Below are 57671 nucleotides of genomic sequence, written 5' to 3'. Positions count from 1 at the left end.
AGTGGCGTGTAGATCACTTTATCCACGTTGATAATCTTAATACTGTAAAGTTAGTCGCTAAAAAAATAGCAGATTTACTACCAAATAAACCTATTTTATTCACTTTTAGAACCGCAAACGAAGGTGGAGCTAAGCCATGGCCATTAACATCTTATATCCAATTGAATAAAGAAATGGCTTGTAGCGGGCTTATCGATCTAATTGATGTTGAGATGTTTATTGGTGATGACTATGTAAAAAATATTATCAATGTCGCACACAAACATCAGGTATTTGTTGTGGTATCAAATCATGATTTTGAAAAAACGCCATCTAAGAGCGATATTGTCTATCGACTAAAAAAAATGCAAGAACTTGGCGCAGATATTCCCAAAATTGCTGTTATGCCCAACACCGAGGATGATGTATTAACTTTGTTAGCTGCTACCACAGAAATGAAAAAAAAACACTCAACAACGCCGATTATTACTATGTCAATGGCTGGGCTTGGAGCTGTTAGCCGTATTGCTGGCTCGACATTTGGTTCAGCGATGACCTTTGGAGCGGCTAAAAATGCATCGGCACCAGGTCAATTAGATGTCAAACAATTACGATATATCCTAGACGCATTATATCGAAGTCACAGTTAATACTTCAGAAATCATTGTATTAATCTATTGACTGCACAAGACAAAAAACAAAGAAATCTATGGAGTTGATATCAATAAATCTTTATATTAGACTTGCGTATCATTATATAAGTTGTTTTCATCTACCACTTGCATAGTGCTAAATATTGTGCAAATTTACTAATAGTTAAGCGGTAACAAGTATATACTTCTTATGTGCTTTTTTAGACTAAAAATAGTATATTTTTTAATCGAAAATCCATTTTTTCGGTTTGGTTAAAAGGTGAAAAATATAATTTATTTAATTGGATGTGGATAATTAATAAAAATGTATGAGGTTTATTTTTTATGTTTTCTTGGTGGACTAAAGTTTATTTTTTTCTGATCCAGATTTTGGTGAAACTTTTTGTTAAAAGTAAACCAATTCCTACCGATCCAATAACAGAATTAAACCTAGATACCAACAAACCAGTTCTATACGTATTACCTTACAACTCTCAAATCGATTTGATGGTGATTCGTTCCCTGTGTTTGCAATATAATTTACCTGATCCATTAGTTGGCATAGATATTAATGGTAAGGTTATTCCCGCTTATATCTATATCGATAAAAAACCTGGTATTTTTGCATCTAACCAGCAAAAAAATAAAACAATTGAAATATTGAGAGATTATATTTCTGCACATCAACAAAATCATGCTCTTGATATCCAGATGTTACCTACTTCGGTCATGTTTGGACGACGCCCCGATAAAGAAGGGGAAAAAAAACTTTCACTACAAGTACTCGGTGCGCCCAGTAAATTATTAAAAATAATAACATCAGGCCGAGACTGTTATACACGCTTTTCTCGTACTGTTTCGTTTAAAGATATTCATGCCGATAAACAAGATCTTTCAGTGTTGGCACATAAATTATCTCGCGTAGCACGTATTCATTTTTCAAAACAAAGAATAGCATCTGTAGGTCCAAAGCTACCCGTTCGCCAAGAAATGCTTAATAAATTATTAAATAATCCTGGACTGTCAGAAGCAATACAAGAAGAGGCTAAAAGCAAAAATATTAATATTGATAAAGCGAAAAAAAATGCTTTAGTAATGCTAAACGAAATTGCCGCTAATTTTTCTTATTGTATGTTAAGAATAACTGATTTTGTGCTCACTTGGGCATGGAATAGGCTTTATCAAGGTCTTAAAGTAACAAACGCAGATCCAGTTCGTGAGCTTGCGCAAAACGGACATGAAATTGTTTATGCTCCTTGTCATCGTAGCCATATGGATTACTTATTATTATCTTATGTGCTTTATCAGCAAGGATTAGTTCCCCCCCATATTGCTGCTGGTATTAACTTGAACTTTTGGCCAGCAGGTCCTATTTTTAGACGACTTGGCGCATTTTTTATTCGCCGTTCATTTAGAGCAAATAAGCTATATACTGCCGTTTTTCGTGAATATTTAGCAGAACTATTTATCCGTGGTTATGCTGTTGAGTATTTTATTGAAGGAGGTCGCTCACGTACAGGTCGGTTGCTCGATCCTAAGACAGGCATGTTAATGATGACTATCCAGACTCTGTTACGAGGAGATGCTAGACCAATTACCATTGTTCCTACTTATATAGGCTATGAACATGTTTTAGAAGTCGCAACTTATGCCAATGAACTACGCGGTGCAAAAAAAGAAAAAGAAAGTTTATGGCAAACAATTAAAGCATTTTTCAAGTTAAAAAAATTAGGATTTGGCTATGTTAATTTTGGCCAACCTATACCTTTGAATCAGTTTTTAAATCAACAAGTTCCTGATTGGCGAAACGAAATTGAACCAACTGGTACACAGCGCCCTAGTTGGTTAACACCAACAACCAACTTACTCGCAAAAAAAATAATGGAACGCATCAATTGTTCTGCTGCAATTAATGCTATAAATTTATGTAGTTCAATACTATTGGCCGCAGATCAACGAGCACTAACCAAAGTTAAACTAATAGATTTTATTGATAACCTATTAAAATTTTTAAAAAACATTCCTTATTCAGATTTGATCACAGTTCCAGATCAAACAGCGCAAGAATTATTTGAACATGCAAAAGAAATGGGAAAATTTGTTATCACAACCGATGCTGCAGGCGAAATTGTTGGTCTGACAGACGAACAAGCGGTTTTAATGACTTATTATCGTAACAACATTCAACATTTGCTGATTATTCCTGCTATCGTAGCCAGAATTTTACTCAAACAGAACCAAATTTCATCTGGCGAAATTTTAGATCAAGTAAAACTACTTTTTCCTTTAATCAAATCAGAACTATTTCTTTATCATAATGAAGAGCAACTCACTGAATATGTGAATAAAATTATTAAAACATACGCCGAATTAAGCCTAATCAACTATTCATCCGACAAATTAACAGTCAACAGTTTAAAAATATCAGGATTACAATTATTGGCTTCATCATCCAGAGACACGCTACAACGTTATGCTATTGCGTTTTCATTATTACAAAAAGATCCAACTGTTAGCCGTGCGACACTTGAAAAAGAGGCTCAACTTATTGCTGAGCGATTGTCTGTCTTACATGGCATTAATGCTCCTGAATTCTTTGATAAAGGAGTATTTTCAATATTAGTTGCATCACTGCGAGAACAAGGTTATTTAGATGACTTAAATAGCACTAATCTAGTAAAAATTGAAAAAATGAATGCAATACTCAAACCACTTATTACTACAAGAGTAATGCAAACTATTGACGAAATTAATCCTTTAGTTAAACAATAAAATAACAAGGATATTTAGTCCCTTTTGTCCATTTATCCAAATGGACAACCTTACATTTATAAATGAGCTCAAAAGTAAGGATAAAAAATAAATTCATATAAAAATAATTATTTTGTATAAATTTTGACACACATCAAATTTTTGTCATTCTTCCTCGTTTTTTCCTTTATTTTCATTTAATTAAAGATTATCATTACAATTAGTAAGGATGTTAATCGCTTCCAATATAATAAATTAAAAAGTAATGTCAGCTTTCTAAGGAGTCCATATGCTATTTAACCGTAGACAGTTCTTTAAGATCTGTGCTGGTGGTATGGCTGGAACAACGGTAGCTACGCTTGGTTTTTCTCCAAATGTAGCGCTTGCTCAAACTCGCCAATATAAATTATTGAAATCAAAAGAAACTCGAAATAATTGTACTTACTGCTCTGTTGGCTGTGGTATGTTGCTATATAGCCGTGGCGATGGGGCTAAAAATGCCGAATCGTCTATTTTCCATGTAGAAGGAGATCCCGATCATCCTGTTAGTCGAGGCTCTCTTTGCCCTAAAGGTGCAGGTGTTCTGGATTATGTAAAAAGTGAACAACGAGTTAAATATCCTGAATATCGTGCCCCTGGTTCAGATAAATGGCAACAAATAAGTTGGGATGAAGCCATTGATCGTATTGCTCGTTTAATGAAAGCTGATCGAGATAAAAATTTTGTTGAAAAAAATGCGGAAGGCACAACAGTCAATCGCTGGACAACAACAGGCTGGCTTGTTACCTCAGCAGCTAGTAATGAAACAGGTTGGTTAGCGTTCAAAGTTGCTCGCGCATTAGGTATGTTAAGCCTTGAAACCCAAGCTAGAGTTTGTCATGGTCCTTCTGTATCTAGCTTAGCGGCTACTTTTGGTCGCGGCGCCATGACTAACAACTGGAATGATATCAAAAATGCTAATGTTGTTATCGTAATGGGGGGAAATGCAGCTGAAGCTCATCCGGTTGGTTTTAAATGGGCTATAGAAGCAAAAATTAATAATGGTGCTGAACTAATTGCCATTGACCCTCGTTTTCATCGAACAGCCTCAGTGGCTGATTTGTATGTACCTATTCGCTCAGGTTCTGATATTGCTTTTCTACTTGGTATTATCAATTATCTTATTAGCAATAACGAAGTTAATTTTGACTACTTAGTTACTCATAGTAATGCAAGCCTAATTGTTCGTGATGATTTTAATTTTGATGAAGCTACAGGGCTATTTAGTGGTTATGAAGCTGATACCAAACAGTATGATCTGACAAGTTGGGCATATCAAAAGGATGACAACGGGTATGCTCTTCGGGATAAAACGTTAAGTCATCCCCGTTGTGTATGGAATCTATTAAAACAGCATGTCAAACGTTATACACCCGAAATGGTAAATAAAATAACGGGAAGTCCTATTGAAGGTTTTTTGCATGTTTGCCGCTCACTTGCTAGCACTAAAACTAACAATAGAGCAGCCACATTTTTATATGCATTAGGTTGGACTCAGCATACTTATGGATCACAAATTATCCGTACTGCTGCCATGATTCAGCTTATTTTAGGCAATATTGGCGTAATGGGCGGAGGTATTAACGCACTACGTGGACATTCAAATATTCAAGGCTTAACTGATGTTGGTTTATTATCAAATCGTCTGCCTGCTTATCTTGATTTACCAAAAGATTCTCAAGTTTCACTTACTCAGTACCTAGATGAAAAAACACCAAAACCACTTGGTCCAAGCGAAGTGAATTTTTGGGGGAATTATCCAAAATTCTTTGTCAGCTTTATGAAATCAATGTACGGTGATAAATCGACTAAAGATAACGATTGGGGATTTGATTGGTTACCTAAATGGGATAAAACCTACGATGTTTTAAGATTTAGCAAAATGATGCGTGATGGTCAAGCCAATGGCTTTATTTGTCAGGGCTTTAATCCACTTGCTGCACTTCCCGATAAAAATAGTATTCGCGAAGGTTTGTCTAACTTAAAATTCTTGGTGAGCATTGATCCAATGCCAACAGAAACAGCTGAGTTTTGGAAAAACCATGGCGAATCTAATGATGTAGATTCTAGCAAAATTCAAACCGAAGTATTTAGATTGCCATCAAACTGTTTTGCAGAAGAAAACGGTACAATAGTTAACTCATCTCGCTGGCTACAATGGCACTGGGCAGCAGCAAGACCGCCTTATGAAGCTTTATATGATCCTGAAATTATTGCGCGTATCTTTTTGAGAATAAAAGAGCTGTATGCTGAAGAAGGTGGTGCTTATTACGAGCCAATTGAAAACTTAGTTTGGGATTATAAGAAGCCAGAAGGCCCAACGGCTGAGGAATTAGCCAAAGATTATAATGGACGAGCACTTGCTGATATAACCGACGAAAATGGCAATGTTATTCTTAAAAAAGGTCAATTACTAAGTGGTTTTTCACAATTAAAAGCAGATGGTACAACCTCATCGGGTATTTGGATATTCTGTGGTTGTTGGACAGAACAAGGTAACCAAATGGCAAGGCGTGATCCAAGCGATCCATCTGGTAAAGGTGTTCATGCTGGTTGGGCATGGTCGTGGCCGATGAATCGACGAGTACTTTATAACCGAGCTTCAACAGATGAAAATGGTAAACCATGGGATCCTAAACGAGTTTTAGTAAAATGGAATGGCTCAAGTTGGGTAGGCAATGATGTACCTGATTTTACAGCAACATTACCACCAAGTAGTGGGGCAGGTGCTTTTATCATGAATAATGATGGTTTAGGTGGGTTATTTTGTTTAAATCGGTTAGTCGATGGGCCATTCCCAGAGCACTATGAACCGTTTGAAACACCTATTAGTAATAATCCATTGCATCCAAATCAAGTCAGCAGCCCTGTAGCTCGCGCATTTAAAGAAGATTTGGCTCGCTTAGGGAATGCTAGCGAATTTCCTTATGTTGGTACCACTTATAGTATCACTGAACATTTCCATTTTTGGACGCAACATGCAAGGCTAGCTTCAATTACTCAACCTGAGCAATTTGTTGAGTTAAGTGAAAATCTTGCCCTCAAAAAAGGAATCAAATTAGGTGATACGGTTAAAATCACTTCACATCGAGGTTATATTAAAGCTAAAGCAGTTGTGACTAAACGTCTTCCAACTTTAACAGTTGATGGTAAAGAGATCGAAACTATTGGAATCCCAATAGTATGGGGATTCACAGGTCAGACAAAGAAAGGTTTTTTGGTTAATGAATTGACGCCACATTTAGGTGATGCAAATTCACAAACACCAGAATATAAATCATTCTTAGTCAATATCGAAAAAGTTACTACAGCGGCATAAGATGGGAGGATAAATTATGTCATTACAAACTCAAGATATTATACGCCGCTCAGCAACCAATTCTTTAACTCCAGCGCCACGAGCTAGGGACTATCAACAAGAAGTTGCAAAACTTATTGATGTAACCACCTGTATAGGTTGTAAAGCATGTCAGGTTGCTTGTAGCGAATGGAATGACCTTCGAGCTGAAGTTGGCAATACTGTTGGTGTTTATGATAATCCTGCCGATTTAGAGCCAAAAGCATGGACTGTAATGCGGTATTCAGAAGTCGAGATAAATGGAAAATTTGAATGGTTAATTCGTAAAGATGGCTGTATGCACTGTTCTGATCCTGGTTGTTTGAAAGCATGCCCATCAGAAGGTGCTATCATTCAATATGCTAATGGTATTGTTGATTTTCAATCGGAACACTGTATTGGTTGTGGCTACTGTGTAGCAGGTTGTCCGTTCAATATTCCACGAATTAGTAAAGAAGATAATCACTCCTATAAATGTACATTATGTGTCGATCGCGTTGCTGTGGGTCAAGAACCCGCCTGCGTTAAAACTTGTCCTACTGGCGCTATACACTTTGGTACTAAACAAGATATGATTCGCCATGCTGAACACAGAATTGTAGATTTGAAAAAACGTGGTTTTGAACATGCTGGTCTTTATGACCCGCAAGGAGTTGGGGGAACACATGTTATGTATGTTCTTCATCATGCAGATCAACCAGAATTGTATCACGGCTTACCAAAAAAACCTAAAATTAGTGAAATTGTTAGATTTTGGAAGGGTATTTGGAAACCGTTATCTGCAGCTGCATTTGTGGCAACTTTTGGCGGTTTGCTGTTCCATTACATGGGTGTTGGTGCAATTGAAGTTGATGAAGAAGACATTGAAGAAGAAAAAGAAGCAGATAAACAAGCTCGAAAGCGTTTAGGTTTGCCTGTTTTAGAACAGAAAATTGACTCTAATTTATCACAACAGGAGAATCATCATGGATAAGAAAAGCATGATATTAAGAACACCACTTATTGTTCGCTTCTGTCATTGGTGTATGGTCTGTCTGTTTATCTTGACTGCACTATCTGGCTTATCTTTATTTTTTCCATCTATAAAACTGTTTGGATTATTTCTTGGTACGCCACAATTAGTAAGAGCATTGCATCCATTTTTAGGGTGCATTGTTTTTGTTTTACTCATGTTTATGTTTATAAAACTCTCTCACCATAATATTCCAAATAAAAATGATCTTTTATGGATTAAAAACTTTAAACATGTCATTTTGGGCAAAGAAAGAGGCATTCCAATAGGCAAATATAATGTAGGACAAAAGTTTTTATTTTGGTGCATTATGGGGTTAATTTTAGTTTTATTTGTTACAGGTCTCATCATGTGGCGCCGTTATTTTGCGGATAATTTTTCTGTTCCAGTTGTCCGTATTGCGATATTTCTTCATTCTCTTGCTGCAATTGGCTTAATTCTGCTCGCAATTGGTCATGCTTATATGGCAATTTGGGTTAAAGGTTCCATTAAAGGGATGATAACTGGCTATGTTTCGCGTGCTTGGGCACAAAAAAATCATTCAACTTGGTATGAAGAAGAAATGGAAAAGATCTATCAAAATGAACTAAAGTTAAAGGCTAAATCTGAAGAAGAATCTACAGATATTAAGCATAAACCAGCATAGTAACTTGCCTGCATCTATAATGGTATTTTCCGCTGATAGTAACTATCAGCGGTGACATTTTAATAGTAAAAATAAAAAGCAGTGATGAATAAAATCACAATTAATGAGCATTTATAATGAGTATAAAAATTATCCCCCAAGAACAACTTGAACAACAAGCCATAAACTCAGTTATTAGACAAATCCCGTTACTATTTTATCCATCACCTAAAACACTTTATACTCATCGAGCAGAACGTTTAAAAACTCTTGCAAACACTAATCCAATTAGTGATTATTTGAATTTTTGTGCAATTATAGCTGAACAACAAGCCAATTTAGTTAAACATAAGCCTATAGATATTGATGTATCGTGTTTATTAAATAGCGAATATCCTCCACTTAGTTTAGATAATTTACCTCTTAAAGATACTTGGCAAGATTACTTTACTTCATTACTCGACTCATTTTCTGATACCACGCAGCAAATCGCTATAGTCATTGAACAGCTTAAAAAAAATGGCGCTTTAGAATTACAAAATAAAGCATTACATTTGCTTAAAGGAGACTTTGATAAAGTTGATGGTAATGAAGCAATATTTATTTGGTCATCATTATCTGTTTATTATTGCCAACTGGCTAGTCAAATTAAAAGTAAAGCTATCGCAGAAAATACAGATAAACTCTGGTTATGTCCAGTTTGTAATAGTATGCCTACTGCTAGTATTATTCAATTAGGCGGTAACAACGGATTACGCTATTTACATTGTAGTTTATGTGAAAGTGAATGGTATGTACCTAGAATTAAATGTACCTGTTGCGATAATATGAAGGACATACAATACCTCTCCTTAGAAAAAGAACTCGCTGCAATTAAAACCGAGTGTTGTGATGCTTGCCATAGCTATTTAAAAATATTTGATCAAGATAAAGATCCTCATATTGAAGTCATCGCGGATGATATTGCTTCGCTGATATTAGATATCAAAACCGAAGAAGAAGGGTTTGCTAAAAGTGGGATAAATCCTTTTATATTTGCTCAGTAAAAAACAAAGATACTGATAATATAGTTTTATAGGCATTATATCGAATATGAAATAATTCATTCAAAGCTCATTAATTATTTAACTATTTTACAATAACGATTATTTTGTAACATGATCATCAAATAAATAAAATACAGCTTCACATTTTTGATTAATAAAGCTAGAATTAAACTATTGTACTAGTTTGCGAGTTTAATTCATGAAACGTTTTATTTTATTAGTAACAATATTATTGCTTACACCTTTTTTAAGTTTTGCAGATACAATTAAAAATGTGGCCATTACGGCAATTGTTGAACATCCTTCATTAGATCAAATCCGCGATGGTGTTAAAGATGAATTAGCAGACAGCGGCTATACGTTAAACAAAAATTTAACTGTCCAATACAAAAGTGCACAAGGAAGTAGCGCTACTGCCGCTCAAATTGCAAGGCAATTTGTCGCATCAAAACCTGATGTTATTGTAGCAATTGCGACACCAAGTGCACAAGCAACAGCTGCAGCGACCAAACAAATTCCTATTGTATTTGCTGGAATTACCGATCCTATCGCCGCTAAATTAATTAAAGATTGGCAACCCGCTGGCACAAACATTACTGGTGTATCAGATTATCAAGAAATTGGCCCACAAATCGAATTTATGAAAAAAATTGTACCTAATGTTAAATCAGTAGGATATATTTATAGTCCAAGTGAAATTAATTCAACTGTGGTATTAAAAAATCTACAAACTCTTTTATCTCAACAAAATATTAATTTTATTGCGGTACCAGCTCAACGAACTGCTGATATTTCAACTGCTGCCAATACATTAAAAGGTAAAGTAGACTTAATTTATACGACAACCGATAATAATGTTGTTTCAGCCTATGAGTCATTAGTCAAATTTGCAAATGAAAATAAAATTCCTCTTTTAGCATCGTTCCCTGATGCGATTGAACGAGGAGCCGTTGCTGCATACGGCATGAGCTACTATGATGTAGGACGCCAATCAGGTAAGCTTGTTGTGCGCATATTAAAAGGTGAAAAACCAGGAAGTATAACTCCAGAAATAGGGCAAGCATTACGCCTTGTTGTTAATACTGATGCAGCTAAAAAACAAGGGGTTGCTTTGCCTCCTGAGGTAATTCAATCTGCTGACAAAGTCATAGGAAAATAATCAAGCCCTACTTCACTAAAATTAATTAACAATTTTGCTCACTTAGTAGTTAGGTGAGCAAAAAATATAACCTACAGTAATCCAATAACTGGATTAACATCAAATCACCGACAATGTGTAATAAAAAATTTACACTCATAGCTGTTTTTATACTAGAAAATTATCTTTTTTTGTTTTATAGTAACTTAATATTTAGCTTGATTGTAAAAAAAACATTACAGGAGTGCTCTATGCGTAATTCTATCATTAAACTTTGTATGTTACTTAGTTTATCGTTAGCAACATTTTATTCTTTCGCTGAGTCTAAAACCGAACAAAAATTTGTTGCCATTACAGCAATTGTTGAACATCCCGCATTAGATAATGTGCGTAAAGGTGTTGAGGATGAGTTAAAAGATAGCGGTTATATTGCTGGAAAAAATTTAAAGTTACAATTTTTAAGCGCACAAGGTAGTAGTGCAAATGCAGCCCAAATTGCTAAACAATTTGTAGCAAATAAACCAGATGTTATTGTAGGAATTGCCACGCCAAGTTCGCAAGCATTAGTTGCTACAACAAAACTTATTCCTATTGTTTTCACTGCCGTTACCGATCCCGTAGCAGCTAAATTAACCCCAAGTTGGGATGCATCAAAAACAAATGTAACAGGCGTATCTGACGCCTTATCACTAGATTCTCAAATCGATATGATGCTAAAAATAAAACCTGATGCTAAAAACATTGGTTATGTTTATAGCCCTAGCGAAGTTAACTCAACAATCATACTAAAACAATTACAAAATGAGCTAGAAAAACGAGGTATGAAAATTATTGCCGCTCCTGCGCAACGCACTTCTGATATATCTACTGCGGCTAGAAGTTTAAAAGGTAAGGTTGATATGATTTATACTACTACCGATAATAATGTGGTTTCTGCTTATGAAGCTTTAGCAAAAGTGGCTAATGAAAGTAAAATTCCTCTTATTGCATCCAACCCTGAATCGGCAGAACGTGGTGCTATTGCCGCTTTAGGCATGAGTTATTATGATCTTGGTCGTCAAGCTGGTAAAATTGTTATCCGTATACTTAACGGCGAAAATCCTGGTGATATTCCACCACAAGTGGGTAATGTTACTCAATTAACAATTAATAAAAAAGCGGCTGAACGCCAAGGTGTTATATTATCTGAAAATGTATTAAAATCAGCTACCAAAATTGTTGAAAAATAATTTTTACTTTTTTTATAACTAAGCCGCCAACTTTGGCGGTTAACTTTTATGGATTTTTTTCATGTCTTCTGAATTTTTATTAGGCTCAATTGGAATTGGGCTTATTTATGCGTTGGTGAGTTTGGGCGTATTTATCTCGTTTCGTTTACTTGATTTCCCAGATCTTACTGCTGATGCAAGTTTTCCACTTGGTGGAGCGATATGTGGATTATGCATTTATATCGGTATCGATCCTTGGATTGCAACGTTATTAGGTATGTTTGCTGGCTGTCTTGCTGGAGCAATGACAGGAATACTGTATGTTAAACTCAATATTCTTCAATTATTATCAAGTATTATTGTAATGATAGGACTCTATTCTATCAATTTAAGAATATTAGGTGTTGGTCCGTATATTATGGATGAAACATCAAGAATGGCAGGATCCCCTAATCTTTCTTTACTTGATGCCAAAACTATATTTTCACCATTTATTGCTGAAGATTACAGCAACCAATATATTGTACAACCTCTTATGGCTTTAGGATTTGTCATTGTGTTTTGGGCTTTACTCAATGCGTTTTTAAATACCCAAATGGGATTGGCCTTAAGAGCAACTGGCACCAACCAACGAATGGCAAAATCGCAAGGCATTCCGACTGGAAGAGTCACAATACTTGGTATGGCTATATCAAATGGTTTAATTGCTCTCGGAGGTTCATTATTTGTACAAACACAAGGTGGAGCTGATATCACCATTGGTGTTGGTACAATTGTAATCGGTCTTGCATCAATTATTATTGGCGAAAGCTTATTCCCCGCTAAACGAATTTGGGCTGTGATGCTAGCAGTTATTGTTGGTTCTATTTTATATCGTTTATTTATTGCATTTGCACTTAGTAATGAGTTTTTACAAGAAATCGGGGTTGGAACAGAAGATTTAAATCTAATTACAGCGATACTCGTTGTGCTGGCTCTTGTTGTGCCTAAGCAATTAAAAAAACACGCAAAAATAAGAGGTAAGTAAGCATGATTAAAGTTGAACAATTACAATTGACTTTTAATCAGGATACACCAATTGAAAATCATGTATTACGAGGACTAAACCTGAATATTAGAGAAGGTGAATTCGTTACCATAATTGGTAGTAACGGAGCAGGTAAAAGTTCTTTATTGAATGTGATTAGTGGTGATTTACTTCCTGATTCAGGAAAAATTGCTATTAATGGTAAAAATGTCACTCGCTGGACAGCATGGAAACGAGCAGGTATGGTTGCTCGCGTATTTCAAGACCCCATGGTTGGCACATGTGAAAACTTAACTATTGAAGAAAATCTCGCTATCGCTTATAACCGAGGATATCGTTTTACCTTATCTTCAGCTCTTAATCGCAATATCAGATCAATATTTAAAGAAAAACTTGCTACTTTAAATTTAGGTCTTGAAAATCGATTATCGGATATGATGGGATTACTCTCTGGAGGTCAAAGGCAAGCTATTAGTTTGTTGATGTCAACTTTACAGCCATCTAAAATATTATTGCTTGATGAACATACCGCAGCGCTTGATCCTAAAACTGCACAATTTGTTTTAGAGCTAACCAATGAAATTGTTTCAAAAAACCAATTAACAACAATGATGGTGACTCACTCTATGAAACAAGCATTAGAATATGGCACCCGAACGGTAATGCTTCATCAAGGACAAGTTGTGCTTGATGTATCTGGAGAACAACGAGCTAAATTAACTGTAACGGATTTATTAGATATGTTTGAAAAAACACGTGGTGAAAAAGTTACCGATGATGCATTACTTTTAGGTTAACGATAAACAATAGGCAATATTTCAAAACAGAGTATTGCCTTTTATTATTATGATATTTAATCAAATTTATTTAAATTTATTTTAACTAATAAATTATTTTCACTTCATCATTAAATAACCATCTAAAAATCACTTCAATTACAGATGATGTTTTAATGAAACTTTTTCTAGAAAAAATTTTATAAAAAAGATGATTATTTTTATAACGCTCTTTTATTTTTTTTAAAAAAGATTATCTTATTAAGAATTCAAGTCAACATCTCTTTAATTACAAACAATGAAATTATATGGCCTTTCTGGTACAAAAATTAGCTGTGCATTTATATCTGCATGTATAAGTACCCCTTACAACACAACTCGTTTTATCAAAGATTTAATAGCTGGAATAACTGTTGGGATTATTGCTATACCACTAGCAATGGCACTAGCTATTGCTAGTGGTGTACCACCACAGCATGGTCTATACACAGCAATTATAGGTGGTTTTATCATTGCATTAACAGGTGGTTCAAGGTTTAGTGTTTCTGGACCTACAGCAGCATTTGTAGTTATTTTATACCCTGTATCATTACAATACGGATTATCTGGACTACTAATTGCAACATTGCTATCCGGTATATTTCTTGTATTAATGGGATTAATTCGATTAGGTAGATTAATCGAATATATTCCTTTACCCGTTGTATTAGGTTTCACATCGGGCATTGCCATAACTATAGCAACCATGCAAATTAAAGATTTTTTTGGTTTAACACTTGAGCATATGCCAGAAAGTTATATTGGTAAAGTTACGGAACTAGCTAAAACACTACCAACCATTAATATTGCTGACACTTTAGTCGGTGTAGTAACACTGATTGTGTTAATAGTATGGCCAAAACTTAGACTTAAAATATCAGGACACCTACCAGCTCTAATTGCTGGTATTGCTGTCATGTTTATTTTTAATCAATTTGGCTATCAAATTGAAACAATTGGTTCACGATTTACCTATACACTAGCTGATAATACTATAGGTCATGGCATACCCTCTGTTCTACCAGAGTTTATTTTACCTTGGCAGCACGCTGATTTTACTTGGGATTGGTCAACATTTACTGCCTTACTGCCAATTTCACTGACCATGGCAATGTTATGCGCAATTGAGTCATTACTCTGTGCTGTGGTATTAGATGAAATGACACACACTAAACACCACTCAAATAGTGAACTCATTGGCCAAGGTTTAGGTAATATTATTGCACCATTTTTTGGTGGCATTTCAGCAACAGCGGCTATTGCACGTTCAGCGGCAAATGTCAAAGCAGGTGCAACCTCGCCTATTGCAGCCGTTTTGCATTCTTTAGTTGTTTTACTTGCTCTTATTTGCTTCGCACCAGCATTATCATTTATCCCACTTTCTGCTATGGCGGCATTATTACTTATCGTGGCATGGAATATGAGTGCAGTTCAACGCGTCATTTATATTATCAAATGTGCTCCTAAAGATGATATCTTGATTATGCTTATTTGCATGTCGTTAACAGTGCTATTTGATATGGTGATTGCAATTACACTTGGGATTATACTTGCTTCAATCCTATTTATGCGCCGTATCGCCCGCATGACTCGCTTAGTTGAACTTAATCGCAGTAACGATAAAACCTTAGTGCTACGTATTAACGGGCCACTATTTTTTGCTGCCGCTGAACGTACATTTTTAGAAATCTATCAAAAGATTAATGGATATGAACACATAGTGCTACAATGGGATGCGGTACCTATTCTTGATGCTGGTGGGCTCAATGCTTTAATTCATTTTATTGATGAACTACCTGAACAAGTTGATCTATCAATTTGTGAGTTACAGTTTCAACCATTAAAAACATTAGCTCGCGCAAAAATTGTTCCAATTTCTAACAAACTAATGTTCTATTCAACGCTAGAAGAAGCACTGAAAGATAAAGATTAATTCTAAAATTAGATTTATTATATTAACTAATTTATATGCACAGTAACAGTTTGAACAAAAACTAATTACTGTGCAATAAATTGTACCTTCACTACCTTTCTTTTCATTTACTAAATCACCATTGACAAACTATAAGTCTTAAAAAGTGGTTTTAATTTGAAATCCAAAATTAACTTATAAAAATAGGTAAATAACATGATATCTAACGAAAACAAAGTCTACAATCTTAAAGAAAAATCAAGCTGGTTTATTTTAGTTGGTGTTATTTTAATTATATTGGGGGGCTTAGCATTAGGTTATCAGTTCATGGCAACCGTCTTTTCTGTTTATTTTATTGGTTCATTAATTTTAATTGCAGGTATTGCCCAAGCGCTACATTCATTTCGTATTAAAGATTTTGGTCAGTCAGCATTATGGTCAGTAATGGGAATTTTATACATTTTTATTGGTCTAATGTCATTTTTCCAACCTGTTGCGGTTTCATCAGCCTTAACATTGGTGATTTCATTCTTGCTAATTATGAGCGGCTTTACACAAATATTTGCGGCTATGAATAACCGCAATTTACCTCGTTGGGGATGGGTTTTAACTTCAGGGATTATTACATTAATTTTAGGATTTATGATTATTGCAGGTTGGCCATATGATAGTCTTTGGGTATTAGGTATGTTTTTAGGTATTGACCTTATTTTCCAAGGTTGGGCATATGTAGCTATTGGTTTTGCATTAAAAAAATAGATGTTAAATAACATATTCGTTGCTCACAATCTAGCAATGACTTTCAAGAAGGTTACCACTAATTGTGAGCAGCAAGTAATTACAGTAATGACTCGAACACAAATACAACTTATTTAATTTTTGTTATACATGAATTAAGCTGATTATTTATAGATTTTGTTAGTTTTTGCCTTAACTTCTTGCATTGTCTGTAAAATCCGATGATAGTTATCAAGCCTTGATGGTGCAATTTTACCGTCTTGTACTGCTTTTTGTAGTAAACAACCTGGCGTATCAAAGTGATTACAATCGCGAAAGTGGCAACCGCCTAAATAATTATCAAATTCTTTAAAACCACTAATCACTTGTTCAGGCTCTAAGTGCCATAAACCGAATTCGCGGATCCCTGGTGAGTCAATAATATCTCCACCATTTGGTAAGTGGTAAAGCCGAGAGGAAGTAGTTGTATGTTGACCAAGTCTGGATATTTCTGAAATACCTCCAGTCATAACTGATTGTGATTGATGAGGTAACAGTAAATTAATAATACTTGATTTTCCCACACCAGACTGCCCAACTAAAATGGAAATCTTACCTTGCAAAACTTCTTGTAATACAGCAATGCCTTGTTGATTTTGACATGAGACATACAAAACTTGATAACCGATATGAGTATAAATCGTCAACTTTTTTTCAACTTCAGTGCGTTGATCATCATTAAGTAAATCAATTTTGTTTAAAACAATAATAGGTTTTATATCCGTGCATTCACAAGCAACTAAATAACGATCGATAATATTTAGTGATAATTCTGGCAAGACAGCCGAAATAATCACGATTTGATCAACATTTGCGGCAACGGGTTTAACGCCATCATAAAAATCAGGCCGGACAAGTTCAGAATGTCTCGGGTGAACCGCTTCAATAATACCATTGGTGTTTGGCTCTAAACTTTCGCGCCATACTACTTTATCACCAGTGACTATCGAAGGTAACGTGCGACGAATACTACAACGATAAATAAGACCTGCACTATCTTCAACATCAGCAGACTTACCAAAACGACTTATTACTACACCGTCACGAGGTGACGAAAAATTTGCTAGACTCTCATCTTGCTTTATTGCTAATCGTTGCTGATGTTTTGCCGCTACACGTCTTTTTTGATTATTGGATAGTTTATTTTTTGCCATAGTACTCATTTTTTACTAAAACAGATTGTCAGTTATGCTACACTACTCAGTATCAAAAAGAAAATCTCTATAGCAAATTATGAACAAACAATCTCAAATTAATAGTAACAATCTTATTTGGATAGATCTTGAAATGACTGGACTCAATCCAATAACTGATCGCATTATTGAGATCGCAACCATTGTTACCGATTCTAACTTAAATATTCTTGCTGAAGGACCTGTGATTGCAGTTCATCAATCTGATGAGCAATTAGCATTAATGGATGAGTGGAATCAAAACACCCATGGCAAATCAGGACTTATTGAGCGTGTTCGCAAAAGTACTATTAGTGAACAACAGGCCGAACAACAAACCATCGAATTTTTAAAACAATGGGTACCAGAAAACAGCTCTCCAATTTGTGGTAATACTATTGGACAAGACCGTCGTTTTTTATTTAACTATATGCCTAATTTAGAAAGTTATTTTCATTATCGCTATTTAGATGTCAGCACAATTAAAGAATTAGCTAAACGTTGGAAACCTGAAATACTAAAAGGGATTAGCAAACAGAGTTCTCATCAAGCTCTTGATGATATTCGTGACTCAATTGCTGAACTTGTTTATTACCGTGAACACTTTTTTGATCTAACCAACTTATAATTAGTATGCAAATTTTATATACTTTTTTATTGTATTTGATTCAACCACTGGTTTGGCTAAGACTGCTTTGGCGTAGTCGTAAAGCACCAGCTTATCGAAAGCGTTGGCTTGAACGCTATGGTTTTTGCAAAAATAAAGTTAAATCTAACGGTATTTTAGTGCATGCCGTATCGGTGGGTGAAACGATAGCAGCCATCCCACTAATCAAAGCACTTAAACAACAGTATCCTAGTTTACCTATCACAGTTACCACCATGACGCCAACAGGCTCAGAGCAAGTTAAGTCATTACTTGGTGATAGCGTCAGCCATGTATATTTACCTTATGATTTGCCCTGCGCGATAAATCGTTTTTTAAATACGGTTAAGCCCAAATTAGTGATCATTATGGAAACTGAGCTTTGGCCTAATTTTATCTGTCAGTGTTATAAACGAAATATTCAGCTAATTATTGCCAATGCCAGATTATCAGAACGTTCAGCTAATCGATACAGTAAACTCGGGCGATCCATTAGCAATTTACTATCAAAAATTAGTGCAATTGCCGCACAAAATAAGCAAGATGGGGAACGTTTTATTTCACTGGGTTTACCCCGTGATCGCTTAACAATAACCGGTAGTATTAAATTTGATATTGATTTAACAGATCAACAACAGCAAAAAATCAAAACGCTAAAACAGCGGTGGCAATTAGACCGCCCTATCTTTATTGCCGCAAGTACACATAATGGAGAAGATGAAATCATCTTATCTGCCTTTAAGCGGTTATTACAAAAATATCCCTATTTATTATTGATTATTGTCCCCCGCCACCCAGAACGCTTTAAAACCGTCGAAAAATTAATTAATGATTGCGGATTAAATTATATAAACCGCAGTAGCGGCCAAATTCCTGCTAAACAAATCCAAGTCATTTTGGGTGATACGATGGGAGAATTAATAGAACTTTATGGTATTGCCGATATCGCCTTCGTTGGTGGCAGTTTAGTGAAACATGGAGGGCATAATCCATTAGAACCCGCACTTCACCACATTCCAATCATTAGTGGCGAACATTTTTTCAATTTTAAAGTGATTTGTGAGCAACTTATTTCAGCTGATGGCATGATCATTTGTGCTAGCACAGCCGATTCCCTTTATTCAGCGATTAATGGGCTTTTAGAAAATAAAACGCGTAGTCAACAAATTGGCGAACACGCGTATCAAGTATTAAAACAAAATCAAGGCGCACTACATAGGCTTTTTAACATTATCAACTATTATCTTTGCTCAAAATAAGGATTACTTGTGAATAAAAAACAAGGGTTATTGCTTATTAATCTAGGTACACCAAACGCGGCAACACCAGATGCAATAAAACGGTACTTAACCGAGTTCTTACTCGATCGCCATGTCGTTGATTTACCGAAACTATTTTGGCATCCGATTTTAAAGTACCTTGTAATACCTAAACGAGTGCCTTACATTATTCATCATTACCAAAAAATTTGGATAAATGGCTCATCACCTTTACTTCATTACAGCCAATTATTATGTGATAAATTACAACACCACTTACCAAATATTCAATGTGAATTAGCCATGACCTATGGTGAACCCAATATTCAATCTGCATTGAACAAGCTTCAATCATGTTCAAAAATTACGGTATTGCCACTTTTTCCACAATACTCAACAACCACAACACTCGCTGTACTTGATAAACTTAAACAAATTATAGCAACCGACAAAATCATAAATAGTATTGACTATATTCGTGATTATGCCGATCATCCAAGCTATATCAATGCACTTTATTTACAAATTAAGCAAGCATTTCAATACAAAGGTGAGCCGGAAGTGCTTATACTTTCTTATCATGGGATTCCAGAGCGTTATATTTACAAACGAAAAGATGATTATATTCAGCGTTGTGAAATGACCACACAGTTATTAATCGAAAAATGCCGAACAAATAACATAAATATACCAATTCAAATGGCTTATCAATCTAAATTTGGAAAAGGTAAATGGGTTACGCCAAGTACCAGCGATACACTACAAACATTAGCAAAAAATGGTGTTAACAATGTGCACGTCATCTGTCCCGGATTTTCGGTAGATTGTATTGAAACTATTTACGAAATTGACGAAGAAAATCGAGAAATCTTTTTAAATGCAGGTGGAAAATCATTTTATTATATTCCCACATTAAATGACACAGACTTACAGATTAATTTAATCATGACATTAATCAACCAAACTCAGCCACCTATACTTAATAATTTATACTGAAACACATAGTTACCGGAAACTTTTTAACAAAAATAATACGACTAAAAAAATTACACTAAACAAGTAATTGTTGATTTTCAAACGAATAAAATTTTAAATTAACGAATATTAATGCTAACTATCTATCACCAAGGTAATCTATGGGGTATGATAAGGTATTATTTTATAATTCAGTATCTGAGCACTGAGGAGAAAATTAAGTGAAAATAATCATCATTGGCGCTCAAGCCGCAGGTGCAAGTGCTGCTGCAAAGGCTAAAAGAATGAACCCTGAGGCAACCATCCGTATTTATGAAAAATCAGATATTGTTTCGTTTGGTGCTTGCGGTTTACCTTATTTTATTGGTAACCACTTTACTGACGCCAACGAAATGATATCCCGAACGCCCGAACAATTTCAAAAAGATGGTATTGAAATAAAAACTTTACATGAAGTCATTGCTATTGATACTAATCAAAAAAAATTAACTGTTAAAGATCTCAATACTGGCAATTGCTTTGATGATAGCTATGACAAGTTACTACTTGCAGTTGGTGCAAGTCCCATCATTCCCCCTTTTGAAAATAGCCAACTAAAAAATATCTTCACATTACGCAACCTGCATGACGGGTTAGCTATCAAACAGACATTATCCAACTCAAATATCAAAAATTTGATTGTTATAGGTGCTGGATATATTGGGCTTGAAATAGCTGAATCGCTTGTTGCTTTACAAAAAAACGTCAAATTGATTCAATTGGATGACAGAATTCTTATCGATGCATTTGATAGACAAATTACTGAACTAATTGAAGAAAATATTAAACAACATTGTGATCTACATTTGCAAGAGCGAGTACTTGGCTTTGAAGGATCGCACAACGTCACACATGTAATTACTGATAAATCACAATATCCAGCCGATGTTGTTATTATTGCAACCGGTGTTAAGCCAAACAATGATATCTATAAAAACCTTGGTATCAAGACACTTGCAAATGGTGCCATAATCACCAACAGCTTTGGACAAACTAATATGGCAGATATTTATGCTGCTGGAGATTGTGTTGCCCTTCACCATAGAGTTAGTCATTCAATGGTATATATTCCACTTGCTACAGGGGCGAACAAACTAGGCAAAATTGTAGGCGAAAATTTAGGTGGCGGAAATTGTGAATATCCTGGCACTATTGGCACTTCAGCCTTAAAAGTCTTTGATATTGAAGCAGGACGAACAGGTTTAACTGAAAGCGAAGCCAAAAAAGCTGGAATTCCTTATAAAACTGTCATAGTTAAAGATAAAAATCACAGTAATTATGTTGCCGGTCAAACAAGTGTAACAGCAAAACTTATCTATCATGCCGACACTCGAGTGATTTTAGGTGGTCAAATAGCTGGAGGACGAGGTGCGGCATTAAGGATCAACACTCTTGCAACCGCAATATGGATGAATTTGAAAATTGATGAATTAGCCATGATGGATTTTCTTTATGCTCCACCATTTTCCAGACCGTGGGATATTTTAAATATTGTAGGCTCAATCGCAAAATAAGATAGGTATTAATAAACCTATCAATAAATATTTTACTAGATAATTAAATTTATTATTAAAGGGTGAGGATTAAATATGCCAGATGCCATTTTTCAAGGAGTCTTTTTTGAAAAGTTCTTATCTATTACTCATTACCAGACATTAATTGGTATTGGGTTATTGCTCATCTGTTTTTTTACAGTAATGAGACCATTACAAAAGCGAAAGGTTAATTTTTCAATACGTATGTTAGTTGGGTTAATACTTGGTGCCGTGCTTGGTTTAAGCATTCAAGCTGTAGCAGGGTTTCCTGACACATCAACAATCTGGATGCAAGAAACCGCAACTTGGTATGGACTATTTGGTCGAGCATTTATCGCTTTTATCCGAATGTTAGTGATACCACTCATATTTGTATCTATTGTTAAAGTAATTATCGATTTCTCTGGTAAAAAAAATCTACCCCAAATCGCATTCAGAGGAATTTTTTGGTTACTGTTTACAACAGCAATTGCCTGTATTGTTGGTATTTTGTTAGCTAATCTATTTGCATTAGGTGAAATAAGCTCAAGTTCTGTACATCAAGCTCAGGCAAAACAATACACTAATATTATTGATACCTTTATAAATCTAATTCCGAGCAATATTATTGCATCAATGGTAAACGAAAATATTGTTGGATTGGTCATTTTCTCTGCCTTAATGGGGATTGCCGCCAACAGAATGGAAAAGAAAAACTCACAACCGATTGCCCTATTTAAAACGTTTATTGAAGCACTTTATAAGATCATCATGTCGATTGCGATGACAGTCATAAAATACATGCCTTATGCAGTAATTGCTTTACTTGCTCGCACCATCATTTCTAACGGAATACCCGCAATTATTCAGGTTTCAAGTTTTGTTGCAGCGATCTACATCGCCACATTGATTATGTTGATTGTACATGTTGCCATTATTGTGATTCATCGTATTTCACCAATCATGTTTATAAAAAAAGCGCTAGGAACATGGTTATTAGCCTTTACAAGTCGTTCCTCTGTCGGTTCATTACCAATGACTATTTCAACACTAACCGTCCGAATGGGTGTTAATACAGGTACCGCAAATTTAGTTGGCTCTCTAGGTAGTACCATGGGAATGAATGGATGTGCCGGTTTCTTTCCTGCTTTACTTGCTGTTATGGTAGCTCATATGGTTGGCATTGATACTAATATCCAATTTTATATTATGCTTGTCATTGTAGTGGTTATTGGTTCAATTGGTATAGCTGGAATTCCTGGCACTGCAACAGTTGCCGCAACCGTTGTTTTATCAGGTATGGGCATGGCCGAATACTTCCCATTAATTGGTATGGTTTTAGCTGTTGATCCAATTATTGATATGGCAAGAACTTTAGCTAATGTATCTGGAGCTATGACAGCCGCTGTCGCAACCGATAAAGAAATTGGCCTTATGGATATGACAGTATACAACGACCCCGATGTCACTCTTGAAAACGAGCAGCCAGAAGCTTAACTGCAATGGCTGTTGCTATGAGTGAAATAGTACAACAAATTTTAAGTTAATAATAAATTTTTGTTTTTTTTGTGTTATTGGGTTTAGGTGTGATTTTAGTACCTTCCTATAATTCGAGCCCTAACAAATCATCTGTTGTAGTCACCTTGGTTGCACCACTACTAAACTTAAAATATGGAGCGATGCCATGAACAGTATAGGTTGTTGTAATTGTTAATGCATGAGATTGCAATAAATACAGCAATAACAACAACCGCAACAGTGACAGAATCAAACGTCACCTTTAATTGACAATACACAAATCTATGATTGTGTCAGATTTATTCATCTATATTCTTATTTATTTTATAATTAAACATTCCTATTACTTAAAAATGTCTAACAAAATTTAATTTATCTTTATCTAAAGTTATTGTTAATCAATTCGTTTAATAAAATGTTTAATCTTGAATCCCATTTCCTTCAATGACACAAAATAGACTAAAATGCCCACAATAACCAATAAAAATAATCGCCCGATACGAACCAACATTGAACCAGTTGACCAGTCAGGTAATAACTGAGAACCAAACCACAATGCTGCAGACATTAAAATTACCGCAATGAGGATTTTAATCAAAAAGTAACGCCAACCAGGTTGAGGTTGATAAAGCTGTTTTTTACGCAACTGCCAATATAATAATCCAGCATTAAAGCATGCAGCTAAGCCAATTGATAATGAAAGACCGGCATGTTGTAATGGACCAATAAAAGCAAGATTCATTAGCTGTGTTAAAATTAATGTAATAATCGCAATTTTAACCGGTGTTTTAATATCCTGACGAGAATAAAAGGCTGGAGCTAGCACCTTAATCAAAATCAATCCAAGTAGACCTATAGAATAAGCAACTAAGGCTCGCTGTGTCATTAAGGTATCATTTAAGGTAAATTGTCCATATTCAAATAGCGTTGATATAAGTGGGCGAGAAATAACCCCTAATGCAACCGTACTCGGTAGAGCCAATAAAAAACAAAGGCGTAATCCCCAATCTAACAATTCACAATATTGTTTATGATCACCTTTTGTAAAGCTTTTTGCTAATGATGGCAATAAAATGGTGCCTAACGCTACACCAAGTACACCAGCAGGAAACTCCATTAAGCGATCAGCATAATACATCCACGAAACCGAGCCTGAAACTAGAAATGAAGCAAAAATAGTGTTAATAATTAAAGATATTTGTCCTACAGATACGCCTAAAATTGCTGGTCCCATTTGTTTTAAAACCCGCCAAACACCGCTATCTTTAAAGCTAATATGCGGTAATACTAGCATGCCAATTTTCTTTAAATAAGGTAGCTGGTAAAGCAATTGTAAAATCCCACCAACACCAACAGATACAGCAAGAGCCAATACTGGTGGATTAAAGTAAGGCGTTAAAAATAGGGTAAATACAATCATACTCACATTGAGTAGTGTTGGAACAAAAGCTGGGACAGAAAACCGATTCCATGTATTAAGGATGGCTCCAACAAGTGATGCCAACGATATAAAAAAGATATAAGGAAAGGTTATGCGTAGCATAGTAGTTGCAAGTTCAAATTTTTCAGCTGATTCTTGCATAAATCCAGGCGCAGTTAGCATAATGATAAAAGGCGCTGTGATAACTCCAATTAGCGTGACCAACGCCAAGACCAAAGTTAATAATCCTGCAATATAAGCAATAAATGTGCGAGTTGCCTCAGTCCCTTGTTGATTTTTATATTCAGCTAAAATTGGTACAAAAGCTTGTGAAAATGCCCCTTCTGCAAAAATACGTCGAAGTAAATTAGGAAGTTTAAATGCAACAAAAAATGCATCGGTGGTCATACCTGCACCGAAAAAACGTGCAATAATGGCATCACGCACAAAACCTAATAAACGAGACACCATCGTCATTGAGCTGACAGTAGCTAAAGATTTTAAAAGATTCATATTCAAATTATATACAAAGTATACAGCCTAAAACTGATAATGAAGTATAGTCTACAAACTATTACTTTAAATAACCATGCTTTTTTAATAAACTTAATTTTGTCGATACCGCCAGCATAATACTGGCGGATGTTTGGTTTAACGATCTTTTAAGGGGATAAACGACTTAATTTCACCTATATTTTTATAAGCAGGGCGAATAATTCGGCGATCATCAAAATTGAGTTCTTCAATTCGATAAGCACACTTGATATTGAAAATAGCATATTTAGGTAAGCCAATCATGTAATAAATAAAGCTAAAATAAAAATCAACATTTACACAAACTTGTTTTTTGTTCTGGTATTTTTTCGATTCAAAATGGCACTAATAATCCGTTCTTCAAACAAGTTTAGAATATAGGCTTTTTCACGTGACTTTTGTACTAGCTATGGTGTATTTACATAATTGTTCACTTTTTAGGTTATATTCTTGTAAAAGATTTTCAGGAGCCTATGCCGTTTCTCGGCTAATCGATAATTTTCTGTATTTATTTGTTAAAATAGTATATTTACTACTATATAAATCAAAAAATTAAGAAACTTGCCTACCGACAAATGAATAGAAAAGCGAAACGGGTAATAAGGCTTTAATGTAGAAGCGGCATAATCAGCAAATATTTAGTGACTCAAAAGATAGAAAACAAAAGTTTAAGCAATTTTTGGTAAAACACCTTATCAATTTTTAGAGAATCACTTTAATCATGACATGTAAATAATTCGAGATGTTTTCCGACATAACTCCTATACTAGGGAAATATTATGTACTACAAAGAAAATTCAAATTTGTATGATCATATAAATAATATAAAGGGTTTTAAGTTAATAAGATGGTATCTGAATATAAAAACACCTAAAAACCATGTTTGCCTGTATTATTAATCTATGCTACATTATTTTCCGAACAATATTTATACTAACTTTATTATGAATCAAACAACTAACAACTCGTCATCAATAAGAACGGGTGGCTTTTTAAATACTATTGAACGAATTGGAAACAAAATCCCAGATGTAACAACATTGTTTTTCTATGCTTTAATCAGCTGCTTTATTACCTCTTTATTACTTTCTTTTGTAAACTTTAATTATATTAATCCTGTCACTCAAGACAAGCTCATTATTGTCAATATGTTAGCCCCTGAGCACATTGTTACTTTTTTTACCAAGATGGTACCTAATTTTGTCACTTTTCCGCCACTAGGCATCACAATCGTGGCAACATTAGGTATAGGGATTGCTGAAAGTAGTGGTTATATTCATGTATTACTTAAAAATTATTGGCTATCACTCCTAAAAATTTAGTAACACCATCAGTTATTTTTGTCAGTACGGTTTGCCATATTGCTGCTGACTCTGCTTATGTGATTTTAATGCCTGTATCAGCTATGATGTTTTATGCAATTGGTCGTCATCCGCTTGCCGGTATTGCCGCTTCATTTGCTGGATTAGCTGGTGGGTTTAGCTCTAGTTATACACCTTCAATTATTGATCCAATCATGCAAGGCTTTACCCAAAGTGCTGCACAAATTATCGCCCCATCTTATCAAGTTAATGCACTTTGTAACTACTTCTTAAGCTTTGGTGGCACCTTTTTTGTATTATTAGCTTGCTGGTTTGTTACCGATAAAATCGTCGAGCCTCGTTTACATGCAACTATGCCTTTAAATAATGATTTGAAGTTAGATAATATTGCCAATTCACCAGCAATCACGCCGGTTGAAAACCGTGCATTTAAAGTGGCTTCAATTATCTTTTTAGCTATTGCTATTGGTTTAGTTTTATTATTAATACCAGAAAATTCTTTATTGCGTGCTCCTAATGGAAGTATGACTAGTAATAAAGCACCAATTATGCAAATTATTGTGCCATTATTATTTATATTTTTTGCCATTCCAGGCTTAATACATGGGTTTATAACTGGAGCATTTAAATCCTCTCGCGATATTGTAAAATCAATGGAAAAAATCACTAAATCTCTTATTCCATTTATCGTTTTTGCTTTCTTTTGTGCTCAATTTCTATATGTCTTTTCTCACTCTCATATTGGAACATTAATTGCTATTGGTGGCGCTGAGTTTTTAAAAGCACTACATTTGCCTTCTGTTGTCACAATCTTCGGTGTGATAATTCTAACGAGTATGTTAAATGTACTAATTACCTCGGCATCATCAAAATGGGCTATTTTAGCACCTATTTTTGTACCAATGCTTATGTCTGTTGGCATTTCACCTGAATTAACTCAAGCGGCTTATCGTATCAGTTCTGCAGTTAATGTTAGTACCCCTATGTTTGCTTTTTATCCTTTGATTATTGCCTATTGCCAGCAGTACTGCAAAAATACTGGTGTCGGCACATTAAGTTCGATGATGATTCCTTATACCGCAGCTCTACTCATTGCATTAACTATAAATTTATTGTTATTTTGGTTACTAGGTCTACCAATTGGTTTTGATAGTGGTTACATCTATCCGCCAGTAAGTAATTAATTAATCATCGATAAGGAGCCAAAATATTATGAATATTACTGAACAATTAGTTGAACGTTTCTTACGTTATGTCAGTATCCCAAGCCAAAGTTCTCTTGGATGTATGCATGTACCTTCAACACTAGGACAAACAGAATTAGCCAAATTACTTAAACAAGAATTGCTTAAACTTAATTTAAGAGATGTTCACCTTGATGAACATAGTATTGTAACGGCTAAACTGCCAGGCAATACTCCAAATGCACCTAAAATTGGTTACGTTGCTCATCTTGATACTGTCGATGTTGCTTTATCAGATAAAATCAATCCACAGAGAATTACTTTTACTGGTCAGGATATTCTACTAAATAAAAATAAGAATATCTGGTTTAAAGTGGATGAACATCCTGAATTAAATAAATATCTAAATGAAGAATTAATTGTTACTGATGGTACAAGTGTGCTTGGTGCTGATAATAAGGCTGCTATTGCTGTTGTAATGACAATGTTAGATCAATTACAACAACGAAATTTTGCACATGGCGACATTTATGTCGCATTCGTACCTGATGAAGAAGTAGGATTAAAAGGCGCTAAAAAACTTGATTTAAACCGTTTTAAACCTGATTTTGCTTACACAATTGATTGTTGCGAACTAGGCGAAGTAGTTTATGAAACTTTCAATGCCGGTTCTGCAACCATCGATATCACTGGTGTATCTGCTCATCCCATGTCAGCTAAAAATGTTTTAATTAACCCAATCCGAATAGCTAACGATATTATTAACTGTTTTGATAGTTTTGAAACCCCCGAACATACTGAAGGTAAAGAAGGTTACTTTTGGTTTAATGATATTGTTGGAAATCAAAGTACCACAACATTAAAAATGAGTATTCGTGACTTTGATTTGGCTCGCTATGAAACACGAAAAGCTTATGTACAAGAAGTCGTAAATTTTATTAGCCGCAAATACCCAAAAGCTACAATTAAATGTAAAATTACCGATGTTTATAGCAAAATAGCCAACCATTTAGGAAATGATCGTCGCTGTATTGATTTGATTTATCAATCATTTGAGCATTTCAATATTCAGCCAAATACAATAGCTATGCGGGGTGGAACAGATGGCTCTGCACTTTCAGCTAAAGGTCTTACTACACCTAATTATTTTACTGGTGCTCATAACTTTCATTCTTGTTATGAATTTTTACCATTATCATCATTTCTGAAATCATTTGATATTACGATGAAGATTATTGAACTTTCGGCTAAAGACCAATAATATTTTAAAATTGAGAGGAGGATTACTCCTTCTTTTTATTTTTTACTATAATAAATAGTTTTCAGCCTATAAAAAGGTCCTTTATGTATCTAGCATACTATTTATACGCCTATTGAATATAAATCACAAAAACAAGTAACATAATTTTCTAGGTAAATTATGTACTAACTAAGGTATAGCTACAGGATCATTATTATTCCTAAATGTCGCAACAACCTTCATAGGATCGACATCTTTTTCTTCTCGCGCAATTGTAATAAAAGACTCTGTACTAAATAAGCCTAGTATCATTAATTGATTAATTTCATTGTTTATTCTATTATTTGCAGTTTTACTTTATTTAATTTTAATTAATCGCATATTGCTTGACTTAACTTTTGGTATCATGACTACTATATGCTATGCTGTTTGCTATACTTTGGAAAAATTTGGTTGACTTGTTGATTGAATTGTGAAAATCAAATATGGTGGGTCGTGAGCGATTCGAACGCTCGACCAACGGATTAAAAGTCCGCTGCTCTACCGACTGAGCTAACGACCCATTTGATAATAACTGTTATGCTCTTAATAGTTAAAAACACAAGCAATTTCGGGTTGGTATAATACTCATAATCATAGCGCTACGCAACCCTTTTATTGCTAATTTTATTCGATCGATGTTTATTTATGCGTTTTACTTTAGTGACGCTAACTTTTTATTAGCAAGTGCTACCGCATTTTTATCTTTTGAATATTTATTTACCACCTGTTGAAAAACAGCTTTAGCATTTTTAGTATCTCCTTTATCAAGTAAAATTAACCCTACTTTATAAAGACTATCAGCTGCTTTGGGGGAAGATGGAAAATCTTTTACCACAGTAGCATAATAAAATGAAGCATCGTCTTTTTTGCTTTGTTTATACGATAATTGACCGAGCCAATAATTAACATTAGCTCGATAACTAGACTTTGGATAAGTTTTCAGATATTTCTGGAATGCTGTAATAACCTCATTATTTTGTTTACTATCATTAATAAATTGCATTATAAAATTATAATCAACTTTATCATCACCTGAAGCTACCCATCCCAATAAATCTGATGAAGATATTAATGAAGTAGAATCCTGAGATGGAATGAAACTCTCTTCTTGAGAATTAAAATTAGTATTCAGCGAAAATCCAGAGCCATTAGCCATTTGCTGAAGTATCATTTTTTGGCGTTCAATTGTCTGATTAAGTTGATATATTGTCTCTTCCAATTGCCCACGAAGAGCGTCTACATCTGCTTGCAAATCGCTAATTTTTTGTTGGTTTTCAATCAATAACTGTCCTTGAGCTTGAACAGTTTGATCAATGCCAGAACTACCTGCTGCACAACCATAACCAGTAAATAAAAGAAATAAGAACAATGTGGGTATTTTTTTATGCATATTATTAGACTCGGCATGAACTTAGAAAATAAGAACGGCTGAATAATCAGCCGTTATAATATGGCTATTAGTATCCAACATAGGTTACTACAGCACGTCGATTTTTAGCATAAGCTGCTTCATCATGGCCTAACACAGCTGGTTTTTCTTTACCATAAGAAACAATTTCCATTTGGCTTGCAGGGGCACCATTACCTTGTAAGTATGATTTAACTGCAGCTGCACGACGTTCACCTAATGCAATGTTATATTCTGGAGTACCACGCTCATCGGCATGACCTTCAATAACAACTTTGATATTACTAGTACGAATAAATACAGCATGTGCATTTAATAATGTTGAATATTCAGATTTAACGTTGTATTTATCAAAATCAAAATATACTGTATTGATTTGTTGTAATTTTTGAAGTTGTTCTAAGGCTTCTTTTGATAAGGTACCATTTAAATTACCACCAGCGTTGTGACTGCTATTAGATGAACAAGCAGTTACAGCGATTAATGGCAAAGCAACCGCAGCTACTTTAAGAAATTTAGAAAATTGCATTGTATAAACTCCTTTTGTTTGAATAAATTATTATCTATATTTTATGTATCTAACCAACTTCAAAGTAACTCCCGTTACCAACCTGAAAGATTAGAAGTATATATTATAACGACCTTAAACTTTACACAATTTTAATAATCGCAAAGTTGTTGATTTTTTAAGCTATCTTTACAAATATGGTGACCATGCAGGGAATTTTACTTGCCCATCAGTAGCTGGTAACCTTGCCTTAAAATTACCATCTGTAGAAACAAGGTTCAAAATTGTACCTAACCCTTGAGATGAACTATAAATGATCATTGTACCATTTGGAGCAATACTTGGCGTTTCATCTAAAAATGTATCAGTTAAACGTTGATAGGTTTTTGTATCCATATCATATCGAGTTATATGTTGTTCGCCATTATTGCTTGATATCATTGCAATAAAAGAACCATCAGGTGACACTCTGGCATTCTGATTTTGCGTATTATCCCAAGTCACCCTCTGCGATTCACCTGTATTTATATTAATACTATATAACTGCGGGCGACCTGCTTGATCAGAAGTGTAAACAATAGTTTGATTGTCCGGCATCCAAGATGGTTCTGTATTATTACTACGGCTAGAAGTAATCTGAGTAATTTGTTTGTTACTTAACGTCATCATATATAAATTTAAGCTACCGCCTTTAGATAGAGCAAATGCTAATTTACTACCATCCGGAGAAAATGCCGGCGCCCCATTATGCTGAGGAAAAGATGCAATTGTTTGTACAGCACCACTATCCAATGTTTTTAAAACTAATGAAGAATGACCTCCTTCAAAAGTTACATAAGCTATTTTCTTTCCATCTGGTGACCAAGTAGGAGACATTAATGGTTCCTTAGAACGATGAACAGTAATTTGATCATAACCATCATAATCAGATACTCTTAATTCATGCGAAAAAGGTCCATTAGTTGTTTTAACAACATAAGCAATCCGTGTTCTAAATGCCCCCTTAATATCTGTTAGTGCTTCAAAGATTTCATCACTTGCAGTATGAGCTGCATAACGCAACCAACGTTTCTCAATTGAGAATTGATTTTGTGCTAGAACTGTACCTGGTCGATTAACTGTATCGACTAATTGATAATTTATGAGGTATTTTCCAGATGCATCCGGTTGAATTGATCCAACAACAACAACTGAAATACCAAGATTATCCCACACAGCAGACGTAACCTCTGAAGCAGTTGTTGGTTTCTGAGGCATTTGACTAACTTCAATAGGGTTAAACTTACCACTGTTACGCAAATCAGAAGCAATAATATCTTCAATAATTTGTGGGGGTACTCCACTTCCCGTCCATTTAAATGGGACAACAGCTATCGGTTTAGCAGAACTTACTCCATCGGTTATAATAATTCTGACTTCAGAATTGGTCATTGAGGTAAAAAATAAAATAAAACAAGTTGTCAAAAAGCGAAAAGCAAATTTGATCATCTTACATTCCTTAATAAAATAAGACACATTGAGTAAAATAAAATATAAACTGATAAAAAACAGAAAAAATTTACACTAAAAAAGATAACTGATATCCAGTGACAAGTCTATAGTCTTTAAAATAAAAAGATTTCTGTAATTTAATAGTTTAATGATATAAATAATCAAGTGTTAATAAATAATTATTTAAAAGGTGGTTGCTTATGCTAATCCTATTTAAATAATTTCATAAGATATTTTTTGCACAAGGAATAGATGAGTTACGTTCAAAATGTTAAAACTTTTTAGCGACTAACCAAAAGTAATGATTTAGCTAGTATAGATATTACTCTTTTTGACAATATTCACAATAAAAGGTATTACGCTGTCCAATTTTTTGTGATTTTATTTCTGTACCACAAATCAGACATTGTTGACCTTCGCGTCCATAAACTTGTAACTCTTGTGCAAAATATCCAGGTTTACCATTAGATTGCAGGAAATCCTTGAGTGTTGTTCCTCCTTGTTTAATTGATTTAGTAAGAACTTGCTTAATAGAAGCTACAAGCCTTTCAAATTCATTTAATTGTAAGGAGTTTACTTTTCGGTTAGGGTTGATTTTTGCCATAAATAACGATTCAGACGCGTAAATATTACCGACGCCAACCACAATGTGGTTATCCATAATCCAACTTTTTATTGGAACTTTTCGATTCCTCGCTTTTCTTAATAGATATTCCGCAGAGAATTCATTACTTAAAGGCTCCGGTCCCAAATGTTGTAATTGAGATATTTCATCTAGCGAATTTGCCCAAAGCCAAGATCCAAAACGCCTAGGATCGATATAACGTAGAGTGACGCCATTTTCTAAAACTAAATCAATATGATCATGCTTTTCTGCTTTTTGTGGATTTTTTAAAATACGTAAACTTCCAGACATTCCTAGATGAATTACGATCCAATTGTTGGGTAACTGTAATAATAAATATTTTGCACGACGTTTTATATCTAAAATAATTTGCCCGTGCACATTACTTATAGCCTTATCAACGGGCCAACGTAATTTAGGTTGTCGAACAATAATTTTATCAATAATCTGTCCTTTCAAATACGGCAAAATACCTCGACGACTTGTCTCAACTTCCGGTAATTCAGGCATATTGTTTTCACTTAGTTATTTAATAGGTCAGTAACCCAAGTCGGTGCTTGCTGAACCGGTATAGACTGGTTATTGACAGAGCATAAACTCTGAGGGTTAATCGTCCATACAGGTAAAGAGCGAATACCACTCCCATTACATTGCCACTGCCCATCACTATCAATAGGTACCATAAAAATATTTTGAGGTAGTGGCAATACTAATTTCTTTGGTGGATTATTTTGTAAATATTCACTATAAATTTTTAAGGCGCCAGTTGCTCCTGTTAATTTCATTGGAGAATGATCATCTAAACCAATCCAAACAACAGCAACATTTTTACCATCTATTCCTGTAAACCAACTATCACGAGAATCATTACTTGTGCCTGTCTTAGCTGCTAAATTAAATGAACCATATTTAGCTTTTAATGAACGAGATGTTCCCGAATTAACCACTTGTTGCATAGCATAAGTAGTTAAATAAGCTGATTGTTGAGATACAGCCTGAAGTTGTTGCGGGTAACTTTGATAAACTAATTCACCTTTATCGGTCAATACATATCTTAAAATAGAAAGTGGAGATCGTTGACCATTATTAGCTATCGTTTGAAACATCTGCGCAGTTTCTAATGGTGTTAATTCTAAAGCACCAAGTAGTCTTGATGGTAAATTGGGTATACGCTCTGCAGGTACACCTAATGACTGTAAAGTATTCTTTGTTGCATCAAGTCCTAATGCCATTCCTAAATTAACAGTAGGTACATTAAGTGAAAGCGCTAAGGCATCTACTAACATAACCCGATCACGAAATTTACGATCATAGTTTTTCGGTTCCCAATAACCATTACCATCAAGCTTTATCGATAAAGGTTTATCATCAAGCCAAGTATTAAGTTGATAATGATCAGGTTGTCCAAGTGCAGTTAAATAAGTTGACGGTTTAGCTAATGAACCAATTGCTCGCTGAGTTAACCAAGCACGGTTATATCCTGGATAACGGGGTTCAGCACTACCAATGATAGAGCGAATTTCTCCAGTTTCTCGGCTAACTATAACCATTGCTGTTTGTAATTCTTTATTAGTTGATTTTCGCAGTTTCTCAATTACGTTAGTTACCGCTTGCTCTGCAGCTGATTGAGCTACAGGATCAAAGGTAGTAAAAATCTTCATACCAGATAAGTGATCTGCTTTATCACCTAATTGTTTTCGAAGTTCATTGCGTACAACCTGCATAAATGCTGGTTGTGGTGAAATCACACCACCTTTGGGTAAAACTGATAGTGGGCGCTGACTTAATAAATTATATAACTCATCATCTATAATACCTTGCTGCTGAGCAAGTTTTAAAACTACATTACGGCGCTCAATAACTTGTTGAGGTTGTGTCCAAGGATTATATAAAGAAGCTCCTTTTACCATACCAACTAGTACTGCTTGCTGATCTAATGTCAGTTCATTAACTGGGCGGCCAAAATAGTAAAGACTTGCTAATGGAAAACCATGGATCTCTTCACTACCCGCTTGTCCAAAATAAACTTCGTTTAAATAAAGCTCTAAAATACGTTCTTTGCTATAGCGTCCATCCAAAATAAGAGCCATATAAGCTTCACGTATTTTGCGACTTAAACTACGTTCGTTAGTTAAAAAAAGGTTTTTGACTGTTTGCTGAGTTAATGTACTCCCACCTTCAGTACGACCTGTTGTTAGATTAACAAAAATCGCACGACCAATAGAATATAAACTTACGCCATGATGATCATAAAAACGTTTATCTTCCGTTGCGACTAATGTTTGTAATAATGAATCAGGAAACTCTTTTAATGGAACAAACAGACGTTGTTCGCCATTTGGAGAATGCATCATAGTAATTAATTTAGGATCAATCTTAAGCAATCCAAAATCACGTCCTGAATCTAGATTAGTAATACGATCAATACGATTTTCATAAAAAGTTATTCTGACTCTAAAAGCTTGCTCTTCACCATCAGGAAAAGTAAAAGGCCGACGATAAATTTCAACCGCATCATTTTTTACAATAAATTCACCAGGACGAGTAGCTTTGGTATCTTGTTGGCGATATTGCGCACCAACTAATATTGTTACCACATCATTTAGACTATATTCGCTATCTGGTTCGAGATCAATAATTTGTCCATAAACTGCAGCCGGTAACTCCCATACATTTCCATCAATCCGTTCTTTAATTTGTTGATCAAGATAAACACCATAAATAATAGCCACTGCAGCAAAGACAAGAAACAACTTAAATAGTAGTGTCAAAAATCGTCGCCAAAGTGTAGTCTTTTTATTTCTTCTGGTCTTTTTAGAAGAGCGTTTTTTTTCTGTTTTAGTTGATGTTTTCAAACTGCACCTAACATTTATTACTAAATAATAATTAGCTTATGATAACATAATTTTTTAAGGACACCTTCACTACCTTTTTAAAAAGGTTCAGCAGAGTAAGGAGTTAAGCATAAAAACAATGTATAACTTTAAAAGTTTAGCTGAGAGCTCATACTTTTAACTTTTGACAAAAATGCCTTCTTCGACTTACCTGTTAATCCTTCCGAAATAGGTAAGCTTGCCGTTAATGGATTAACTGGCTTATTATTAATATGTAACTCAAAATGTAAATGAGGTCCTGTGGAACGCCCTGTATTTCCTGATAGGCCAATTTTATCGCCTTGCTCAACCTGCTGACCAGGTTTGACTAAAATTTTATCCAAGTGCATATAAGTTGTCATATACTGACGACCATGCCGAATGGCAATATAGTTGCCCGCTGAACCACTATACTTTGCGATTACTACTTCACCATTACCAACAGATAATACAGGTGTACCACGAGACACCGCGAAATCAACACCATTATGAGGAGCTATTTGCCCTGTAACAGGATGTAAACGACGGGGATTAAATCCAGAAGAAACACGCGCCTTTTTAGCTAAAGGATAACGGAAAAAACTCTGCGATAAGCTGTTGCCATTAATATCATAATATTTACCATCATCAGCTAAAATCGCATAATAGTCTTTGGTTCCATTTTTAATTCTAACGCCTAGCAATTGACTATTAGATAAGCTTTTACCATGCATTTCTCGTGTTAAAGCAACTGAAAATTTATCTCCTACTTGTAATCGGCGAAAATCTAAACGCCACTGTAAAGCACGAGTAATAATACCTATTTCATTACTGGTTAGCCCACTCTTTCGAGCATCAGCAACAAAACTAGATTTAATGTCACCTTTTATAACAATATCTTGTGGTACAACTTCAGCTGTTTCAGAACTTTCTACAAATTTATCACCCGATTTTTCATAGATTCGAATGTTATTGCTTGATATTGTCCAACTAAAAGTTTGCAAATTATGATTATCATCAGTCGTCCAGCTAATCTGTTGACCAATCCTTAAATTTGCAAGTTGCTTAAATTTTGACGTTAATTGATAGATATCATTTTTATTAACATTATAACGAATTAGAATATCATGCAGAGTATCCCCACGAACAATAGTATATTGTACAGCATTATCTTTACCATCAACAATATCATCTAATTCATCTTTGACAATCTCATCTTCCGGAACATCTGATGATTCAGTAATGGTAGCAATTTTCCCATTTATTATCTCAACTCTTCCATCACCAGTAAGAGAGTGGGAATTAACATTTACAGTGGTTTCAACTTGAGGATTTAATGGAACATAAACCGTTCGATCCAAATTGAGTGGACGCCACAGAATAGTAAATAAAATAACAATAAAAAGAACTCCCAATATTGAAAAATAGGGAATCTTAAAATTATTTTTTCCAATATCAGGTGATTTTATTTTTTTTGCCAAAATTAACCTTAACTATTTATTACTAAAACTAGTTTCTATCTAAACAATCCATCAGTTGTTGTGTTAAATTTGATAAAAATTGTGAATATGCACCTTTCGAAAGCGTTATACTCGTCCCTAAGGGGTTTAATTCTCCAATTCGAACATCTGTTCCACTCACTATTTTTTCAATAACTGCAGGGCTAAACTGTGGCTCACGAAATACACATACTGCTTGATGATCCTTGAGCTTCTGTTGAATAGCATAAACTTTTTGAACACCGGGCTGAACTGCTGGATTTATAGTAAAACTGCCTAGCTTTTTTAATCCAAACTGTGCCTCAAAATATCCATAAGCATCATGAAACACAAAATACCCTCTATTTTGTACGGTAATTAGTTTTTTTGCAATGTTTTGTTCCGTTTCTGTGAGTTTGGTAATGAATTCGTCTAGGTTTTCATCAATTAATGTGCTTTTATCTGGATACAAGGTAATAAGTCTATCATGAATTGATTGTGCGATAATCTTAGCAATTTTAGGTGAAAGCCAAATATGCTCATCATATTCACCATGATGACCTTGGCTTACTTCATCATGAGAATGAGCATCTTCCTGTTCATGCTTATCATGGCTGGTTCTAAGCAACGATTTGATTTCCGGTACAGTCATTAATTCAATTTGCTTTTGCTTATCAATATTTTTTAAGATTGTTGGCATAAAAGCTTCCATATCTTTACCGACCCAAATCACAAGTTCGGCTGATTTAAGTTTTGCTAAATCAGAGGGTTTTAAATAATAAGTGTGAGGAGATGCGCCATCAGGAAGTATAATATCAGTATCAGTCACTCCTGAAACAATGGCTTCAGTAATAAACCCTATGGGTTTTACAGACGAAATAACTTTCGCATTAGCAAAATTAGCGATAGTTTGCATAAATATTAATGAACTAAATATCATTAAAAAAGAGATTAATTGTTTATTATTTTGTGTAATATTTTTTTTCACACCATTATCCTATATTAAAAAGTATGATAGAATAAAATCAATAATTGTTATAATATAACATAACATGATTGTAGGCAAGGCTCTTAACGATATGAAACCACTAATCTCTCTTGATAGTGTTTCGGTGGAAATTGACCATCAAAAAATATTACATGACGTTTCGTTGGCAATAAATCTTAATCAAATTATCACATTACTTGGTCCCAATGGCGCAGGTAAATCAACTCTAGTAAAAGTCATTTTAGGTTTAGTTCCATATACTTCAGGAACAATTAAGCGTTCAAGTAATTTAACAATTGGCTATGTACCACAGTCAATCAATTTAAATACCACACTGCCAATTACTGTTAAACGTTTTATGCGCTTAAATAAACAATTAAATACCGAAAAGATTTTTAATACGTTATCAATGGTAAAAGCTGAATATTTGATTAATAAATCTATGCATCAATTATCAGGTGGTGAATTGCAACGCGTATTATTAGCTCAAGCCTTAGCAAAGCAACCTCAATTATTGATTCTTGATGAACCAACTCAAGGCGTGGATGTTAATGGTCAAGTATTATTATATGATCTAATCGCTGATGCGAAAAAACAGTTTAATTGTGGTGTATTAATGGTTTCTCATGATCTTCATTTAGTTATGGCAAAAACAGATGAAGTAATTTGTTTAAATCATCATATTTGTTGTTCTGGCACACCTGCTATTGTATCTAACGATCCTGAGTTTATTTCTCTTTTTGGCCAACATGGGGCTTCACAAATCGCAGTTTATAAGCATCATCATAATCACCAACATGATTGTTGCTCCCCCACTATTAATCAACATAGGCAAATTGCTATGTCTTGTTATGGAAAAAAACATAATGATTGAGTTATTATTACCTTCTTTATTAGCAGGATTATGCTTAACGAGCATAACAGGTCCTTTAGGTACTTTTGTTGTTTGGCGTAGAATGTCCTATTTTGGTGATACTCTATCCCATGCGGCTTTACTTGGTATCGCTTTTGGCTTTTTACTGAATATAAATTTATTTTATGCAGTCATTTTTGTAACTCTTTTACTAGCCTTAGGGTTACTTTGGTTAGAAGGCCAAAAACAACTTCCAATTGATAGTTTACTTGGTATTTTAGCTCATAGTGCATTATCTCTTGGTTTGGTTGTAATTAGTTTAATGAATAACATCCGTATCGATCTAATGGGGTACTTATTTGGTGATCTATTATCAGTGACCTATTCTGATCTTTATCAAATTACTATTTGTGTAGCATTTATTGGCATTTTATTGCTTTGGCGATGGAATGAAATTTTATTTATTACTGTTAGTGAAGAGTTAGCGTTTAGCCACGGTATTAATATACAAATAACAAAATTACTTTTAACTCTACTGTTGGCGCTAACAATAGGTCTATCAATGAAATTTGTTGGAGCCCTGATTATTACATCTTTGCTTATTATTCCTGCCGCTACAGCTAAATATTATTCAAAAACACCCGAAGCTATGGCCATAATTGCAATAATAATTGGTATGTTATCAGTTATTGCAGGTCTAATATTTTCTTTTATTTACGACACTCCAACAGGACCATCAATTGTATTAAGTAATACTTGTTTATTTTTTATATCATTATTTATTTCAAAATTAACTTTAAACAAAAAAAATTAAGATTATTGCAAAAACGGATTATTTATTGCGTGACATATCCCATTAATAAACTGACTTTAATCGTTTGCTCAATATTTCTAATACTATAATAATATAATTCAATATGTTGATAATTAAAAACTATGTCACTTGCAATTATTTATACTCGAGCATCTATTGGGATACAAGCACCGTTAATAAACGTTGAAGTTCATATTAGTAATGGGTTACCAGGTTTTGTTTTAGTTGGCCTGCCTGAAGCAACGGTTAAAGAGGCTAAAGATCGAGTTAGAAGTGCCATTATTAATAGTGGTTTTACCTTTCCTGCAAAAAAAATAACTGTTAACTTATCTCCTGCAGATCTACCAAAGGAAGGGAGTCGTTTTGATTTACCAATAGCTATCGCTATTCTTGCCGCTACAGAACAAATTCCAACAGATAACCTATTACATTATGAATTTTTAGGAGAATTGGCCCTTTCAGGAAATATTAGAGCAGTAAAGGGAGCAATCCCAGCTGCTATTTCTTCTAAAAAGAAAAATCGTACATTAATAATTTCAGCAGAAAATCAATCTGAAATTTCATTAATTCACCAAAACAATACCTTAATCACTAATAACTTATTGGAGTTATGCCAATATTTATATAAAGAAATTGACTTACCAGTAGTTCAATACCGTGAATATCAAGATGTTGATAATAACTTAGCTAGTTTACAAGATATAATCGGACAGGAACAAGCCAAAAGAGCGTTAGAAATAGCAGCCGCTGGAGGTCATAATTTACTATTAATTGGTCCTCCAGGGACAGGAAAAACTATGTTAGCAACTCGCTTGACATCGCTGTTACCTCAATTATCTGATGAAGAAGCGCTTGAAAGTGCTGCAATAACTAGTCTAGTTAGTCCAAATGGTTCAATCAAAAACTGGCGTAAAAGGCCATTTAGATCGCCACACCATAGTGCATCAGCGGCAGCATTAGTTGGTGGAGGTGTTAAAGTTACAAATAATTGGCAAACGATACAAATAATTGTCACATAGCTACCACATCATTTATAATCTACATATCTCTTGAAATAATAGAAAGGATGTGGATTATGTCTTTCGTAGATGAACTTATTGGAAAAGAATTCACTTATGAACCCTATGATGGTTTCTGTCCTGATTTTTCAGTATTCTTTAATAAGATGAAATATCTAGAAAACCATGCTGAATTAAATCCACGCCCTCACCCACCAATTAAAGGTAGTAGTTGGTATTTTCCTTCTTATGAATATATCGTTGTTTGGTACGATAGTAGCTTGATTTTTCAAAGAAAAAACACTCAATCACACATTAAAGTTAAGTTGGTAAACCTAAAGAATCCTACCTATAAAAAGGAAGGTATCACTCATTTAAGCATTCTGTATATTTCTGTGCCTATTAATATTCTTCATTACTTCTTTATTGGTAGTGTTTGGAAAGATGGTAAGGCAATAAAACAGGTAAAACTCAAAGAATATCTTGTTACAGCTAATCAAGCATTTGAAGGAAACAGAGATAACGTAAATTATCAACCTTTCTATGATAAAGAAAACCATAAATACAACGAGCCATTCTCACCAAATTTATACACTATTGAATCAGACTGTAACAACTATAAGTATGATAAAAATCAACTAATCAAAATTCAGCAAAATGGTATAGATTTCATTATTCATCCATTACATCTTTTCTGTGCTCATTATGGAATGTCAGCAGATATTAAGAGAATTTTGGCAACCTACGATTGGAATGAAGTCAAAAAACGGTTTTATTTAGATATAAATGAACCATCTTTATATCATGAAAAACACGTTGTTGTATCAAAGTATTTTGTGAAGAAAGATGCAATTTTCCTTTACCATCTCAAATATGATAAAGCAGTAACACTAGAACGAACAAAAACGCTTAATAATGAAATTAAGATTTCAGATAAGAATCCAAAGCCAATAAAAGTTCAATTTTGGTGCGACCAAAAAGTGCAACTAAAAATTCGTGGTATTGAGTTAAATGGAGTTATTTTATGTGCAGAAATTGTAGGTATAAATCAACCTATCGGCGATGATATTACTCTTGTATTACATCGCAATAAAAAGGAAGAAGAAAAAAATATCCAATCAAACGGAAATGAAAAACCTGCCATCAAAAAGTATAAACGAGAAGTAAATACAGAATATCTCAGCACAAAAATTACAGATAGCGAGCCTAATAATAGAACATCTCAAAGTATCAGAAAAAAATTTGAAGAACTAGGACAAAAAAGAATCATGAACACGGTTCATGTTCAACACCAAAATAACAATTCACATCAAACTAAAGGAATACAACCCAAAGAGGCTGATGAGCTTGGATTCGGAGACCGTTATGGTGCGGAAGGTAATATAGGCTTAGCGGCTTGTTTCCTAGATGATACAAGTGAAAATAAAGATATAAAGCTATTTCGACTTTGGGATATGGCAAAAGACTTTGCTTTAAAGAATGGCGGGCGGGTCCACTGGTTTACTCCCCAATTAGGATTCAGAGATGACAATGATTTGGTGTTCATATCATTAGATCAAGATAATGCTATTGCCTACCCTGAAATCGCATTGGTAATTCGTATCATCCTAGACGATGAAAAATTCTATATTATAGATTTTTCTCAAAAATCACATGACATTTCAATGAGCGGTATTACTTATAAAGAAAGGTACGATGAAAACTTTATTTCATTAGATGACACTCAAAGTAGTAAATTAATGGAAATAATTTGTGAAGTGATACTTTCAGAGCAACTACCTACTGACTATATTTCACAACAGAACGAAAAAGAAATGAAAATTGCAACATTCAAACACCCAACAGCAAAAAGTAGTAATTGGGTATATAACGGAATAAGTAAACTTACTAAAAGAATTTTAAATAAATAGAACCTTACACTTACAACTACAATGTAGAAGATATGGGCGGTTCAAGTGCTTATGGAGATTGTGATATGACTGGGAAATACGGTGATTGCACCATCGTAAATGAATATGGAGGTGAAGTTCAAGCCGAAGCTGAATGGATCCATAATGGTGTGATGATTGTTACTGATGAAGATGGAAATGAATATGAAATGGAAGCTCAATAACCATTTATAATTTATAATTTATAAATAAGGTAGCATTATGTATAAAGAATTCATTTTAACATTAAATGAGTTAGAAAAAATTAAAAATCAAAATAGTGATTGGGGCAATTTTAGTTAATCAGCATTAAATAAAATAGGAAACAATGGAAGAATTTTATGAAAAATAGAATTGAATCTTCAGAAATAGAGAAAGTGAATGATTTAATAATGAACGCTCTCGAATATAAAGATAATGATAAACATTTAAACAGTTTAAAAAACTCTTTTTATTTTAAAGGTAGAAAATCTATTGGTATATCTAGTTTCATTATAAAAAATTTATTGTCAGAAAATGAAAGAGTCTTAGATCCATTCGCTGGAGGTGGGTCATTCTTATTATCTGCTTTAATAGCGGATAAAGATGTTACAGGTATAGAATTAGATAATTACACTTTCTTTGCATTAAGAATGGTTTTTGAACAATGTGATCTAAAAAAATTGAATTCCTTATTTAAGCGCATAGAAAATAAATGTAAAAATGAGATACTAGACCTTTATAAAACAGAATGCTGTAATAATAAAAATTACATTAAAAAATTTTTATTTGATCCATCAACAAAAGAATATTTTAACCCTACCCCCAATAGAGAAATTAAAGATGGAATGAATATACATTTACTATATAAATGTCCGTCATGTCTAAATTCAAGAAAAAAATTTGATGAAAGTGATTATATTAAGTTAGTAGAAACTGAAAATAAAGATACTTCTGCTTTTCCAAATGATAAGCTTATGGAAAATAGTAGAATAAACATCACAGCTTCAACAGGTGCTGATATTTATAATAAGTTTTTTACAAAAAGATCACAGTACTCTTTATTAAAGATTCAAGAGAATATATCATCATTAGATGACTGTATAGAAAAAGATATGTTACAACATATTCTAGTGAATACTTTACCGTTAGCAAAAATAGCCATGTATGGTAGTTCAACTGATATTCTATATCATGTTGTTCTTGATAATGGTCAAGAAATGAATGTTTGGCATTTATTTAATGATAAATATGAAAAGTTCTTAAAATTTAAAAAAGAAAATATTGAATTAATTTCAAAAGCAGAAAAAAAATTAGAATTAATAAATGATGATTATAACAATTACCTTAAAAATGAAAAAATTAAATATGATTTAATTTACACTGACTTCCCATACACAGATCAAGTTCCATACCTAGAACGAAACCAATTGTACAGAATATGGCTATATAATTTTGTAAGCAAAACAGATTTCTCATTTTCTGAGTTTATGTTAGAAAATGAGATAGTACAAACCAATGCTACTAAACGCAAAGAAAAATCATCAATTGAATCTTATTATAAAGACCTTGATAAGATGTTTAAGCAATTTTATGACGTATTGAATGAAGATAAGTATATATTTATAACTATAAAACTAGGAAAGAATAAATATATTCAAACTTATTCTGAAATAATTAATCTTGCAAGAAAAAACGGTTTTGAGTATGTAACCAGAGTAGGTATAGAGCACACTAATCCAACGTTAAGAAAGCAATCTGCCTATGCCAATACTTTACAGAAAGAACAAGTGGTTGTATTTAAGAAATTATCAAGTGAAGATAGATACTTTTATATAAAAAATATTAATGTAGAACCTGAGATCATTACTAAAATCTATAATTTAGTAAGAGATTCGAATCATGTGGTAACTTTTACAGAAGGTGTTTCTCATATATCTACATATCTAAGAAATAAATTTCACTTAATTTTTAATGAATATGATATTGAGAGAATAAAGAAGATCATTACAAACAACTTTATATTAGAAGATAATCAAAGACTAAAATTAGACAATAACATTTATTATACCGAAGTTGAAGATGAACAAACGATATTTATTAAATTATATGATGTTATTCCTATTTGCATTAGAGAATTATTAGAAAATAAAGGTTATTTTGAAATTGAAGATCTATACTTAAAACTTACATCTCTTTTATGTGAGTCAGACCATTCCGTACTTTCCAAGATTCTAAATGATGGCAATCATAGTAAAGAGATACAAGAATTAGTGAATTCATATTGCGAAATAAGTAATGGTCTTTATATTAAAAAAGAATATAAAAATAAATTCTTTGAAGGAAGTCAAGATGTATCTCAATTTTCGGGAAAAGACTTTGAAATACTGATAAAGAATTTATTAGAAAAAGAGGGATTCTTTAATGTCCATATAAGAGGTGGAGCAGGAGATAGAGGTGTTGATATTATTGCTTCAAAATTAATTAATAAAGAAGTTAAACGTTACTATTTACAATGTAAAAGATGGGTGGCTAAAGTAGGTTCAGAACCAATACAAAGATTATTTGCTGAAAAATCGTATAATAAAATTGATTATACAATATGTGTAACCACATCTGACTTTACATCAGAAGGACAAATTGCTGCAAAAAACTTCGATGTGGAAATGTGGAATGGGATTAAAGTAATGGAATTATTAAACAAACATTTTCCTAAACAATATTTCAATGCTTTAATTCCTAGTTAAATAAAAGCCCTTATGGGCTTTTATTTTATAAAGACCACTTAGCAGTATAGCTATTCCAATAAAAGGATTTCTCAAAAAGCTCAACTAGCGATTTATATTTTTTAGCCAGTTTCTCTAACCAACCATTAACAATCAATAACTCCATTAGCCCATTGTCATATAATTCTGGAGTAGATAATGGCCCCAATGTCTTTAACATATATTTTGCTTCATTTAAGACATTAAGCTCTATTTCTTCAATATTTTCTTTTCCAGACATATATCTGTTTTTCATCTTAGTATTCATAAAAAACAAGATAGAATCTCCATTTAAAGATTTCTTAGGGCTTATAATATTTTTTAGAGTTACATTTCTTTTTATATGACTCTGCCCCATAAAAGCAAATCCAGAATCATATATTGATTTTATTAAATTATGCCAAACGGAAAGATCACTATCATGGAAGTACAGGCACATAAACTTATCTTTTTTAAGTTTCATGCCACACATATTAAATACTTTTTCCAAATTATCATAATAGGAAAATTTATCTTTTTTTCTTTCTTTGGCAGAAGATACTACAATTTCATCTTCTAAATTAAAAGATAATCCTACAATTGGTTTATATAGTTGCATATATTCAGAATATAAAACCTGTTCTAAATATGGAGGATCTGTAATAATAAGATCAATGCTATTGTCAGGTATCTGCTGTTCAGTAATGTACTGGCTTCCCATTCTTAACAGCATAGCTTTATTTTTACCTAATTCTTCGTACTTTTTAACAATTTCAGTGTTTGAATATGATTTCTCTATATCCTTAATAGCCTTTAAGAATAAATCTATTTTCTTTAATGCTAAAGAATAAACATTCTTTTCTACACAGTTCTTTTTAGGGATCCATAGCAACCACTGAGAGTTAGAATGAGTATCAGTTATTTTAGCTTGGTGTAGCAATGAATTTATTATATAAACAATGATTCTTTGTAAATTTTCTGAGTATTTCCTTGATAACTCTAACAATTCATCTAAAGCCTTTAGATTTCTTGAGGTAAATATATTAGAAATAACATCTCCATCTAGCACTGCTATTTTTGAATTCTTTATTAAGTTGTATTTACTATCAACAATATTATATGTATATTCTTTATACATTTGTTTTTCAACAAGCTCTAAATTATTAAATTGTTTACAACCGCAAGTACATTTTATACTTACTGCATTTATACTTATGTCATTTTTATTTCTTATAGGTTTATCAAATACAACCTTGTCAATAGAAACTTGATTGTTACAATTTTCACAATTTACCTTATATAGTTCATCAATCATTTTCATTTCTTTTTTGAAATGATTTAATTCATTAATCAGCTCCTTATCTAAACTATATTCACAGATTGTCTTAGTTATGAATAATGGCATTTCATTTATATCACATCCTATGGCAGCTCTATTGTTTCCATTTTTTACAGCTTCTAGTACTGTAACACCTGAACCTAAAAAAGGATCAAAAACCACCTCACCTTCATCTGTTAATTCTTTAATTAAATAATCACTAATATTAAAAGCCTTCTGAGACCAGTATAAATGAGTATTATAAATTTTACTCTTATTTGTTGGCGTTATATTAGATAATTCACTTTTTATTTTATTTATATTTATATTATTTTTAACTGGCTTGCTTGAGCATAATATTAAATATTCTATTACTTCTTTCTTGCTTTTGTTTTTATTGTTAGAATGATTATAATTTATCTTATTAACATTTACTTGCTCAACACCATATTTTGTTGTACAAATATTAATTAATTCTTCAATAGAAACTGTATATCTATCCGTTTTCTGGTTTTCAATTTCTTTAGGATAGGCGTAAGATAATGCTAGTCCCTTGTTTAAAGAGTGAGCTTTATCTACTATGCTTATTAGAAGTTCTTTTGCCTTTCCTTTTTGACTCAATTCTGATTGAAATCTCCCCTCTGTATATAAGCCATTAGTAAATCCATTTTTACTAATAGTAGGTTTTGGATAATTGTATTTTCTTGCAACATTTAGTAAATGATAATATCTTGAGTATTGCATATCAGTATATGGAGGATCTGCATAAATTACGTCAATCTTATTCATTATATTCATATCATTTAACACTTGCATACAATCAAGATTGTAAACTTCATGCTTATGTTTTCTCTTGTTGCCTAATTCTGAAATACATTGATCCAACTTTTGTTTAAAGCAAACTTCAATACTCTTCATTCTAGTAACAAAAGCTCTATTACTATTTTTTATTAAATTTAAAGGTTGAGCCATATGTCCATCCCTAGAGTAAGAGCATTCTTTCATAGCGTAAAATAAGCTAGAAAAGAATAAATCCTTGTAAGGATATTCACTATTATGAATACTATAAACAATAGAATCTATTTCAATAGCTTGTTTAATACCAAAATAATTTCCTGCATAATATCTGGTAAATAAATTATACTTATCTTCTTTTCTTAAAGTTTCACTATCTAACTTACTTGGATTACTCCAAATAGTTTTATGATTATCATAAAGATTAATTAGATCATTAATATTTCTATTTTTTAAAGCTAAATCTTCCATATTTATGTAATGCTCTAATTTTTCTTGCTTAATTAATCTGTTTTTTTGATAGCTATATAAGTTATAAAAATCATCATATTGCTGTGATGTTATTTTTTTATCTATTGAAAAGACTTGACATATTGTAGATGCATAAGATTCAGCATCATTAGATACTACATTAAATTTATCTAAAAGATTAGAGGTAACAACTCCAGAGCCTGAAAATAAATCAAGTACACCTCCTGATGAGGTGTTTATCTCTTCGATTCCAGAAGTTATAAAATCAATAATTCCTAATTTACTACCTTGATAGTTGATAAAGTCAGCTTTTTTCATATTTTCTATATTTTTGCTTATTACTTATACCTGTATTATACCACAAATAGAAAAATCAGGCTTTTAAAACAGCATCGGAAATTGAAATTTATGAATAAAAATAGCCTATTTATTAGGCTATTTATCATACATCTAATAAATAGAGATAACCCTATCTATACGAAAAGCTTCACGCCATTCGCTTAGATGGCGTTTCTCAAGTCGATTTCCTTTAATGATGGCAAGCCGTTTGTCAAACCGTCTTAAAATGTGCGGTATAGTAGCGAATGCGATCATCTCGTCGGTTTTCTGTTCTTCCTCAATCCATTGTTTAAATTGGACTTTTAAAGTTAAGTGATTTCTGTCGAGAAATGTGTTTCAATTTTTCGAGCAAGATCGCAAAATTAACATTTTTTCTCGTCAAGACTGCTGTTTTAGACGCGAATAAATATCTTGGGGAAGGAAATAATCCTTCGTGTTGTCACGGTAATAAGCCACACCATCTATCAGTACAATGGTATCAAGTTTTGGCTTTTTAATTTCAATACCGTGCAAGCTATATAGCACGACAGAAACCAATTCCATTTGTTCAACTTCCGTTAATTTGGCTTGCTTGTAGAGTTCAACTAAACGTTGCGAATAACGTTTTTTAAGCCGTTTAGCTTTCATCTGTTGAATAAGTTTGCGGTTAATGTCTAACTCGCAGTGATATGCCGATTTCAGGTGATTGATGAAACCTGTAATTGCCGCAATTTGACCTGTTTTCTCGCTCAAATAATGGTTTAACTGTTCCTGTGTAGGATAGTCTGCTACTACTTGAGAGCTGATTAAGTCGATAGCTGGTTGTAAAGCTAACCGAACAGATTTTAGTGAAGTTTTACCATCATCATATCGTTTTTGTAAAAGTTTATAGTAACTTGCTATACAAGGTACAGATTCTTTAAGTTTATTAAAAAGGGATTGTATGCGTTGCATTTCAGCTAAGTCGTCTTTTAAAGCTTCATCTACAACTACTTGATTAGTATCAAGTAACCAGCGTAATACGGTTAAATTTGCACGCAAACCATTTGGTTTAAAATGAATAACCAACTTTTCATAATCAGGGATTTTCTGCCAAATATCATCACAATCAATAAAAAATCTCATAAAGTCTGAACCTTTATGTAAAGCAACACTAATCCCGCATTTTCTCATGTACCAAAAAATAAATTTCTTATAGGCTGTTTTAATTGTCTTATGGCGAAAGATATGCGCATTTAAGCGAATCATATTGAATAATAAGGTTCGTCTTGCACAGTCAGGACAAATATTTCCATAACCTGAAGCCATTTCCGCTTTGCACTTAGGGCAAGTTGAAAGTAACTGTTCATCACATTTTTTGCATAATTGCTTTTCTTGATTATGAATTTTGCGATAACGGCTACAATTCTTACACGTTGCAAAGGTGTATCGTCGATAGCAAGAAAGGCATATAGATTCTTTTGTGATTGGTGAACGATACCTATCTCGGGTCATATTGCCACATTCTGAACACATTTGTTCTTCACGGAAGTAACGAACACATGATGAACATACAGTTCCGTAATTCGTCACCATTCCTACATTAAATGTACCAGCTTCTTTTCCACAACGAACACAATCCGTCAAACGTTCGCACTCAAGGCAAAATTCGCCATCACGGTGAATACGCTTTAATTGACCACATGACTTACAGGTTTTCTTTTTAAACCATTGAGAGTAACAATTCGCACAATAGTATTCCTCTCGGAATTTGCGTGTAACTGGTGTTTTTCCACAAATAGAACAACTATTTTGCGAACGAATTTGGGTTATCTTCATACTGCAATTTGTAATTGTCGTTTTAGTCGTTCCCATTGACGGTTAAGACTTAAATTAGAATTAATTTTAGGCTTATTTGCTATTGTTTTTCGATTAACTTCTCTACCTTCTCTTGCATGCTTGAATAGTGAATCAAGCTCAGAAGGGTAATTTTCAAAAGCAAAGGCTTTTTGTGTAATCTCACTTTGTTGAATCGCATAAATAATTGCTTCGGAAGATAACTGAAGAATTTTTACAGCATTCACCAAAAGATTTTTACGTTCCTCTATCGGTAGCAATTCAAATGCTAATGCTGTTTTAGGTTGACATAGATTACCTTGTGATATGCCTAACTGTTCAAGAAACCTTGCAATAGCGTGAGAAGATTTTACTATTGCTCCACGACGAATGAGATTAATAAAATAACGTAAAATAATAAAATACTCTTGAGAATTAACTTGTTTCTGAAAACATAGACCTAAATCACTTGTAAAAACAGCATCTAGTATTTGTAGTGTTTCAATTTCCGTTTCACTTAATAAATCAGAGTGATGATTCAACATCTCACCACAATGATGACAATAATTTAGTTGTCTTTTATCCGCAGACAGTAAATGCGGTTGATATAGCTCACCACAACAAGAGCATTTTGCATCAAGTAATGTTTGATGTTTAAGACAACCAAAATACCATGCAAAACGCCATTCATTCCGTAAATATGGTGCTTCATCTAAACAGCATGAGCAATAATGCTGACCGCTACGATGTGAGCGATTACGAGAGCTTCTTGGCAGTACCCACTTCGCTTGACCTTTCATTAAGGTCTGTTCACCGTTAATCCGTTTTAATGCGGAATAAAGAGAGTTAGCTTCTAGGTTTACCATCCCATTCAGAGATAAGTCACAAATATCAGAATAGATTTGCTGCTGAATAGGTTCAAATCCCCTATCTAAATCATACGTCCATAACCGCAATTTATCCCAATAAAATCCAGTAAACGTTAATGGGTCAGTGCCGCAATCTAATGCTGCACGAATTAACCACGAACTAATGCTTTCATTTGGTTGTATTGACGTTCTAATCGTACCTGATTTTATCCGATAATTTTTCGGAAGCCCTGCGTCGGTTGTACCCATGAATTTTTCTCGATAATGTCTAACGTAATTTGCTCAGTACCTGATGTAATTGCTTCTACTGCACACGCAGTCAATAAGCGATGTACATTCCCTAGATTTCCACCTGAAATCGTATGAATTTTAGTAGCGAGTTCAGGCGATTGTAGGTTAGAGCATTTCTTCAATGGCAAAACACCCTGAAATTGGAAAAGTAACTTTTGAAAGTCCTTATCCAATTTCCACGTTGGCAATTCAGCAACATCAAAACGGCTAGCGTGTTGTGGGTCAGTATGTAGGACACGAATTGCATCTCTTGTACCTACACCAACAATAGGAATTTGCAGTTCATTACATAACATTTTAATCGCATTCATAACCTGACGTTGCAAACGTGGCGTACCCACAAGTAAAGAATGAAATTCATCAATAACTAACATCTTTACTTTGTATTCACGAAACAAATGAATCGTTTGATAACGTAACTTTGCCACACTATCAGTTGAGCGATAAGGCACATAAAAACGTTCTAATAACGAAATATAAAGCTCTTTTTCGTTTGCACTCGGCGGTGCTTCTGCCAAAATAATAGGGCGAACACCATCCGATAGACTATCGACATAAGGTTGCCCGTATAAATCGTAGAAATGGCGAATTAACGTTGTTTTACCGTTATTGGAATCCCCTATTACCAACAAATTAAACATTCTTGGTCTTTTCGGTTTATTCATCAGTGAAACTAGATTCTCAATAATTCGATTTGCAACAGGATAACCCACCCAACGAGGTTCATCTAAAAACTCAATCCGTTCTTGATTATTTGCGGTCACTAAATGACGAAATTTTTCATGAACATACTCATATTGCTTTTCCATTATTCAATATCCCCAAATGTGAATTCATCATCTGAAAGCAAGCTAGAAGCTGGTGCTTTTACTATTTCAGGTTGTGTTTTCTCGATTACATTAGTCGGTATTACTACATCACTTTTTGCATGGACTTTCTGTCGTTGTGCTTGCCGGCGAGCTTTCTTCATTCTATGAGCTGATTGCTCAACCATTTCACGCATTTCTGTTAAAGCATCATTAATTTGTTGTGAATGAATCAATTTTTCATCTTTGTCTTTCAAGAATTGACGAACTTGTTTATATTCCCAAATACTCATATCAGGTAATGATTGATCTGCAAACGGAATAGGGAAATAACGTTTTAATCTTGGATCGTAAAACCAAATTTTGCCAATATTACGTGGATCTCGACGAAATAAAAATTCCTTGCTTTTACCGTTTTCATCCGAATCATTAATGTACATATTAAGAGCAACATCATAGTAACGTAAACCATCTATCGTTACGCCATTATGTTGAATCGTGCGTTTTTCACTTGGTAAAAAATCGAGTAATAATGTTTGTTCATCAACAGGCATCTGCGGATAACCGCAGCCCACATGGTCTTTATCACCAAAAATACCTAAATGCCATTTTTGAACAGGCGACATTCCTAAAGCAGAGTGCGTACGTTTATGGTACACATTCACAATGTAGTTAATTAGCCACGATTCAAATTCATCTAACGTCATTACAGCTTCGGCTTCAGATTGATAAGTATCTTTTTCTTTCGTATTAGAGAAAGTTGTACCACTCAAACCATGAACCTCTTTCATAAATGTACCAATCACACGTTCAATATGTCCGCCAAATTCAGGACGACCGACTGGGCGAAATTCCAAAGCAATACCGTGTGCTTCACAAGATTTTGATAAATCAAGTGAACGGAAATCTGCACCGTTATCTACGTGAATTTTGTTTGGATAACCAAATACAGCCCATTCATCTTTGATATTATGGTCTAGCAATAAACGCTCTTTGGGCAAAATACTGCGAGCAATACACATTGCGACAGAAGTAACAGATGGTGCATCAAGCGAAAGGTAATAACCTGTAATCATTCGGCTATACACATCCATTGCTAACGTTAAATATGGTCTGCCAATCGGCTTGCGATACTGATTATCTACGATAATCAAATCAACAGGTGTATGGTCGATTTGAATCACACTCAGCGGAAAATCAGCATTTGGAAAACTATTTGGTTTAGGTGTAAATTTATTCTTCGCTTTTTCTTTTTGTCCACGCTTACGTAACCTTTCTTCTTCCGAAATACGCAAAATACGCTGTCGAATTGTTCTACGACTAGGGCTATCAATGCCTTTTTGACTCGCTACACGTTGTACTTCACGAATCGTCTGTTCAATAGAAGGACGTTGCTTGTGCAGGTAAAACTCATTAATGACTAATGTAACTAATTCATCTTGTTCTTTAGTTAAACGAGAATTACCTTCAGCCCAACCACGTTTACGACTAACCAACCCTGCGATAGAGCCTAGTGAATTATAGGCTTGCAACCATCGGTATAAACTGCGTTCACTTACGCCAACTTCTTCCGCTCGAGTTCTTACCGAAGCTGGACTATGTTGCTCATAGTTAAGTAACGGTTTAATCATTTCGTATTTTTTCAATGCCTTTTCCCAATAATCATCACTGATTGCACTTAAATCAACTGATACATCTTCACGTTCGTTGATTTTCAAATTATCTAACTGATGAATACTGGCAATCTTACTTTGGCGAGTATGAATATGTCGAATCATGACCTGAGCATCTTCATCAAGATATTCAAGTAACTCATATTGTTCGCCATCTTCACGATTTACATAAATGTTACCCTTTTGAAGAATAATACGGCCACGCTCTAACTTGCCATGATAACGTGGGTGAATAAATCCTTTTTCATTTGAATTAGTCATTTGAATATCCCCAAACTTCAGTAAATTCAGAAAGTGGCTCAAACCAATTACAAGTTAGTTGTTTGGTTGCCAACAAGTAATAGATAATTTGTAATCCTTTCGTGCGATACAAAGAACCTGTAAAGAAACGAGAAAGTAGATAATCTATTGTGGTGCCACCAAGCAATTCCACTTGAGAGAGTACCGCTTTAATATCTTCAGGATCACACTGTAATCTCTTATATCGCTGTACAGTATTAATATTGAATAAAGCAAGATGACGAATTTTATCTTCATCATAAATATGAAAGATGCAATCGTTCTTCTTCGCAAATTTCATTGCAGCTTTCCATTTCTCTTCCCAATCCCGCCAATGTTCTTGCCATTTTGATTTTGGTTTCACCTCAATTAACAAGGACGGTCGCCCATCATTGAAACGAATGAGGAAATCTGGTGTGTAAGGATAGGTTAGCCCATTTTTTACAAACAAAATGCGAGTAGGCTGAGAAACGATTTCCTCTACCGCAGGCATATAAGTAAAATAGAGCAAGAGATCACGCTCAAGCGTAGATTCGTAAGGTACGCTAATGCCTTCCTTGAAAGGAAGATAACCTGATACACTAAGGCGTGTTGGTTTAATCTTACGAACTTGTTTAAAAGCTTGTTCTGTTTTCATAGATAATTTGACTTTTATTAGTATCTTTTTAAGGATTTTGACAGTTATTTGTGTAAATAGTGCCATTAAATAGTATCTTTTCAAGGTAAAAAATAGGCTTAAGCCTTATTCTACCGTTACATGTTTTGCCTATTATGCCACTTATTTGTAACTTTGACAGGAGGAACAATACCTAAACCAGGAGAAATTTCACTAGCACATAATGGAGTTTTATTTTTAGATGAATTACCAGAATTTAACCGAAAAGTATTAGACGCCTTGAGAGAGCCAATTGAATCAGGTGAAATTATCATTTCAAGAGCAAATGCAAAAATAAAGTTTCCTGCTAAGTTTCAATTAATAGCCGCAATGAATCCAAGCCCTACAGGACATTATCAAGGAACACATAATAGAACAACACCGCAGCAAACAATCCGTTATTTAAATCGACTTTCAGGACCATTTCTCGATAGATTTGATATTTCTATTGAGGTGCCTTTATTACCTAAAGGCACCTTAAGTCAAAAACCGACTTCAGTAGAATCAACCGAAACGGTAAAACAACGTGTTTTACAAGCAAGAAATATCCAGTTTAGAAGAAATAATAAATTAAATAGTCAGTTAAGTACAAATCAAATACAATGCTACTGCAAATTATCAGACGAAAATAATGAATATTTAGAGCAAGCATTGATAAAATTAGGGCTCTCTGCTAGAGCATGGCATCGTATTCTAAAAGTATCTCGCACAATTGCAGATTTAGACTTATCAGAAAACATAGAACGAAAACATATTTCAGAAGCATTAGGTTATCGTTCTATGGATCGGTTATTAATTCAATTACACAAAAATATTGGTTAAAAAATTAGTCATCCCCATCAACAAAATCATCAATCGTATCAACTTGAGGTTTGCCACCAGATAATGTATGAAAGCGTTTTGGTTTATTTATACGAGAAAGATATTTCAGCCACGTTTTTTCAAAATCAGTTGATGGTTCTTTTTTGCCTTTGCAAACATCAACAAATGATTTTTCTTCCGCTGTAATAGGCTTTCTAACTTCAGCATCAAGATCTTTAAAAGCACAACCATATTTTTCTAATATAAGTGCTTCTTTAATAGTAAAGTCACCGTGACGAGAAAATCCTCTTGGGTAATTCTTATTATCAAAAAAACGTTGTTGATTTACAAAACTCTCAGCCATGTTCTATCCTCTAGGTTGTAAAAGTACTCGGGCAGGAATTATAATTGACTAAGTTAATCTGTAAACAAAATTTTTTTATTTGTTCGGGTAAAAATAACCAAATGATTAAATTTAAAACAAAATCATTATTCTTGTGGCAGGGGCGGAGAGTCTCGAACTCCCAACACCCGGTTTTGGAGACCGGTGCTCTACCAATTGAACTACGCCCCTAAATAAGGTGGCGGAACGGACGGGGCTCGAACCCGCGACCCCCTGCGTGACAGGCAGGTATTCTAACCAACTGAACTACCGCTCCACCGTATTTGGTATGTATATATTAAATTTAAAAGTCTGGCGGCACCCTACTCTCACATGGGTAATACCCACACTACCATCGGCACTACGGCGTTTCACTTCTGAGTTCGGCATGGGGTCAGGTGGGACCACCGCGCTATTACCGCCAGACATATCCTGTCTCTCTCAATCAGTATCAATATCTATTCATTATCTCATATCAATACTCATCTCTCAATCCGGAACAAACTGTTCTTTCAACTTTTAATCAACTCAATATCGCGTAACCCAAAACAACTCCGAGTTGTAAGGTTAAGACTCTCGGTTCATTAGTATCAGTTAGCTCAATGTATCACTACACTTACACACCTGACCTATCTACGTCTTAGTCTCAAACGGACCTTACTGAATCTCTTCAGGGAAAACTCATCTCAAGGCTAGTTTCGTGCTTAGATGCTTTCAGCACTTATCTATTCCGCACGTAGCTACCGGGCAATGCAATTGGCATCACAACCCGAACACCAGCGGTGCGTTCACTTCGGTCCTCTCGTACTAGAAGCAAACCCTCTCAATTTTCCTACGCCCATGGCAGATAGGGACCGAACTGTCTCACGACGTTCTAAACCCAGCTCGCGTACCACTTTAAACGGCGAACAGCCGTACCCTTGGGACCTACTTCAGCCCCAGGATGTGATGAGCCGACATCGAGGTGCCAAACACCGCCGTCGATATGAACTCTTGGGCGGTATCAGCCTGTTATCCCCGGAGTACCTTTTATCCGTTGAGCGATGGCCCTTCCATTCAGAACCACCGGATCACTATGACCTACTTTCGTACCTGCTCGAGCCGTCACTCTCGCAGTCAAGCTAGCTTTTGCCATTGCACTAACCTCCTGATGTCCGACCAGGATTAGCTAACCTTCGTGCTCCTCCGTTACTCTTTGGGAGGAGACCGCCCCAGTCAAACTACCCACCAGACAGTGTCCCTTACCTCGATTCAGAAGTATAGGTTAGAACATCAAACATTAAAGGGTGGTATTTCAAGGTCGACTCCACACACACTGGCGTGCATGCTTCTTTGCCTCCCACCTATCCTACACATTAAGGCTCAATGT

Annotated in this window: 40 protein-coding genes, 3 tRNA genes, 2 rRNA genes and 3 pseudogenes (1 of these 48 running past the window's edge); 26 read left to right on the top strand and 22 right to left on the bottom strand. The window is 34.2% G+C overall.

Annotation, left to right across the window (positions count from 1 at the left end; translation table 11 throughout):
- The 12 genes from aroD to A9G43_RS01920 form a co-directional block, all read left to right on the top strand.
- A protein-coding gene (gene aroD, locus A9G43_RS01975) for a type I 3-dehydroquinate dehydratase (protein WP_065606178.1) crosses the window boundary here: on the top strand, window positions 1-629 show its 3' portion. It extends 136 nt beyond the left edge of the window; only the last 629 of its 765 coding nucleotides appear in the window; its start codon lies beyond the left edge, outside the window; its stop codon occupies window positions 627-629.
- 327 nt (window positions 630-956) lie between these two features.
- On the top strand, window positions 957-3383 hold the full coding sequence (gene plsB, locus A9G43_RS01970) for a glycerol-3-phosphate 1-O-acyltransferase PlsB (RefSeq protein ID WP_065606176.1): 2427 nt from the start codon (window positions 957-959) through the stop codon (window positions 3381-3383).
- 268 nt (window positions 3384-3651) lie between these two features.
- Complete coding sequence (gene fdnG, locus A9G43_RS01965; RefSeq protein ID WP_081297987.1) at window positions 3652-6720, top strand: formate dehydrogenase-N subunit alpha; 3069 nt, start codon at window positions 3652-3654, stop codon at window positions 6718-6720.
- A 16-nt stretch (window positions 6721-6736) separates the two neighbouring features.
- Window positions 6737-7711, top strand: a complete 975-nt coding sequence (fdxH, locus tag A9G43_RS01960; protein ID WP_065606174.1) for a formate dehydrogenase subunit beta — start codon at window positions 6737-6739, stop codon at window positions 7709-7711.
- Complete coding sequence (locus tag A9G43_RS01955) at window positions 7704-8396, top strand: formate dehydrogenase subunit gamma (RefSeq protein ID WP_065606172.1); 693 nt, start codon at window positions 7704-7706, stop codon at window positions 8394-8396. Before fdxH ends, A9G43_RS01955 begins: the two co-directional genes overlap by 8 nt.
- 116 nt (window positions 8397-8512) lie before the next feature.
- Entirely contained in the window at window positions 8513-9421 is a 909-nt protein-coding gene (gene fdhE / locus A9G43_RS01950) for a formate dehydrogenase accessory protein FdhE (RefSeq protein WP_065606169.1), read from the top strand.
- A gap of 199 nt (window positions 9422-9620) precedes the next feature.
- Complete coding sequence (locus A9G43_RS01945; protein ID WP_065606167.1) at window positions 9621-10580, top strand: ABC transporter substrate-binding protein; 960 nt, start codon at window positions 9621-9623, stop codon at window positions 10578-10580.
- 230 nt (window positions 10581-10810) lie between these two features.
- On the top strand, window positions 10811-11788 hold the full coding sequence (locus A9G43_RS01940) for an ABC transporter substrate-binding protein (RefSeq protein WP_051634212.1): 978 nt from the start codon (window positions 10811-10813) through the stop codon (window positions 11786-11788).
- 61 nt (window positions 11789-11849) lie between these two features.
- A complete protein-coding gene (locus tag A9G43_RS01935) occupies window positions 11850-12794 on the top strand; it encodes an ABC transporter permease (RefSeq protein ID WP_065560857.1) in 945 nt (314 codons plus the stop codon).
- A 2-nt stretch (window positions 12795-12796) separates the two neighbouring features.
- Complete coding sequence (locus tag A9G43_RS01930) at window positions 12797-13591, top strand: ABC transporter ATP-binding protein (RefSeq protein WP_065606165.1); 795 nt, start codon at window positions 12797-12799, stop codon at window positions 13589-13591.
- 277 nt (window positions 13592-13868) lie between these two features.
- Window positions 13869-15542, top strand: a complete 1674-nt coding sequence (gene dauA / locus A9G43_RS01925; protein ID WP_065606159.1) for a C4-dicarboxylic acid transporter DauA — start codon at window positions 13869-13871, stop codon at window positions 15540-15542.
- Between the two features lie 195 nt (window positions 15543-15737).
- Window positions 15738-16280, top strand: coding sequence for an HdeD family acid-resistance protein (locus A9G43_RS01920; RefSeq protein ID WP_065606157.1), 543 nt, complete (start codon window positions 15738-15740; stop codon window positions 16278-16280).
- Window positions 16281-16423: 143 nt separating this feature from the next.
- Here the strand turns inward: A9G43_RS01920 and rsgA are convergent, their stop codons facing one another.
- On the bottom strand, window positions 16424-17452 hold the full coding sequence (rsgA, locus tag A9G43_RS01915; protein WP_065606155.1) for a small ribosomal subunit biogenesis GTPase RsgA: 1029 nt from the start codon (window positions 17450-17452) through the stop codon (window positions 16424-16426).
- 79 nt (window positions 17453-17531) lie between these two features.
- Here rsgA and orn point away from each other — a divergent pair, with 79 nt between their 5' ends.
- The 5 genes from orn to A9G43_RS01890 all read left to right on the top strand — a co-directional run bounded on the left by orn (window position 17532) and on the right by A9G43_RS01890 (window position 23400).
- Window positions 17532-18098 carry an oligoribonuclease gene (gene orn, locus A9G43_RS01910; RefSeq protein WP_034911832.1) on the top strand — a complete coding sequence of 189 codons (567 nt, stop codon included), beginning with the start codon at window positions 17532-17534 and terminating at the stop codon, window positions 18096-18098.
- Between the two features lie 5 nt (window positions 18099-18103).
- On the top strand, window positions 18104-19375 hold the full coding sequence (gene waaA / locus A9G43_RS01905) for a lipid IV(A) 3-deoxy-D-manno-octulosonic acid transferase (RefSeq protein ID WP_065606153.1): 1272 nt from the start codon (window positions 18104-18106) through the stop codon (window positions 19373-19375).
- A 9-nt stretch (window positions 19376-19384) separates the two neighbouring features.
- The gene (gene hemH / locus A9G43_RS01900) at window positions 19385-20371 is read left to right on the top strand and encodes a ferrochelatase (protein WP_065606151.1); all 987 of its coding nucleotides are present in this window, start codon (window positions 19385-19387) and stop codon (window positions 20369-20371) included.
- Window positions 20372-20571: 200 nt separating this feature from the next.
- Complete coding sequence (locus A9G43_RS01895; RefSeq protein ID WP_065606148.1) at window positions 20572-21903, top strand: CoA-disulfide reductase; 1332 nt, start codon at window positions 20572-20574, stop codon at window positions 21901-21903.
- Window positions 21904-21978: 75 nt separating this feature from the next.
- Window positions 21979-23400 carry a cation:dicarboxylate symporter family transporter gene (locus A9G43_RS01890; protein WP_065606146.1) on the top strand — a complete coding sequence of 474 codons (1422 nt, stop codon included), beginning with the start codon at window positions 21979-21981 and terminating at the stop codon, window positions 23398-23400.
- Between the two features lie 415 nt (window positions 23401-23815).
- On the opposite strand, the gene murJ is transcribed toward A9G43_RS01890, so the two are convergent.
- Together murJ and A9G43_RS10830 are read right to left on the bottom strand one after the other, a co-directional pair.
- On the bottom strand, window positions 23816-25354 hold the full coding sequence (gene murJ / locus A9G43_RS01885; protein WP_065606144.1) for a murein biosynthesis integral membrane protein MurJ: 1539 nt from the start codon (window positions 25352-25354) through the stop codon (window positions 23816-23818).
- A gap of 138 nt (window positions 25355-25492) precedes the next feature.
- The gene (locus A9G43_RS10830; protein WP_335340233.1) at window positions 25493-25639 is read right to left on the bottom strand and encodes a hypothetical protein; all 147 of its coding nucleotides are present in this window, start codon (window positions 25637-25639) and stop codon (window positions 25493-25495) included.
- A gap of 680 nt (window positions 25640-26319) precedes the next feature.
- On the opposite strand from A9G43_RS10830, the pseudogene A9G43_RS01880 reads away from it, so the two are divergent.
- Both A9G43_RS01880 and pepT read left to right on the top strand, forming a co-directional pair.
- Window positions 26320-27881 (top strand): annotated as a pseudogene (locus A9G43_RS01880) (AbgT family transporter).
- Window positions 27882-27909: 28 nt separating this feature from the next.
- Window positions 27910-29142, top strand: a complete 1233-nt coding sequence (pepT, locus tag A9G43_RS01875; protein ID WP_065606137.1) for a peptidase T — start codon at window positions 27910-27912, stop codon at window positions 29140-29142.
- A gap of 465 nt (window positions 29143-29607) precedes the next feature.
- Here the strand turns inward: pepT and A9G43_RS01870 are convergent.
- The 8 genes from A9G43_RS01870 to znuA form a co-directional block, all read right to left on the bottom strand.
- A tRNA-Lys gene (locus A9G43_RS01870) sits at window positions 29608-29683 on the bottom strand.
- Window positions 29684-29815: 132 nt separating this feature from the next.
- Window positions 29816-30553 (bottom strand): tol-pal system protein YbgF, encoded by a 738-nt coding sequence (ybgF, locus tag A9G43_RS01865; RefSeq protein WP_065606135.1) that lies wholly within the window; start codon window positions 30551-30553, stop codon window positions 29816-29818.
- Window positions 30554-30620: 67 nt separating this feature from the next.
- Entirely contained in the window at window positions 30621-31100 is a 480-nt protein-coding gene (gene pal / locus A9G43_RS01860; protein ID WP_065606134.1) for a peptidoglycan-associated lipoprotein Pal, read from the bottom strand.
- Between the two features lie 168 nt (window positions 31101-31268).
- Window positions 31269-32564 carry a Tol-Pal system beta propeller repeat protein TolB gene (tolB, locus tag A9G43_RS01855; RefSeq protein ID WP_065606192.1) on the bottom strand — a complete coding sequence of 432 codons (1296 nt, stop codon included), beginning with the start codon at window positions 32562-32564 and terminating at the stop codon, window positions 31269-31271.
- A gap of 328 nt (window positions 32565-32892) precedes the next feature.
- The gene (gene mutM, locus A9G43_RS01850; RefSeq protein WP_065606133.1) at window positions 32893-33705 is read right to left on the bottom strand and encodes a bifunctional DNA-formamidopyrimidine glycosylase/DNA-(apurinic or apyrimidinic site) lyase; all 813 of its coding nucleotides are present in this window, start codon (window positions 33703-33705) and stop codon (window positions 32893-32895) included.
- 11 nt (window positions 33706-33716) lie between these two features.
- The gene (mrcB, locus tag A9G43_RS01845) at window positions 33717-36050 is read right to left on the bottom strand and encodes a bifunctional glycosyl transferase/transpeptidase (RefSeq protein ID WP_065606132.1); all 2334 of its coding nucleotides are present in this window, start codon (window positions 36048-36050) and stop codon (window positions 33717-33719) included.
- A gap of 128 nt (window positions 36051-36178) precedes the next feature.
- Window positions 36179-37528: a murein DD-endopeptidase MepM gene (gene mepM, locus A9G43_RS01840; protein WP_065606130.1), complete on the bottom strand. Its 1350-nt coding sequence runs from the start codon at window positions 37526-37528 to the stop codon at window positions 36179-36181.
- Window positions 37529-37556: 28 nt separating this feature from the next.
- Window positions 37557-38501, bottom strand: a complete 945-nt coding sequence (znuA, locus tag A9G43_RS01835; protein ID WP_442903306.1) for a zinc ABC transporter substrate-binding protein ZnuA — start codon at window positions 38499-38501, stop codon at window positions 37557-37559.
- Between the two features lie 103 nt (window positions 38502-38604).
- Between znuA and znuC the strand changes: the two genes are divergently transcribed.
- From znuC to A9G43_RS01805, 6 genes and pseudogenes are all read left to right on the top strand, one after another.
- A complete protein-coding gene (znuC, locus tag A9G43_RS01830) occupies window positions 38605-39387 on the top strand; it encodes a zinc ABC transporter ATP-binding protein ZnuC (RefSeq protein WP_065606128.1) in 783 nt (260 codons plus the stop codon).
- On the top strand, window positions 39380-40180 hold the full coding sequence (gene znuB / locus A9G43_RS01825) for a zinc ABC transporter permease subunit ZnuB (protein WP_065606126.1): 801 nt from the start codon (window positions 39380-39382) through the stop codon (window positions 40178-40180). Before znuC ends, znuB begins: the two co-directional genes overlap by 8 nt.
- A 122-nt stretch (window positions 40181-40302) precedes the next feature.
- Window positions 40303-41151: pseudogene (locus A9G43_RS01820) on the top strand (YifB family Mg chelatase-like AAA ATPase); the annotation flags it as partial.
- Between the two features lie 104 nt (window positions 41152-41255).
- Window positions 41256-43088, top strand: coding sequence for a hypothetical protein (locus A9G43_RS01815; RefSeq protein ID WP_065606121.1), 1833 nt, complete (start codon window positions 41256-41258; stop codon window positions 43086-43088).
- Window positions 43089-43153: 65 nt separating this feature from the next.
- Window positions 43154-43291 (top strand): hypothetical protein, encoded by a 138-nt coding sequence (locus A9G43_RS01810; RefSeq protein ID WP_218058582.1) that lies wholly within the window; start codon window positions 43154-43156, stop codon window positions 43289-43291.
- Between the two features lie 156 nt (window positions 43292-43447).
- Window positions 43448-45832: a restriction endonuclease gene (locus A9G43_RS01805; protein WP_065606119.1), complete on the top strand. Its 2385-nt coding sequence runs from the start codon at window positions 43448-43450 to the stop codon at window positions 45830-45832.
- A gap of 25 nt (window positions 45833-45857) precedes the next feature.
- Here the strand turns inward: A9G43_RS01805 and A9G43_RS01800 are convergent, their stop codons facing one another.
- From A9G43_RS01800 to A9G43_RS01775, 6 genes are all read right to left on the bottom strand, one after another.
- Window positions 45858-48731: a DNA methyltransferase gene (locus A9G43_RS01800; protein WP_065606117.1), complete on the bottom strand. Its 2874-nt coding sequence runs from the start codon at window positions 48729-48731 to the stop codon at window positions 45858-45860.
- A gap of 399 nt (window positions 48732-49130) precedes the next feature.
- Window positions 49131-50585, bottom strand: a complete 1455-nt coding sequence (locus tag A9G43_RS01795; protein ID WP_081297984.1) for a hypothetical protein — start codon at window positions 50583-50585, stop codon at window positions 49131-49133.
- Window positions 50546-51664, bottom strand: coding sequence for a TniQ family protein (locus A9G43_RS01790; protein WP_065606113.1), 1119 nt, complete (start codon window positions 51662-51664; stop codon window positions 50546-50548). The genes A9G43_RS01795 and A9G43_RS01790 overlap by 40 nt, the downstream gene beginning before the upstream one ends.
- Window positions 51622-52515: a TniB family NTP-binding protein gene (locus A9G43_RS01785; RefSeq protein ID WP_065606111.1), complete on the bottom strand. Its 894-nt coding sequence runs from the start codon at window positions 52513-52515 to the stop codon at window positions 51622-51624. Before A9G43_RS01785 ends, A9G43_RS01790 begins: the two co-directional genes overlap by 43 nt.
- Window positions 52515-54446: a Mu transposase C-terminal domain-containing protein gene (locus A9G43_RS01780; RefSeq protein WP_065606109.1), complete on the bottom strand. Its 1932-nt coding sequence runs from the start codon at window positions 54444-54446 to the stop codon at window positions 52515-52517. The genes A9G43_RS01785 and A9G43_RS01780 overlap by 1 nt, the downstream gene beginning before the upstream one ends.
- Complete coding sequence (locus A9G43_RS01775) at window positions 54439-55101, bottom strand: heteromeric transposase endonuclease subunit TnsA (protein ID WP_065606188.1); 663 nt, start codon at window positions 55099-55101, stop codon at window positions 54439-54441. Before A9G43_RS01775 ends, A9G43_RS01780 begins: the two co-directional genes overlap by 8 nt.
- A 159-nt stretch (window positions 55102-55260) precedes the next feature.
- Between A9G43_RS01775 and A9G43_RS01770 the strand changes: the two are divergent.
- A pseudogene (locus A9G43_RS01770) lies at window positions 55261-55941 on the top strand (ATP-binding protein); the annotation flags it as partial.
- Window positions 55942-55945: 4 nt separating this feature from the next.
- Here the strand turns inward: A9G43_RS01770 and A9G43_RS01765 are convergent.
- From A9G43_RS01765 to A9G43_RS01745, 5 genes are all read right to left on the bottom strand, one after another.
- On the bottom strand, window positions 55946-56284 hold the full coding sequence (locus tag A9G43_RS01765) for a DUF413 domain-containing protein (protein ID WP_065606107.1): 339 nt from the start codon (window positions 56282-56284) through the stop codon (window positions 55946-55948).
- A 134-nt stretch (window positions 56285-56418) separates the two neighbouring features.
- Window positions 56419-56494, bottom strand: a tRNA-Trp gene (locus A9G43_RS01760).
- A gap of 8 nt (window positions 56495-56502) precedes the next feature.
- A tRNA-Asp gene (locus A9G43_RS01755) sits at window positions 56503-56579 on the bottom strand.
- Window positions 56580-56612: 33 nt separating this feature from the next.
- Window positions 56613-56728 (bottom strand): 5S ribosomal RNA (rrf, locus tag A9G43_RS01750).
- Window positions 56729-56865: 137 nt separating this feature from the next.
- A 23S ribosomal RNA gene (locus tag A9G43_RS01745) occupies window positions 56866-57671 on the bottom strand; the annotation flags it as partial.

Origin of the sequence: Gilliamella sp. Occ3-1, from assembly GCF_001690655.1 — a bacterium.
Taxonomy (GTDB): domain Bacteria; phylum Pseudomonadota; class Gammaproteobacteria; order Enterobacterales; family Orbaceae; genus Gilliamella; species Gilliamella apicola_P.
This window is presented reverse-complemented; position numbering and strand designations above follow the sequence as displayed.

Bases quoted from the DNA above. Each gene is read 5' to 3' on its own strand.
- plsB (WP_065606176.1), top strand. From the start codon at position 957: ATGTTTTCTTGGTGGACTAAAGTTTATTTTTTTCTGATCCAGATTTTG.
- fdnG (WP_081297987.1), top strand. From the start codon at position 3,652: ATGCTATTTAACCGTAGACAGTTCTTTAAGATCTGTGCTGGTGGTATG.
- fdxH (WP_065606174.1), top strand. From the start codon at position 6,737: ATGTCATTACAAACTCAAGATATTATACGCCGCTCAGCAACCAATTCT.
- A9G43_RS01955 (WP_065606172.1), top strand. From the start codon at position 7,704: ATGGATAAGAAAAGCATGATATTAAGAACACCACTTATTGTTCGCTTC.
- fdhE (WP_065606169.1), top strand. From the start codon at position 8,513: ATGAGTATAAAAATTATCCCCCAAGAACAACTTGAACAACAAGCCATA.
- A9G43_RS01945 (WP_065606167.1), top strand. From the start codon at position 9,621: ATGAAACGTTTTATTTTATTAGTAACAATATTATTGCTTACACCTTTT.
- A9G43_RS01940 (WP_051634212.1), top strand. From the start codon at position 10,811: ATGCGTAATTCTATCATTAAACTTTGTATGTTACTTAGTTTATCGTTA.
- A9G43_RS01935 (WP_065560857.1), top strand. From the start codon at position 11,850: ATGTCTTCTGAATTTTTATTAGGCTCAATTGGAATTGGGCTTATTTAT.
- A9G43_RS01930 (WP_065606165.1), top strand. From the start codon at position 12,797: ATGATTAAAGTTGAACAATTACAATTGACTTTTAATCAGGATACACCA.
- dauA (WP_065606159.1), top strand. From the start codon at position 13,869: ATGAAATTATATGGCCTTTCTGGTACAAAAATTAGCTGTGCATTTATA.
- A9G43_RS01920 (WP_065606157.1), top strand. From the start codon at position 15,738: ATGATATCTAACGAAAACAAAGTCTACAATCTTAAAGAAAAATCAAGC.
- rsgA (WP_065606155.1), bottom strand. From the start codon at position 17,452: ATGGCAAAAAATAAACTATCCAATAATCAAAAAAGACGTGTAGCGGCA.
- orn (WP_034911832.1), top strand. From the start codon at position 17,532: ATGAACAAACAATCTCAAATTAATAGTAACAATCTTATTTGGATAGAT.
- waaA (WP_065606153.1), top strand. From the start codon at position 18,104: ATGCAAATTTTATATACTTTTTTATTGTATTTGATTCAACCACTGGTT.
- A9G43_RS01890 (WP_065606146.1), top strand. From the start codon at position 21,979: ATGCCAGATGCCATTTTTCAAGGAGTCTTTTTTGAAAAGTTCTTATCT.
- murJ (WP_065606144.1), bottom strand. From the start codon at position 25,354: ATGAATCTTTTAAAATCTTTAGCTACTGTCAGCTCAATGACGATGGTG.
- A9G43_RS10830 (WP_335340233.1), bottom strand. From the start codon at position 25,639: ATGATTGGCTTACCTAAATATGCTATTTTCAATATCAAGTGTGCTTAT.
- pepT (WP_065606137.1), top strand. From the start codon at position 27,910: ATGAATATTACTGAACAATTAGTTGAACGTTTCTTACGTTATGTCAGT.
- ybgF (WP_065606135.1), bottom strand. From the start codon at position 30,553: ATGCATAAAAAAATACCCACATTGTTCTTATTTCTTTTATTTACTGGT.
- pal (WP_065606134.1), bottom strand. From the start codon at position 31,100: ATGCAATTTTCTAAATTTCTTAAAGTAGCTGCGGTTGCTTTGCCATTA.
- mutM (WP_065606133.1), bottom strand. From the start codon at position 33,705: ATGCCTGAATTACCGGAAGTTGAGACAAGTCGTCGAGGTATTTTGCCG.
- znuC (WP_065606128.1), top strand. From the start codon at position 38,605: ATGAAACCACTAATCTCTCTTGATAGTGTTTCGGTGGAAATTGACCAT.
- znuB (WP_065606126.1), top strand. From the start codon at position 39,380: ATGATTGAGTTATTATTACCTTCTTTATTAGCAGGATTATGCTTAACG.
- A9G43_RS01815 (WP_065606121.1), top strand. From the start codon at position 41,256: ATGTCTTTCGTAGATGAACTTATTGGAAAAGAATTCACTTATGAACCC.
- A9G43_RS01810 (WP_218058582.1), top strand. From the start codon at position 43,154: ATGACTGGGAAATACGGTGATTGCACCATCGTAAATGAATATGGAGGT.
- A9G43_RS01805 (WP_065606119.1), top strand. From the start codon at position 43,448: ATGAAAAATAGAATTGAATCTTCAGAAATAGAGAAAGTGAATGATTTA.
- A9G43_RS01800 (WP_065606117.1), bottom strand. From the start codon at position 48,731: ATGAAAAAAGCTGACTTTATCAACTATCAAGGTAGTAAATTAGGAATT.
- A9G43_RS01795 (WP_081297984.1), bottom strand. From the start codon at position 50,585: ATGGGAACGACTAAAACGACAATTACAAATTGCAGTATGAAGATAACC.
- A9G43_RS01790 (WP_065606113.1), bottom strand. From the start codon at position 51,664: ATGGGTACAACCGACGCAGGGCTTCCGAAAAATTATCGGATAAAATCA.
- A9G43_RS01785 (WP_065606111.1), bottom strand. From the start codon at position 52,515: ATGGAAAAGCAATATGAGTATGTTCATGAAAAATTTCGTCATTTAGTG.
- A9G43_RS01780 (WP_065606109.1), bottom strand. From the start codon at position 54,446: ATGACTAATTCAAATGAAAAAGGATTTATTCACCCACGTTATCATGGC.
- A9G43_RS01775 (WP_065606188.1), bottom strand. From the start codon at position 55,101: ATGAAAACAGAACAAGCTTTTAAACAAGTTCGTAAGATTAAACCAACA.
- A9G43_RS01765 (WP_065606107.1), bottom strand. From the start codon at position 56,284: ATGGCTGAGAGTTTTGTAAATCAACAACGTTTTTTTGATAATAAGAAT.